The 57,671-nt window shown below is 68.6% G+C and carries 40 protein-coding genes and 4 pseudogenes (2 of these 44 running past the window's edge); 29 read left to right on the forward strand and 15 right to left on the reverse strand.

All coding sequences use genetic code 11. The annotated features are described in order from the left end of the window. The 6 genes from ACZ7OO_RS25950 to ACZ7OO_RS25975 all read right to left on the reverse strand — a co-directional run. Positions 1–1,559, reverse strand: the 5' portion of a protein-coding gene (locus tag ACZ7OO_RS25950) for an NHLP family bacteriocin export ABC transporter peptidase/permease/ATPase subunit (protein WP_471508277.1). It extends 661 nt beyond the left edge of the window; only the first 1,559 of its 2,220 coding nucleotides appear in the window; it begins with the start codon at positions 1,557–1,559; its stop codon lies beyond the left edge, outside the window. A 2-nt stretch (positions 1,560–1,561) separates the two neighbouring features. Continuing rightward, positions 1,562–2,365, reverse strand: coding sequence for a hypothetical protein (locus ACZ7OO_RS25955; protein WP_471508112.1), 804 nt, complete (start codon positions 2,363–2,365; stop codon positions 1,562–1,564). Between the two features lie 4 nt (positions 2,366–2,369). Next, entirely contained in the window at positions 2,370–3,452 is a 1,083-nt protein-coding gene (locus tag ACZ7OO_RS25960) for a SagB family peptide dehydrogenase (protein ID WP_471508114.1), read from the reverse strand. A gap of 414 nt (positions 3,453–3,866) precedes the next feature. Further along, positions 3,867–6,155 carry a TOMM precursor leader peptide-binding protein gene (locus ACZ7OO_RS25965; protein ID WP_471508116.1) on the reverse strand — a complete coding sequence of 763 codons (2,289 nt, stop codon included), beginning with the start codon at positions 6,153–6,155 and terminating at the stop codon, positions 3,867–3,869. Further along, positions 6,155–6,520 (reverse strand): hypothetical protein, encoded by a 366-nt coding sequence (locus ACZ7OO_RS25970; protein WP_471508118.1) that lies wholly within the window; start codon positions 6,518–6,520, stop codon positions 6,155–6,157. The genes ACZ7OO_RS25965 and ACZ7OO_RS25970 overlap by 1 nt, the downstream gene beginning before the upstream one ends. 170 nt (positions 6,521–6,690) lie before the next feature. Next, positions 6,691–6,822, reverse strand: a complete 132-nt coding sequence (locus tag ACZ7OO_RS25975) for a hypothetical protein (protein WP_471508120.1) — start codon at positions 6,820–6,822, stop codon at positions 6,691–6,693. A gap of 440 nt (positions 6,823–7,262) precedes the next feature. Between ACZ7OO_RS25975 and ACZ7OO_RS25980 the strand changes: the two are divergent. The 8 genes and pseudogenes from ACZ7OO_RS25980 to ACZ7OO_RS26015 form a co-directional block, all read left to right on the forward strand. Beyond that, a pseudogene (locus tag ACZ7OO_RS25980) lies at positions 7,263–7,459 on the forward strand (carboxymuconolactone decarboxylase family protein); the annotation flags it as partial. Positions 7,460–7,861: 402 nt separating this feature from the next. Beyond that, on the forward strand, positions 7,862–9,190 hold the full coding sequence (locus ACZ7OO_RS25985; RefSeq protein WP_471508122.1) for a YcaO-like family protein: 1,329 nt from the start codon (positions 7,862–7,864) through the stop codon (positions 9,188–9,190). 102 nt (positions 9,191–9,292) lie between these two features. Beyond that, on the forward strand, positions 9,293–10,660 hold the full coding sequence (locus ACZ7OO_RS25990) for a TfuA-like protein (RefSeq protein ID WP_471508124.1): 1,368 nt from the start codon (positions 9,293–9,295) through the stop codon (positions 10,658–10,660). 436 nt (positions 10,661–11,096) lie between these two features. Continuing rightward, the gene (locus tag ACZ7OO_RS25995; RefSeq protein WP_471508126.1) at positions 11,097–12,008 is read left to right on the forward strand and encodes a JmjC domain-containing protein; all 912 of its coding nucleotides are present in this window, start codon (positions 11,097–11,099) and stop codon (positions 12,006–12,008) included. A gap of 49 nt (positions 12,009–12,057) precedes the next feature. Then, positions 12,058–12,930 (forward strand): CmcI family methyltransferase, encoded by an 873-nt coding sequence (locus ACZ7OO_RS26000; RefSeq protein WP_471508128.1) that lies wholly within the window; start codon positions 12,058–12,060, stop codon positions 12,928–12,930. Between the two features lie 169 nt (positions 12,931–13,099). Continuing rightward, positions 13,100–14,317: a cupin domain-containing protein gene (locus ACZ7OO_RS26005; RefSeq protein ID WP_471508130.1), complete on the forward strand. Its 1,218-nt coding sequence runs from the start codon at positions 13,100–13,102 to the stop codon at positions 14,315–14,317. Between the two features lie 73 nt (positions 14,318–14,390). Beyond that, positions 14,391–14,486: pseudogene (locus ACZ7OO_RS26010) on the forward strand (2-phospho-L-lactate transferase); the annotation flags it as partial. Positions 14,487–15,198: 712 nt separating this feature from the next. Next, positions 15,199–15,624, forward strand: a complete 426-nt coding sequence (locus ACZ7OO_RS26015) for a transposase family protein (RefSeq protein WP_471508132.1) — start codon at positions 15,199–15,201, stop codon at positions 15,622–15,624. 74 nt (positions 15,625–15,698) lie between these two features. Here ACZ7OO_RS26015 and ACZ7OO_RS26020 read toward each other — a convergent pair whose 3' ends face one another. Next, the gene (locus tag ACZ7OO_RS26020) at positions 15,699–18,533 is read right to left on the reverse strand and encodes an AAA family ATPase (RefSeq protein WP_471508134.1); all 2,835 of its coding nucleotides are present in this window, start codon (positions 18,531–18,533) and stop codon (positions 15,699–15,701) included. Between the two features lie 664 nt (positions 18,534–19,197). Next, positions 19,198–19,479, reverse strand: coding sequence for a hypothetical protein (locus ACZ7OO_RS26025; protein WP_471508136.1), 282 nt, complete (start codon positions 19,477–19,479; stop codon positions 19,198–19,200). A gap of 810 nt (positions 19,480–20,289) precedes the next feature. Here ACZ7OO_RS26025 and ACZ7OO_RS26030 point away from each other — a divergent pair. The 4 genes from ACZ7OO_RS26030 (at position 20,290) to ACZ7OO_RS26045 (ending at position 28,083) form a co-directional block, all read left to right on the forward strand. After that, on the forward strand, positions 20,290–20,421 hold the full coding sequence (locus ACZ7OO_RS26030) for a hypothetical protein (protein ID WP_471508138.1): 132 nt from the start codon (positions 20,290–20,292) through the stop codon (positions 20,419–20,421). Positions 20,422–20,702: 281 nt separating this feature from the next. Then, a complete protein-coding gene (locus ACZ7OO_RS26035; RefSeq protein ID WP_471508140.1) occupies positions 20,703–23,930 on the forward strand; it encodes a lantibiotic dehydratase in 3,228 nt (1,075 codons plus the stop codon). A 135-nt stretch (positions 23,931–24,065) separates the two neighbouring features. Next, a complete protein-coding gene (gene lanL, locus ACZ7OO_RS26040; RefSeq protein WP_471508278.1) occupies positions 24,066–26,705 on the forward strand; it encodes a class IV lanthionine synthetase LanL in 2,640 nt (879 codons plus the stop codon). A 220-nt stretch (positions 26,706–26,925) separates the two neighbouring features. Next, positions 26,926–28,083 (forward strand): acyl-CoA dehydrogenase family protein, encoded by a 1,158-nt coding sequence (locus ACZ7OO_RS26045; RefSeq protein WP_471508142.1) that lies wholly within the window; start codon positions 26,926–26,928, stop codon positions 28,081–28,083. A gap of 278 nt (positions 28,084–28,361) precedes the next feature. Here ACZ7OO_RS26045 and ACZ7OO_RS26050 read toward each other — a convergent pair whose 3' ends face one another. Continuing rightward, positions 28,362–28,610, reverse strand: coding sequence for a hypothetical protein (locus ACZ7OO_RS26050; RefSeq protein ID WP_471508144.1), 249 nt, complete (start codon positions 28,608–28,610; stop codon positions 28,362–28,364). Positions 28,611–29,071: 461 nt separating this feature from the next. On the opposite strand from ACZ7OO_RS26050, the gene ACZ7OO_RS26055 reads away from it, so the two are divergent. The 5 genes from ACZ7OO_RS26055 to ACZ7OO_RS26075 all read left to right on the forward strand — a co-directional run bounded on the left by ACZ7OO_RS26055 (position 29,072) and on the right by ACZ7OO_RS26075 (position 37,158). Beyond that, positions 29,072–33,307, forward strand: coding sequence for an FtsK/SpoIIIE domain-containing protein (locus ACZ7OO_RS26055; protein ID WP_471508146.1), 4,236 nt, complete (start codon positions 29,072–29,074; stop codon positions 33,305–33,307). Between the two features lie 135 nt (positions 33,308–33,442). Beyond that, positions 33,443–33,745, forward strand: coding sequence for a hypothetical protein (locus ACZ7OO_RS26060; protein ID WP_471508148.1), 303 nt, complete (start codon positions 33,443–33,445; stop codon positions 33,743–33,745). Between the two features lie 12 nt (positions 33,746–33,757). Next, a complete protein-coding gene (locus ACZ7OO_RS26065) occupies positions 33,758–35,086 on the forward strand; it encodes a hypothetical protein (protein ID WP_471508150.1) in 1,329 nt (442 codons plus the stop codon). Positions 35,087–35,146: 60 nt separating this feature from the next. Beyond that, a complete protein-coding gene (locus ACZ7OO_RS26070) occupies positions 35,147–35,428 on the forward strand; it encodes a hypothetical protein (RefSeq protein WP_471508152.1) in 282 nt (93 codons plus the stop codon). A 56-nt stretch (positions 35,429–35,484) separates the two neighbouring features. Continuing rightward, positions 35,485–37,158: a protein kinase domain-containing protein gene (locus tag ACZ7OO_RS26075; RefSeq protein WP_471508154.1), complete on the forward strand. Its 1,674-nt coding sequence runs from the start codon at positions 35,485–35,487 to the stop codon at positions 37,156–37,158. Between the two features lie 85 nt (positions 37,159–37,243). Here ACZ7OO_RS26075 and ACZ7OO_RS26080 read toward each other — a convergent pair whose 3' ends face one another. Then, positions 37,244–38,353 (reverse strand): AraC family transcriptional regulator, encoded by a 1,110-nt coding sequence (locus ACZ7OO_RS26080; RefSeq protein WP_471508156.1) that lies wholly within the window; start codon positions 38,351–38,353, stop codon positions 37,244–37,246. 344 nt (positions 38,354–38,697) lie between these two features. Here ACZ7OO_RS26080 and ACZ7OO_RS26085 point away from each other — a divergent pair, with 344 nt between their 5' ends. Next, a complete protein-coding gene (locus ACZ7OO_RS26085; RefSeq protein ID WP_471508158.1) occupies positions 38,698–39,615 on the forward strand; it encodes a helix-turn-helix domain-containing protein in 918 nt (305 codons plus the stop codon). Here the strand turns inward: ACZ7OO_RS26085 and ACZ7OO_RS26090 are convergent. Then, positions 39,599–40,099, reverse strand: coding sequence for a peptidoglycan-binding domain-containing protein (locus ACZ7OO_RS26090; RefSeq protein ID WP_471508160.1), 501 nt, complete (start codon positions 40,097–40,099; stop codon positions 39,599–39,601). The genes ACZ7OO_RS26085 and ACZ7OO_RS26090 overlap by 17 nt on opposite strands. 140 nt (positions 40,100–40,239) lie before the next feature. On the opposite strand from ACZ7OO_RS26090, the gene ACZ7OO_RS26095 reads away from it, so the two are divergent. The 9 genes and pseudogenes from ACZ7OO_RS26095 (at position 40,240) to ACZ7OO_RS26135 (ending at position 51,770) form a co-directional block, all read left to right on the forward strand. Further along, positions 40,240–41,196: a DUF2690 domain-containing protein gene (locus tag ACZ7OO_RS26095; RefSeq protein WP_471508162.1), complete on the forward strand. Its 957-nt coding sequence runs from the start codon at positions 40,240–40,242 to the stop codon at positions 41,194–41,196. A gap of 828 nt (positions 41,197–42,024) precedes the next feature. Further along, positions 42,025–44,190: an MMPL family transporter gene (locus tag ACZ7OO_RS26100; RefSeq protein ID WP_471508164.1), complete on the forward strand. Its 2,166-nt coding sequence runs from the start codon at positions 42,025–42,027 to the stop codon at positions 44,188–44,190. 204 nt (positions 44,191–44,394) lie between these two features. Beyond that, on the forward strand, positions 44,395–44,547 hold the full coding sequence (locus ACZ7OO_RS26105) for a hypothetical protein (protein WP_471508166.1): 153 nt from the start codon (positions 44,395–44,397) through the stop codon (positions 44,545–44,547). Next, entirely contained in the window at positions 44,548–45,225 is a 678-nt protein-coding gene (locus ACZ7OO_RS26110) for a response regulator transcription factor (RefSeq protein WP_471508168.1), read from the forward strand. A gap of 29 nt (positions 45,226–45,254) precedes the next feature. Next, positions 45,255–46,613 (forward strand): sensor histidine kinase, encoded by a 1,359-nt coding sequence (locus ACZ7OO_RS26115; protein WP_471508280.1) that lies wholly within the window; start codon positions 45,255–45,257, stop codon positions 46,611–46,613. After that, a pseudogene (locus tag ACZ7OO_RS26120) lies at positions 46,600–47,262 on the forward strand (HAD-IC family P-type ATPase); the annotation flags it as partial. The gene ACZ7OO_RS26115 and the pseudogene ACZ7OO_RS26120, both read left to right, overlap by 14 nt. A 241-nt stretch (positions 47,263–47,503) precedes the next feature. After that, positions 47,504–49,054 carry an FMN-binding glutamate synthase family protein gene (locus ACZ7OO_RS26125; protein WP_471508170.1) on the forward strand — a complete coding sequence of 517 codons (1,551 nt, stop codon included), beginning with the start codon at positions 47,504–47,506 and terminating at the stop codon, positions 49,052–49,054. A 14-nt stretch (positions 49,055–49,068) separates the two neighbouring features. Continuing rightward, complete coding sequence (locus ACZ7OO_RS26130; protein ID WP_471508172.1) at positions 49,069–50,832, forward strand: thiamine pyrophosphate-dependent enzyme; 1,764 nt, start codon at positions 49,069–49,071, stop codon at positions 50,830–50,832. A 95-nt stretch (positions 50,833–50,927) separates the two neighbouring features. Further along, positions 50,928–51,770, forward strand: a complete 843-nt coding sequence (locus tag ACZ7OO_RS26135; protein ID WP_471508174.1) for an RNA polymerase sigma factor SigF — start codon at positions 50,928–50,930, stop codon at positions 51,768–51,770. A gap of 282 nt (positions 51,771–52,052) precedes the next feature. Here ACZ7OO_RS26135 and ACZ7OO_RS26140 read toward each other — a convergent pair whose 3' ends face one another. Continuing rightward, the gene (locus ACZ7OO_RS26140) at positions 52,053–52,226 is read right to left on the reverse strand and encodes a CsbD family protein (RefSeq protein WP_471508282.1); all 174 of its coding nucleotides are present in this window, start codon (positions 52,224–52,226) and stop codon (positions 52,053–52,055) included. Positions 52,227–52,362: 136 nt separating this feature from the next. Between ACZ7OO_RS26140 and ACZ7OO_RS26145 the strand changes: the two genes are divergently transcribed. Further along, positions 52,363–52,533, forward strand: a complete 171-nt coding sequence (locus tag ACZ7OO_RS26145; protein WP_352224843.1) for a hydrophobic protein — start codon at positions 52,363–52,365, stop codon at positions 52,531–52,533. Positions 52,534–52,840: 307 nt separating this feature from the next. On the opposite strand, the pseudogene ACZ7OO_RS26150 reads toward ACZ7OO_RS26145, so the two are convergent. Together ACZ7OO_RS26150 and ACZ7OO_RS26155 are read right to left on the reverse strand one after the other, a co-directional pair. Then, positions 52,841–53,017, reverse strand: a pseudogene (locus ACZ7OO_RS26150) (helix-turn-helix domain-containing protein); the annotation flags it as partial. 108 nt (positions 53,018–53,125) lie between these two features. After that, the gene (locus ACZ7OO_RS26155) at positions 53,126–55,489 is read right to left on the reverse strand and encodes a SpoIIE family protein phosphatase (RefSeq protein WP_471508176.1); all 2,364 of its coding nucleotides are present in this window, start codon (positions 55,487–55,489) and stop codon (positions 53,126–53,128) included. A 194-nt stretch (positions 55,490–55,683) separates the two neighbouring features. On the opposite strand from ACZ7OO_RS26155, the gene ACZ7OO_RS26160 reads away from it, so the two are divergent. Beyond that, positions 55,684–56,067, forward strand: a complete 384-nt coding sequence (locus ACZ7OO_RS26160) for a hypothetical protein (protein ID WP_471508178.1) — start codon at positions 55,684–55,686, stop codon at positions 56,065–56,067. Here the strand turns inward: ACZ7OO_RS26160 and ACZ7OO_RS26165 are convergent. Next, on the reverse strand, positions 56,039–57,671 hold the 3' portion of the coding sequence (locus ACZ7OO_RS26165; protein ID WP_471508180.1) for a helix-turn-helix transcriptional regulator. The gene runs 1,175 nt beyond the window's last position; only the last 1,633 of its 2,808 coding nucleotides appear in the window; its start codon lies off the right edge, out of view; the stop codon is at positions 56,039–56,041. The two genes, ACZ7OO_RS26160 and ACZ7OO_RS26165, sit on opposite strands and share 29 nt — an antisense overlap.

Genomic DNA, 57,671 nt, shown 5'->3' on the forward strand with positions numbered 1-57,671 from the left:
GGTGGTTCCAGGGGGCTGTAGCCGAAGGACACGTCATCGAACGAAAGGCGTCCGGTCAGCAGACTCATCTCATCGGGTTCGACGTCGCTGATGTCGTCCACGGGAAAGTTCTCCACGTCCCGCAGCCGGACCACCTGCGCACCGAAATCCTGGAGCCGTCCGGCGACCGTGGTGAGCTGGGTGAGCGGGCTCGTGAACGCGGCGAGCAAGGACTGGAACGCGACGAGCAGGCCGATCGATATGTGTCCCGAAACGGCCAGGAGCCCTCCGACGAACAGGATGATCGTGCTGTTGAAGCCGGCGAGCACCGGGGCGACAGCACCCAGCAGAGCGGTCGGCGTCCCTACTTTTTGCTGTCCGCTGACCAGTTTGGCGTGATCGCCTGCCCAGCGGCGGAAGTGTTCGTTCTCCGCTCCCGTCGACTTCATCGTCTCGATGACCTCGAGGCCGCCGTACGACGTGGTGAGGAACGCCGCTTGGTCAGCCGCCAGCCGGTCGACTCCCGTGGCTCGTGCGCGGGCGGTGAGCTGCACGGCGACGATGTTCAGCAGCGAGACACTGATGCATATCGCGGTCAGCAAAGGACTGTACGTCCAGAGCAGCAGCGCATAGGCGGCGATCACCAGAACATTGATGATGATGTTGGAGAGGTCGTTCGCCAGGGTCGCGGCGACGGTGTCGTTGGACTGCATTCTGTTGGTCACGTCTGCCGGGCTGCGCTGTGTGTAGAAGCCCACGGGCAGCCTGAACAGGTGGCGCAGGAAACGTGCACTGTTGAGCGTTGCGCTCACGATGCGGACCCTGAGCAGGAATGACAGTCGAAGCCCCGTCAGAACAGCCGTGGCGACAGCCGTGACGAACATGAGAATGAAGAGTGGCCGCTCGACCGAACTGTCCCCGCCGACAAGGACGATGTCGATGAACGCGCGCGTGAAGCTGGGCGTCGCCACACCCACCAGCGTCAGGAGCAGACTGGCGAAGACGCCGAGCGCGAGCATCTGCCAGCTTCCCTGGAGCCGCTGCGGCAGAGCGGGCAGAACGCCGGGACGACGGCCGCCACGGTGGAAGTCCGGCCCCGGTCGCATGGTGAGTGCCACACCGGTGTAGCTCTCGTCGAACTCGGTCATGCTCACGGTACGACGGCCGTGGCTGGGGTCATTAAGGTGGGCGACCCTCTTGCCCCGCCGCCGGCTGAAGCCCTCCAGCACCAGGAAGTGGTTGAACTCCCAGAACAGGATGACCGGCATGTCGACCCGGGAGGCCAGTGCGACCGGTTCGGCACGGATTCCCTTGGCCACCAGTCCGTATCGCTGGGCAGCTTTCAATACGTTCGTGGCCTTCGAGCCGTTCCGCGATACGCCGCACTCCACTCTCAGCTCTTCGAGAGGAACATCCCGCTTGAAATATCCCAAGATCATCGAAAGGCTTGCCGCTCCACATTCCACGGCTTCCATCTGCAGGACTGTGGGGGTCTTGACGCGACTGGGCCTCAAGGGGCGCCCGGCGCTCTGGTCGGACTTCCTCTTTCCTCCGCGACCATTCTTGTCGGCGAGATGCATGGTCACGACATCATCCAGTCGACCGGCTTGATGGGCGGGAGGTGGATGGCCGCGGAGACGAGGCTACGGGAGTCGATGGTGAAAGGCGGACCGCTCCCCGTCGACCAGGAGAACCCGATGTTGTGCCGGCCCGGTGTCAGCTTCACGATGACTCCGATCGGCGCACCGGCTCGCGTGAAACGCCGGGCGAGCTGTACATCGCCGAGGAAGTTGCTTATCTGCTGTTCGGTCTCAGGGAATTGATCGATCGACTGCACCGTGCCCCTCAGTACGCCGTACTGGTTCGGCGGTGCGGACTGCACTGAAATGTCGACCTGGCTTCCCTTGTGGATCAGGCTGGTGGACGACTGCGCGATGTAGACCATGGCCACCAAGGGGTCGCTCTGGTTCTCGATGCGCTCTATGACCGCGAGCTGTGTACCCCGGGGGATGACCTGGCCCACCCGAGCGAACATGTTGATGACCCGGCCGCCTGTCGCCGACCGGATGGTGTACTGCTTGTTGCCGTCCTGAATCGTGAAGAGGGGCGCATTGGGCAGGAAGGTGGATCCCGTTCCTCCGAAAACGCCCGTGATCTGGCCTTGGTAGTTGCTCTGCATATAGATCGTGCCCTCGGCGTGGGTGAGGATGCCGAGGGCATTGATCCGCCGCCCGATGGAGCCGGTACCGGTCCATATCGCGCCGACGACGATCAGTGCCGCAACCACGGCCAGAGCGACAAGGTTACGCGGGCGCGCCAACTGGACGGGATAATCCATTTGGCGAGGAGCCTGGAGCTTGGCCAGGGCTTGCTTCCGGAATTCCATGAAGCTATTCCTCTTTACTGTCACGTGTGTAGGAACCGGGGCGGGCAGAGCCCAATGTGAAACCGCCGACAGCCGACTCGATCAGGGGGTCGATCCCCGTGGCCCGCCAGAACAGGTCTGCCTCGGGGTTGCCCATGGCACATGGCGCCAGTCGCATCGCCGCGGCCGCCAGGTACATCGAAGCGATCAGAACGCCCGTGTCCTTCAGCACCAGGGCATAGGCCATGGACTGGTATTTCCACATCACTCGGCCGAACCTGGCGGTCAGGACGAGGACGACCTGCGGAGTATCCGCGGTACCCACCGCAGCAGCCGCCCGTCTCGCGATCGCCCGGACCTCGGTGCCGTAAGGTGCCACACCTTCCAACGCGTGCTCCCACCCGTCGTAGCGATGCAGACCCGGCTCGATTCCGGCGACGCCGGCAGTCACCACGTACATCTGCAACTCGTGCAGAGCACCACCCGACGGGTAAGGCCGGTCCAGCACCTCCACCTCACCCGTCCGCCGGACGGTTCGGGTACGGGCTGTGCGATACAGGAACTCGCCCAACTCCTCCCGAGTGATGGGCCGCTCGTGATGGTGCTCGCGGATGGAGCGACGAGCCTCCACGACATCGGCGAAAGCCGGATCGGAGGCCGCCAGCAGCCCGAGATCCGGCACCGGCAAGGGGTTCCTGGGACCGCGTGCCCGGTCACCGCGTGCGGCGGGCGCCGGGAAGCGCCCCTCCGCCCAACGCGTCCCGCCCCAGGGGCGACCGCCGGCACCGCCGGATTCCGCAGGTCCTTCGGAAGAACCGCTTCGCATGTGGAACCACAGTTCATGGGGGGCCCACTGCAGATACCGGAACTCCGTCTCCTCGGGGGAGTTCTCGGCCACGACCAGTCCTGACGTGACCAGGATGTCAAGTACCTCCGCCGCCCAGGGCGCGACCGTGGTCGCATCGGCGCGGGGAAACGGACGGGCAAGTCGCGCCAGCACGGCGGCCACCTCCGGGTCCGCCACATGGGCGCTCACTCCTGTCCGCGGCGACTCGAGGACCAACTCAATGCCGACGCGGCGCAACACCGCGAAACGCGAGAGCAGCAACCGGGGTTCCTCCGGCCCCTGTACCGCCGGGCCGCCGCCGGATGCCGTCAGAGACGCCGTCCGCCGCATTGCGGAGGCGGTGCCGGGAGCCGCGCAGGGTATCAGCGTCAGCAGGCGTCGCTTTCCCGTCGCCAGTCCGATGCGCAACCAGTTCCCCGCTCGCAGGGCCCTGAGAAGCGTGTACGCCTGGGCCAGTCCGGCCTGTCCGTCCACACCGGTTGTCCTCGCCACCAGTTCCGCCGGATCCAGCTCGGCTTCGCTGAGCGCCCGAATCGCCGCGGACTGGCCGCGGGTGAGGATTCCCAGTGAGATGCCGACCCCGTGGTGGCCGATGAGCCGGACTTCACCGTCCTCCGCGAAGACAGCTTTTGTGTCGCCGCGGAGGGTGAAGTGTTCCGTAACCATCTGCGACCTTCAGAAGGAGAAGTTGACGGGGTTCATGTCGTGTTCTGCCACTGGCTGATCGATCCAGCCGAGTTCGACCGGTACGTCGTAGAGCCGACCCGCTCCCAACCGCCGCCAGAAATGCCTCAGCCCGGGCACCATGACCTTGACCACGGCGAGTTCGATGTCGGGCCGGGTCTGATCCAGGACGATGGTTTCCAGACCGGCCCGTGCCGCGACCGCGACGCAGTGCCTGATGGCGGACGCCAGGTCCATCGCGTGCGTGTCCGGGAAGTGCTCGGCCCGGGTTGCGGGAATCCCGGGATGGGGCAGCAGCCACGGATGGGTCTGCACCGTTCCCGTGCTCCACGACCTGCGCATCGCGCCACCGTTCGCCTGGAGACGCGTGGATTCGCTCGCAGTGCGGGCTCGAAGGGACGGGAGGATCTGGTTCAGTTCGGTCAGTGCGCGTACGACGCCCACCAGCGGGTCCAGGTGCGCACCCAGCCCGAGCAGGAGGTCCTCGGCCGGCCCTTCCATGCGCCGCGACACCGCCGCGAAGGTGGGGATACCCAGATCCGCGGTGATGTCCAGAACCCAGACTTCGCGACCCCGCTGCCGGTAGACACCGCGGAGTTCACGGAGGTAGGGATACTCGAAACTGTCCAGGTCGACCACCGGTCGCCGGGCACGGTTGTACCACCACAGTGCCACGCTGTCCCGCTCCACGAGCTCGCAGAATCCCTGGAGGATGGCCTCCTCACGGGTGTTGCCGGCCGCGTTGCCGTTGGAGTCGGGCACGACGAAACCCTGCCTGTGCTCGGGGTGCCCGTACCAGGCGTAAGCCGCCGGCACCAGGCGCTCGCGCTCATGGGTGAGCGACCAGGCCCTTGACCAGCTGATCGGCCTGTCGGGTTCCAGCCGCACCGGAACCTTCTGAGCCCCGTCCGCGGTGGCGTTCCACTGTGTGCGCTCAGCGAACTGCCGTTCCGACAACAGGGTCAGCCGGTTCAGTTCGATCGCGGCGTCCGGGCCGAGCGCGTCGTAGGCGGCGACTAGGGTCGGCAGGCCGTCCCGCCACACGCCCGAGTAGCGTTCGACAGCCTCGCAGATGCCGCTCACCCGTGCCTGGACGTCGGTGCGCCCCTTGCCGCCGCTGCGGCCGCGAACATTGCGGCGCAGGTCGTCCAAGGTATGAGCAGTCGCAAAACCGTGCGTCATCTGGTAACTGCGGATCATCTGGTCGTCGTCACCGGTCAACGACCGTATGCCGGTCACGACGCCGAGCAGTCGGCCCGTGTGCTTGTCGAGGCGCCTCAGCGTCGCCTCCGCGGGCATCACTCGCCAACCGTTCTCCGCATCCCGGTGCGTCGGGTCGGACACCAGGTCGATCCTCACCGACGGTCTCGCGGCAACCGGATCACCGCACGCGGCACACTGAGGCTGTCGGACCAGAATGTGCCGCTCGGTCTGCAGGGTGACCGTGTGCACCGAGATCAGTGAGCCCTCCGCGACGAGTGTGTCGGAAAGGAGCGCCGAGATCAGCGCGTTGGCGGCGAACTGCACGGCGAGCCCGACCGAGGTGCTGGACGCGGCGAGGGACAACCGCAGGGGATCGGAGGTACCCGTGGTCCAGTGCAGGAACCGCTCAACGGGACGGTTCTCTTCGAGACGCTGTCGCAAGCAGTGCCAGCAGCCTGTACGCCCGGGCCACAGGTGAGGGCCGACCCAGACTTCGAGCCCTTGGGGCTTCACCAGCAGCCAAGGCTGGCGCTCGGCCAGCATCCGGGCGTTCAGCGTCCCCAGTGCGGGGTCCAGGTAGTCGTCGGTCAAGGCGACCACCAGGTCGTCCGCCCGGCCCAGGCTCCCCTCGACCTCTCCGACCAGTGTCCGGACCCCGGCTGCCTTCAGGACCTCGGCAGCCTGGAGTATTGCGTGGGAGACGTCGCCGAAGGGAACCAGGACGACGGATCGCGCCCCGAGCCTGCGGCGTGCCTCCTCGGCGGACAGGCCGCGAGCTTCCCAGGAAGCCAACATGCCCGCATCGATGCCGGCCGAGTCACTGTCGGTGAGATAGCCACGTTCACGGAAGCGGCTCAGCGCGAGATAGATATCGACAAGGGGTACCTTGCCGGAGACCGCGGACAGAATCTCCTCCGCCGAGTAGCGCCCGTCCAGGTATTCAGCCACAGCCGCATCGGCCACCCCCTGGACGACATGGGTCTGTTCCTCGCTCAGCACGATGACGGAGTCCTGCCCCACGGCTGTGGCGGTCAGGTGTGCTTTGAGGCGGAGCTTCTCGGAAGGTCTGATGGCCATCATTCATCCAAGGACTGGCAGCAGCAGGGGCTGCAGCAGAAGCTGCCTTCGCCTCCCGCGAGGTCACCCAGTTCCACTTCATTCAGGTCCCGCAAATCCATCTGGGGAAGGTGGGGAACGAAAAGAACATAGCGACCTGATCTGGAACCCTCAGCCCACAGGGAGAGCTGCTCCGTCAGATCAGGGCCGACACCCCGAGAACGAACGATCTCAATCTCGGCATTCGGCGAGGTTTCCAGCCCCATTTTTGCGAGCACTTCACGCGGATTTTCCGCAAGGCGCTGGGAGAACTGGTCACTCGACCACGCCTGGGTGAGAAGCCTGGTGTAGCAACTTATGAACCATGACTTGTCAGCGGGCCGCATGTCCCTAATTCCTCTGTTCAGAAAACCCGGTGCGTGGCAGGCATCGCGATCTCACCACTCACTCGAATGCGCTCGTCCAGGCACGGCCGTGCTGGCAGAGGATCCCCCCACTCGATTTTCGCTTTCTAGGAGCGGGGGAATCCTGTGCGCATCATCGCCTGGTCGAGCGATCAGATCTTCGTGCCGACGGTGGCCAGCATGCAGTTGTCCGGCGGCAGGCCGCCGGCCAGCTTGTCGGCGTCCTCTTCGAGGATCTCGTCGACCTGAATGTCCTCAGGCTCGATCGGCTTGTCGGTAGACATTTTTCACTCCTGGTTCAATAAGTGGCGTTCCGATTCGGAACTGCATTCATAAAGCCACACCTCCAGCCAGCCGGTCAACTCAACTCCTGCACCCTTTCGGTAGTCGTATCGGTACCACGTCGGCCCAGGGGCACCCGTTTTCGGTTTCATCCTCAATTCACTCGGGTCACCTGTTTCGGCCCCCGGACGGCGGAAGGTACTTCTCCTCGACCGGTCGGCGCTTTCCCGGCGATCGCCTCCAGTTGGTCGAGTGTCGACCACCGGCCTGCGACCGCAGCGCGCTCGACCGAGCGCTGGAACATCTGGGCCGCAACCCACGCCTCCTGGGTGGCTGGCCAGCGCCCCGGGCGCAGGGGCACGCCCAGGTTCTCGCGAGCTGCTCGAGCCCTCCCTCGACACCGGGACGGGCCCTTCGTGCCAGCGCGACCGCGTCCCTGTAACTGGCCGAGCAGGGCACTTGGATCGCCGACGCGGCGGGCGGTGTGCCGGACGAGGTCTGGAGAACGCCGCCATCCACTTCGACCAGGAGGAACTCGTCGCGATCGTGTCGACGATCGCCGCCATCAACGCCTTCAGCCGGCTGAACGTCATCCTGCAGCAGCCGGCGGGCGACTACCAGCCCGGACAGTTCGCGTGACCGCGCGCGGACAGTTCGCGTGACGGCACGCGGGGAGGGCGGGGGCCGGTGCCGTGGAGCGCCGGCCGTCTGCGCTGCCACCCTCGGCGCTCCCCCAGGTATCACTCGACAGCAGGCCCCGGCGGCACCGGTCCACCAGCCGCACCCTCCCCGCGCTGCCGAAGCGGTCCCCGGGCTCTTTTCGTCGCCCTCGACACCCTTCCGTGGCCGGCACAGTCGCGTCCGTCTCCGCGCGGTCCCCTCAGCGTCGGGCGGCCCGCCGCCCTGTGCGTACCTCACGAGGGCCGAGCCACCGAAACCGGCGAGCCGCCTTCAGACGAACAGCCCCGACATCACCGGTCAAGCTCAGTAGCGGACCGAAAGATACACCGTAACAAGCCATCCGCCGCATTGACGATCTTGATGGCGTGGTTTGAACTGGACCGGGATATTTTTGTCTGCACGCTGAAGCGGCAGCACCTGCGCATGGATTTTCCACGGACGCAGCCGTGCCAACTTTACACATACGTAACCGCGGTGGAGTTTGACATGGAATACACATTCGACCGAGAGTCCGAGAGTGGCACGATCAAGGGGTATCGGAACGGTACAGATCGCCTGGTGTCACCAGCCGAGACCCTGGAGCGGATTCGCCCATTCTTCGCGAAGGCGGGTCTCACGAGAATCGCTAATGTCACCGGACTCGACATAGTCGATGTCCCTGTCGTGATGACGGTGCGTCCAAATTCCCGCTCTCTTGCCGTTCATCAGGGGAAAGGCTTGACCCTGGAAGCCGCCAAAGCGTCCGCGGCCATGGAGAGCTTGGAACGATGGCATGCGGAGCAGCTGACCGTTCCGTTGCGGCTCGGGACCGTCGCAGAAATGCGGGAGACAGGTACGGTACTGGACCTGAGCTACTACTCCTGGTTCCGGGAGATCGACGGCCTCGGTGAAGAGAGGCGGTTCCTGTGGCTGGAGGGCCGTGAACTGGTACACGACACGCCGATCTGGGTCCCGTATGACCTCGTGCGCATGGACTTCCGCTCGGACGGATTCGACCAGTTCGGCCCGGACCTGCTACCCCCGTGGATAAACTCCAACGGCCTGGCATCCGGAAATCACCCCACAGAGGCACTCGTGCATGCACTGTGCGAACTGATCGAGCGGGATGCACTGGTAAAACTCGACCATAACTTTCTCTCGAGGCCAGAATCCCGAATAAACCTGGAGACCGTGGACGACCCCAACTGTCGTGAAATACTGGCGAGGTTTCGGAACGCCAACTTGAGCGTCGCCGTATGGGATATCACATCGAACATACGCATCCCGACCTTCGAGTGTCTCATAGGAGAAGATCCGGCAGGTGCGTACATGCCGCTCCCGCTGGACAGCGGCCAGGGTTCCCATCTGCGCCGGGAAGTCGCGCTGTCGCGTGCCCTCACGGAGGCAGCTCAAGTCAGACTCACCGGGATCTCCGGAATGCGCGACGACATGAGCCGACCGGACTATGAGTACCGGCGGGACAAACTCACCCTGACTTCGTGGTGGAAGCTGCTGAAGGATTCGAAGGGGATGCGCGACTTCCGGGATGTCCCCACTTATTCTCACGCCTCGTTCGAAGACGATGCCGCCGAGTTGTTCGATGCTCTGCGCGAGGAAGGAATAGGACAGATTGCGCTCGTCGATCTGACGAGAGCGGACATGGGGATCCCGGTGATGAAAGTGATCGTACCGGAACTCTTGTTCCCCTGATCCAGGTCGAAGAAACGCCCTACTCTGACTGAGGCAGGATAGAAAATGCCGGCGTATGTGTTTGTGGGACCCACCCTTGACGAAAGTGAACGGCCCCAAGGAATGGGTGTCGTCTATCTTCCGCCTGTTGAGCAAGGCCAGGTGACTGCCATCTGCCACAAGGGTCCCAGCGCGATCGGGATCATTGACGGGCGTTTCCACGATGTTCCCTCGGTGTGGCACAAGGAAATACTGTGGGCTTTGAACCAGGGGATCCCGGTCTATGGAAGCGCCAGTATGGGTGCCTTGCGGGCGGCCGAGCTCTCCGTGTTCGGAATGCGAGGCGTAGGATCGATATTCGAGGCCTACCGTGACGGCTCGCTGGAGGACGATGACGAAGTGACTGTCGCGCACGCGGGGCGGGATCAAGACTTTGTTCCGACGTCTGACGCCATGGTGAACATACGGGCAACCCTCAGGGAGGCCCTCGAACAAGGAGGCATCGACGAGCGAACGCACGACACTCTGCTACGCATCACCAAGGGCCAGTTCTACGCGCAGCGAAGCCTGAAGGCGGCCCTCAGAGCAGCGGGCCGGTCAGGCGTCGTCTCAAAGTCGGAACTTGAATACCTTGATGGGTATTTCAAGGAGAATTTCGTCGACCAGAAGAAGCGAGACGCTCTTGAAATGCTTCAGGTCATGGCAGCAGACGTACGACCGGGACTGGTTCATGAACCGCGTGCCGTCTTCGCCAGGAACGACTTTTTTGATCGGGCGCTCAACAAGGGACTCGTGGCATCCGGGCACGACGGGTTCATGGAGATAGACAAAATCCTCAACGAGTTGAGGCTTTCGCCTTTCGATTACATACACGTGCGCAGGCGGGTGATCGGCAGGTCGCTCTGGCGAGAAAAAAGCGGGAAGGTGCGTGAAAAGGCCCTGATTGCCGTCCGTAGATTCCGGCAGGCGAACCATCTGGAAGATGATGAGCAATGGTCGGCGTGGCTGGCGGACAACTCGTTCAGCGTCATGGAATTCGAATCCATGATGAGGGAGGAAGTGGCCTGGAACGAGTTTACGCCCCATGGCCAGTCGCTCAACCTGGAAATCCTGCGCCACTTGCGGATGAGTGCGCGGTGGGACGAGATCCAGAAGAGGGTTGTCGGCAAACGAGACCTTCTCCAGGAGAGAGGGCTGGCAGATCCTGCTAGCAGTTTCTCCCGGGAGAAGCCCGACGACTGGCTCGTGCAATGGTATTTCAAAGTCTCCCGGATTCCCGTTCCGTCGAATCTTCATCGATATGCGCTGGGGCTCGGCTTCGAGAATCTCGCCAACTTCGCACGGGCGCTCAGGGAAGAGTTCTGGTTCCGCGAGGCGAACGACATCGACCTGGAGAGCAGTCCCGTCAGGTGGTTCCCGGCGGAGTGTCAGGATGATCTCGCTGATCGAGTGGTGCATGCCGTCTGGGAGGCGGGTTGGAGAGCCCGGTAGCGGTTGCCGACCGGGCCGTCCTGTTCGGCACGGCGATCCGCTGCGGTCGGTGGGCCCTGTCCGCCCGCGCGACCGCCGGCACTCGCCGGTGACAGTGCACCGCGGCCCCGCACGGTGCGGGCTGGAGACCGTCCTGTCGTGGCATGGGCCAAGTGGGCGCGCGACGCCTGGCAGGAGGCCCGCACCCGCCTCCCCGTCCGGCGTGCTTCGCCCGCATCACCCACCACGACATCGCTGGTTCGGCCGCCGTCGCCGCACCGGCTCACCGCTAGGGCGACCGAAAAGTGCACCGCGAATCTGTACTCGCAGTGTTGACGTTCCTTCGAGCACGCGGATTGAATCCCTCGCAGACCCGGACGAGATGCCCTCGCCACGGCTTTGTGCATCCTTCTGTACACGGTTTGACCGAGCCATATCCCTGGACAAGGAGCGTTCCATGCCCGCCGAAGAACTGCAGAACTGGGTGGGCGACGTGGAACAGTTCATGTCGACGTACTGGCGACGTGAGCCGGCGGTTTTCGATACCGACCCTGCGACCCCAATGAATCTCTCCGACGTGGACGCCTCCCTTTCCGGGGGACTGCTGAGGACGCCCTACGTCGAAATGGTCATAGCTGACGGAGATATCCCGCCGGAGTCCTACACGGAATCACGCGACGTATCCTTCGCCGCGCACCCAGGATTCGCCGAGGGCGGCAGTCTGGTCAGCCAACTGGAAGAGGGAGCGACCCTTCTCCTTCGTAACACCGAGCAGTGGCACCGTCCCACCGCTCGGCTGGTGGCACGGTTGGGCGAAGAGACAGGCCGACGGGTCGAAGCCTTCTTCTTCATCACACCGCCGGGAAACCAAGGCCTTACCCTGCACCGAGACGACGCCGACGTCCTTCTGCTGCAGATCGCGGGCAGCAAGGCGTGGACAGTCAGAAGTGGACCCGCAGACCAGAACTGGAAGCCAGGTCCTGTCGTCGGAGATCCGGGCACCACTCTGCTCGACACGACGCTGAAGGCGGGGCAGGTCCTCTACATTCCCCGCGGGTTCGGCCATTCCGCTGTAGGAGCCCAGGGGCTCTCCGTGCATCTTTCCCTGACAGTGCGTGAGATAGGCGGCCGGGAACTGGCACGAGCCGCGACCCAGCTGCTCTTCGAAGGGGTCAGGCTGCCGGCTCGACCGCTGGACGAGGCCGGTTTGCTGGCTTCGAGCCACGAGCTGCTCCATGCGGCGCACGTGCGGCTGAAATCCCTTCAGCCGCACGACATCGTCCGACACGCACGTGAGGCGCATCGCAGTCAGAAGCTCAACGAGGGGGCCACCGACGCCATCACTCGGGTGGCGACCCGGCTGGAGTAGGTCCTCTCTTCCCGGGACTCTGCCATGGCTAAATTTCAAGGGGTACGCAGTGAGTGAAGAGATCGACGCGGCGAAGCGCTTCGTCCGTGCGAAGGTAGACCGGCAGGGCGGAGTCCCGTCGTTCTACGACAATCGCATCATGCAGCTTATCGGTGACGTCCAGAGTGCGCGGTCCTACCTCATCCCCGAGAATGCCAGGACAGCCGCCACGCTGCGTGAGATCAGGGAATACGTCTCACTCGTGGAAAAACCGAGATTCGAGGACCCGAGCCGGCGATTGAATCGCTCGGATGATCTCGTCGGCACGTACACGGCGCTGGGTATGAGCGTCCTCACGCGCAGCCAGGGCATCGCCCACGTCCCGTCATGGGCGGGCCACATGATTTTTAAAACCGCTTATGACATGGTTATGTACGCCATGCTGATCGGTGAATCGAAGCCGCGAACGATCATCGAACTGGGCTCCGGCGCAGGGGGGAGCGCGGTCTGGATGGCCGACGTCGCCCATGCGCACGGCCTGCGGCCACGTATCGTATCGGTCGACCTGAACCAGATCGATGTTGTCGACAGTCGCATCGAATTTCGGCAAGGGGACCTACGCGAAGTATCCCGCGTCATCCCCGCCGCGGACCTGCGCGCATTCGAGCACCCGTGGCTCGTGATCGAGGACGCTCACGTGAACATCAGTCAGGTTCTCGACCATCTGGACTCGGGAATCGCACCCGGCGACTACCTTGTGGTCGAGGACAGTTACCGGAAGCGTGCGCACCTCCGATCGTTCATCGAGTCGAGCCGGAATTCCTACATGCTCGACCTCAAGTATCTGGACATGTTCGGCGAAAACTCCGTCTGCTCCATGGACTCCCTCTTCGTTGCCGTGGACGGACCGAACCGCTCACCGCTCGCGGCATCGAACGAGTGACGGGCAGGCTCTCGGTAGGTCCGTGGCGGGCGACGCGCGAGCACAGTAGGGCGTCGCCACCGACGGGACGGGCGTGCGTTCGCCATGGCTCGGGAAGTGCACTGCCACTCGTCGTCCTGCCCCCGGGCAATGAAAAAGGAAATGGCACACCAGCGAAGGGGAACAGGTCATGCGTGTGGCGCCTCGAAAGTTCATAGCTTTGGCCAGACTCACACCCGACCCGGTAGCCTTCCGCGCCCAGCCCTCCCGGGATGCGGCCGTGTGGAGCATGCCGCGTCAGCCGATCTCCTCACTGCTGACCTTGAAGAATGTCGAACAGCTCCTTGAATGCGGGGGTATCAGGGCGGATCGCGTTGAGATTGCGCACGACGGGAACCTGACACCCAGGCACGAGTTCTCGAGAGGCCGCGACGGGTCAGCGCCGGTCGACATTCATCACGTATACGAGCGATTTCAACAGGGGGACACCCTCGTCTTCAATCACCTGAGTCAGGCGTGGCCTCCCCTGAGGGACCTGTGTCGCCGCCTGACCTTCGAGACCGATGTATACGTCTGGGCGAACGCGTATCTCACGCCTGGGAACTCCCAGGGTTTCTCCCTTCACCACGACACGCACTCGGTCTTCATCGTGCAAACGTCCGGAAGCAAGATGTGGCGGCTGTACGAGCCGGCATTCGCGGATCCCCTGGAGGGCCAGTCCTACAACGCGGTCGTGCCGAAGGCCGATCGGGATCGCATCGCGGAGTCGAAGCCCGCGCTCGAAGTGACACTTCACCCTGGGGACGTCCTCTGGGTACCCCGGGGGTGGGTGCACAGCGGACGCTCCACCGACACGCACTCACTCCATGTGACGCTGGGCTTCAATCCCTACACACCGTTGCGGGTGCTGGAAAAGCTTCTCGAACAGATGAAGGATGTGGCGGAACTGCGCCGCGAGCTCCGCTGGGGAATCTTCGACAGCCCAGCAGAGTTCGGGCGCGTCGCGACGTCCGCCATGGCTGATTTCTCTGCCGCGGCAGCAGCGGTCGACTGGTCCCGTCTCGCAGAGGAGATGCTGCTCACCGACGAGCGGCCGGCGTGGGAGAGGAACACGGGACAGCTCGGTGCCTTTGACGCCCCCTTCACCCCGGACACCGAAGTCGTCACGGTGAGAAGCGCCCTCCGGGAGCTCGCCGAGGTCACCGATGGGGGTCTTGCGGTGCGCACGGCTCGGAAGACGCTCAGCATCCGGCAGCCGTCGAGTTCGGTCCTGTTGAGCTTCCTGGACCGGGAAGAGGACGAGCCCTGGAGGGCGTCGGACCTAGCGCCGTCGGTGGGTCCCACCGCCGCGACGAACCTCGTCGAGCTTTTGGCGCGCAATGGAGTAGTCAGACGCTGTGACATCTGAGGCGGCCAGGCGCAGGGGCCGGTGGCGCCGGCCTCCGTACGGGACGCGTGGCACTGCCGTTCTCCACGCTTCGATCGCAGGCGATGCGCCGGTGCGCGGGATGGCCGACAAGGTGCTCGCGGCGGTGGGTGTCGAGTCGACGGCGGCGGCGGTCGCCGAACACGGCGGACGACGAAGCGTGGCAGGACGGCAGTCGAGGATCAGCCTTGACGCCGAAGGTTCCGCCGTCGAGGTGTTGGGCTCCTTCTCCCGGGTTCGAGCGCGCCGCGGAACACCATCGTCATGCCGGTGCGACGGTACGGCCAGGTAACGACGTGGTGCGTGATTGAGGGTTGGGGTGCCGGCCTGGAGGTTCGGCTGATGGGTGTCACCTCTCGGCGGCGCGGTCGGAGACCAGGCCGGCCACTCCCGAAGAACACCGAAGGCATCCGGTGCAAGCTGAAACGCCTGGTCACAGGGGGCATCCTCACCGAACCCGAACCCGGCCTGTTCACTCAGCCCCGCACCTGACCACCAACCCACCCCGCCGACCAGGGCCCCTTACCCAACCCCAAGACCGAGCGGGCATTACGTCACGTACCGCACTTTCACGGGCGACCGAACTGGATCAACGCTGTTGCCGCATTGCTTCCTCGACCCTTGCCCTGGTCCGCCTTATCGCCCATGGGCCGGCTATCGGGACCGCAAGAGCAACCACACCCGAACTGACCAAGGTTTCGGCGCAGCAGATCCGGACTCGCCGCGGCGAGGTTGTCCTCGGCGAGGGTGTGCAGGGGCAGACTGTCGGCTGCGAGAACATCGAGGTCACGAGCGTATGCGCGCGCCGGGGGCGGGCCCGGACCACGAGCTGGTGTTCGTCGACCGCGTGGGGCAAGAAGAAGATGAACACCAAGAAGGCGATCGTCGTCACCGACGGCGAGGGACGCACGCTGTGGGCCGGGGCGTTCCGCCCCGGCCGCATGCACGACCAGACGGCGCTGCGGACCGAGGGCATCGCCGACCTGTTCGAGCGGTTTCCCGAGGTTAAGGCCAAGGTCGACGCCGGGTACCGGGGCCTGGCCAAGGAGTTCCCCAACCAGGTCCAGGCCCCGCCGCTCAAGCCGAAGAGGGACGCGACTCCGGAGGAGGTCGCCACCTGGGACGCGGAGCGTCACCAGCAATCCTCGGAACGGATCTGCGTAGAACACGCCAACGCCGAGCACAAACAGTGGCGAGCCCTCCAGCGGTTTCTCGGACGACGCGAATACTTTGAGGAGACCTACACGGCCGTGGCCGACCTGGTCTCCGACCGCGCCGCCGAGAGGTGATCACCCATCAGCCGAACCGCCGGGCCGGCACCCCCAGCCCTCAATCGCGCACCACGTCGTAAACCGGCGTCCTGTCACGCAACGCCGGAGACGGACGCCGCGCGGCCGACAGGAGGCCCCGGTTCCGCGGGCCGCACCGGGCGCCCGTCCTCGGCCATGAGCGCGAGCAATTCATCCCGTCCGCCGATGCCGAGTTTGCGGTAGGCGTTGGTGAGGTGGATCTCAATCGTCCGTTTGCCCACGTAGAGGGCGGCGGCGATCTCGCGGTTCTTCTGCCCTCGAGCCGCCAGCAGCGCCACCTTCCGTTCGGATTCGGTCAGGCTGTCGATTCCCTGGCGACGTGCGCGCGGCGGTCGTCCGCCCACAAGTACCAGTTCGCGCCGGATCTCGGCGAGGAGGCCACTGCTGCCGAACGTCGCAGCAAGGTCGTAGGCCTCCCGGAACGACTGTCGAGCGGATTCGGCGTCGAGCCCGGAGAGCAGCTGTCCGCGCTCGCACAGCGCACGGGCCAGACTGAGGCGGTCGTCCGTTCCCCGCAGCAGCGTGAGTGCCTCGTCCAGTACCGGCAGCCCCGAGCCGGAGTCTTCCAGAAGCGCTCTGACCCGCAGCGCCTGAGCCACCGTCTCGGCCGCCCCCCACGTGCGTGCCAGCTCGAGCTCCGCGTCGGTCAACCGGCGGGCCTCTTCGTGGTCGCCCAGCTGAGCCAGGCCTCTGGCCGCGTGCGAACGCCAGGCAAATGCGGCCGGGTTGACGATTCCCCGAGACACCAGGGCCTGTCCGCACGAGAGCAGATCACCCGTGCCGCCACGGAGGTCACCGGACGCCAGGCGCAGGCGGCCCTGTTCGTGAAGCAGTGCCAGGCTTCCAAGGGATCCCAGCTCCGGGACCTTTGCCTGGGCACCACGAAGGAAGGTGAACGCCTCGTCGAGCGTTCCTGCTTCGACCAGGACGCGGACCAGTTGAGCGGCCATCAACGCGAACGTCGAGGTTTCCTCACGGAAGCCGCACTTACGGGCCAGAGCCACCGCGCTGTGTGCGTCCTCGGCGGCGTTGTCCAGCTCACCCAGTCGGAGGGACGCTTGGGAGCGGCAGGCCAGGCCCAGGGCCAGGACCGGCTGGAAACGTCGTTCCTGCGCCAGGGAGACAACAGTGTCGCAGATGCATTTCGCTGAACTGACCTCGCCGGCCAGGAGCAGTACATTCGCCGCGGACAGCTGACGGATCAAATGCGGTACCGAGTGGGCCGCCCCCCGTGCGACCTGGGCAGCGGCGGCAACGGCGGCTTGTCTGGAGTCGCCGGACCGGGAGAACGCCAAGGCCCAGCAACTCAGTTCCGGCCGACTGCCCGGGGCCCGTGCCGGCAGCTGTTCCCCGCTCTGCTCCTCGTGCGCCGTGTGATCCAGGAGGGCGAGGCTGGGATTGCGGATGTCTTCGCGGCTCTCCAGCGTCGTGTAGATCTGCTGCACCTCCTCCCGGAACTCACCGACGGAGAGAAGGGCCATGAGATCTGCCGAGACCCGCCGGGCGACCTCCTCCGGATCCACCCTCAGCGCCTGGCGGAGTACATGTGCGGCTTCGTCCAGGTCGTCGAAGGACGTGGCCAGGGCCAAATCGATCAGGAGGGGCACTCGGTCGTTGAGAGGAAACGGTTCTTCGAGGGCGCGCCGCAGGAACCTGGCGGCCGCCGGGCCGTCGTGTGCGGCGATCGACGCGCGGGCAGCGGCCTGCAGGGCCTCCATCGCCCACGGTGCGTTCACCCCGCTGTCTCCCACGAGGAGATGTGTGGCGACCCGATGACTGGGTCCACCGAGCTCGTGCAGGAGTCGGGCCGCTTCGGCGTGCACGGTGCGCAGCACCGTGGGGGGAGCGTCGCGGAGAACGGAGCTGGCCGTCAGGGGCTGACCGACGGCGATTTTCGTCCCGTCCGCCACGAGCAGGCCCATCTTGTGCATGGCGTGACAGACCTCGGCTATCTCCGCCGGAGCCAGGCCCGAGAGTTCTGCGACGGTCTGGACCGTGGCGTCACCGTCGAGCACGGCCACGATGCGGAACACGGTCATTGCCTCGGGCGATATGCGGCGCAGCCGGACACGCAGTGCCAGCGCAAGGGAATCAGCCGACAGACTCTTCAGCTGACTCGCTCCGTCGCTGTCGGGAAGGATGTGTGACTCGGCTGTACTGCGCAGCAGGGCCTCCAGAAGCAGGGGAACGCCTCCAGAGATACGCAGCGCCTCTTGTGTGAAGGCGGGGGAGGGGTCTTGACCCAGGGCATCCGCGAGCATGCCGGCCGTACCTGCAAGACCGAGGGGCTTCAGCCTGATCTGTCTTGCTGCGGCGGCCACCACGTCGTCGAAGAGGTCTGCATCGGTTCCGCTGAGACCTTCGCAAACGGTGGCGACGATCGCCAGATGCAAGGACTGCTGTCGTTCGATGATCGCGGTCAGCCACCGCAGTGAGGGGCCATCGGCCCAGTGCAGGTTGTCGATCGCCAACAGCACCGGCTTGGAGTCGCTGTTCTCCAGCAAGCGGACGAAAACCGACAGGAGCTTCCGGAAGATGTGCCGCTGAAGGTCGTCGTTCCAGGATTCTGGAGCGTCCCGCTCTCGTAGTATCGCGGAGATATCGAGGTTCAGCGGGTCGCTGTTGTCCAGCTCCTCAGCGATGAGCTGTGCCAGGCAGATGGCGAGATTGAGCGGAATGTCATGTTCCGCATAGTTTCCGCGGAACCGCAGCACCGTGATGCCGCGTACACGAGCCTCGCTCACCAGCGCGTCCAAGACAGCGCTTTTCCCGACGCCCGCGCCCCCGTGCACGGTCACGCTTACGCCCATGCCTGCCGCGGCGGAATCCAACACTTTCAGGCATTCAGCCATTTCCTGTCGGCGTTCCTGGAGATTGACTCGCCCCACTGCTCTCGTCTCCCAAAAACCATGTCAATCGACAGCTTTATCAGGTCAACGTCATTCCACAGTACTGTCAGGCGTCAAGCGGTGAGCCCAGAATTTACTGGACTATACCGAATTTATGCATCGGTGCTGGGTAGACGGTTGCGTGGATCTCAACGCTGGGATAAAAGACCGCGGGGTGCTGCGAAGAGGGTTAGAAGTCGCCCCTCCGGACACTTGCGCGAGTGCTTGCTCGCTGCGTTGTCCGAGCATGTCCGATCGGCGACCAGGGGGTACATACAACTACACCTCGCGCGATCGATGGTGGGCCAACCTGGAGTGTTGAGTCAGTGACCGACGCGACGACCGGCCCCTTCGTGCCGACACGGCAGTCTGTCTCCGTGGGCTGGTGCGGAAGGTAGCCGCGGGCGGTTTCCGCTGTCTGGATCACGATCCGGCGACGTTGATCACTAGAACACACCGTCAGGTTGCACGCAACCACTGTGATTGACGCGGCAACCTTATGTAGGTCTTGATCGTTGGCGCGTCTGTGCAGGTCAGGGGTGGTGCGGGCATGGGAATGGCCGCCGCGATCACGATCGTTTGTGAAGACACGCACGACGTGGAGTCGCGATAGCCCAGCAGGAGTGGACGGCCGCGTTCGGGGACGCGATGGCGCAGGTCGCGATCATCTCTGCGCCAGATGGAAGATCGAGGAGGACTTCCAAAGCGCGAAGGGGACCACCGGCCTCGACCAGGGCCAGGTGACCTGCTGGAACTCCTGGATGCGCTGGAGCCTGATCAGCCTGATGGCCGCCGCGGTCCTGACCGTCACCCGCGCCCACACCGCCGACCCTGACGCGATGCCGCAGGGATCGACCTCGTCCCGGCCAGCCCGCGCGAACTCCTGGCCGTTCTCCGCGCCACCGGCATCCCGATGCCCCGCCGCGACCTCGACCACATCCTGCACTGGTCCGCCTGGCACAGCCGCCACCGACACCGCGCCTCTGCCTGCCCTGGCATTGGAACAACATCACCGTGGCAGCGACTGTGTGACCCGACGACCAAGATCCAGACCTGCAGCTGCCGTTGAACATCCGATTACGTGCCGGTTAACGGGGATTGCTCAGGTCGGGTCGCGATGGAGTCGCCGTACGCGGCAGGACCAGGAGCGTGGGTCCCGTGAGCGGCAACGCGCGTGTGGCTCGTGATCATTCGTACGAGATGGCCCAGATATGCATGATCAGGGGTGGCTGTTCGAGGCCGGGCCGGTCGAACGGCGGCGGCCGCGGCCGCTGCGGCGGCGGTGGACCAGCAGTTCCGGGTGTTCGGCCCCCATCTCCCGCTGTTGCCGCCCTCGCTGGGCCACTGGCTGCCCAGGACCAACCGACGCCGGCTGTGCCCTCCTGGACAACAGACACCCGGCAGCCACGACCCGTTGCGATCGGTTCGGCTCGGCGCAGCCGGTCCGGCCGCAACGGAGCCGGACCGTTGCGGCGCGGCGACGGGCGGGACGAGCCATCGGTCCGACAGACGTCCGCACCCGTGTAGTTCGCCCGGAAGCCGGGTCGCCGAGAGAACGAGCCGGCGCCGTCCTGTGGGCCGAGGCAGGTAGCCGGCGGGGGCAGTGGATGACACCGAAGAGCGGTGACGCCGGGCCGAAATGGGACCGATACGAGTACCGAAAGGGTGCGGGAGTCGAGTTGACCCGCTGGCTGGAGGTATGGCTCTATGCATGCAGTTCCAAGGCGGAACACATTGATTCAACCGGGAGATGGAAATGTCTGACGACAAGTCGAACGAGCCTGAGGACATTCAGGTCGACGAGATCCTTGAAGAGGACGCCGACAAGCTGGCCGGTGGCCTGCCGCCGGACAACTGCATGCTGGCGACCGTCGGCACGAAGATCTGATCACTCAATTCAGCGATGACGTGCACAAGGGCCCCTCGCTCTTGGAAAGTCAAGTTCGAGCGGGGGCCCTCTGCCGTTGCGACGGGCAGTAGCGTGTTTCGAGACGGTCTCAGCGGGAGGCGGTATCGCTGAGGGGTGCAGGACCGGGTATTTCGAGTTGACATCCGCGGAGCGGAAGTGCGCACAGGGCCGGGCGAGTCGGCATGTGTCCCCGCGACGGGCGGGCCCTGTACTGATCTGCGGATCCGCCGGACGTTCTGCACGCTCAGGAAGGCCTGACCATGACCGGTGAAGCCGTGTACCAGCCAGCTGACTTCGGTTTGCTGCGCACCCCGCTGCTGCCGATGCGCAATGATCTCCCCGTACTCGTCGGAGTCAGCGTCAACGACGCCGGCGACGACGAGTTGACCTCTTTTCTGCGGGCTGCGGCGAGAAACCGTGTCCTGCGCGAGGCCGTAGCGGTCTCCTCGCCCAGCCTGGCCGAGGTGCTGGACCGGGCTGTCGGGGATGTTCCGATCCGCAGGGCCCAACTACGCAAGGCCGCTTTGTCCATTGCGCGGTACATTATCCGCGCAGGTAACAGAAGTACACCGTTCGGGACTCTTGCCGGTGTTGCTCCGTTGTTCTTCGGCTCGCGAGCGATCGTCCGTTCCGGGCCTGGTCACACCAAACATGTACGTCTCGACGGTCTGTGGCTGGCCGAGATCGTGCGGGAACTGGAACAGCGTGACGAGATACTGACGGAGGTGTACCTGGTCGTCAACCACGAGGCGGTCCGCAAGGGCGGCGCGGTGGAATTCCATGCCGCGGTGCACCGGCGTGACGGGGGCAGCCGGGTGCCGCCCGTGAGGAAATCGGTGAGGACTCAGGCACTCGTTGACGAAGTGCTGCGGTCGGCGGCCCGCCCGGTCTTCGGCCGAACGCTGCTGGAGCAGCTGCACATGGTCTTCCCGAAGCAGTCCATGACGAGGTTGACGTCCCTTGTCGCGCAGTTGGTGCGCAGCCGCATGCTGCTGACGAGTCTTCAACCACTCGTATCCGCAGGGGACCCGCTCGGTCAGCTCCTGGACCAGTTGGACGACATCTCGGCGGAGGCGCTCCGGGAGGTCCGCGCAGACCTGGTCGAGTTGCGGGACCGCATGAAGGTCTATGAGGCAGCAGAGATCGGTGCGGGGCACAAGGCTCTGGAACACGCACGGCAGGCCGCCGTTCGGGTGAGCGATCGCCGTACCCCGTTCATCCAGGTCGACATGCGGCTCTCAGAACAGGTCGAACTGCCGCGACCCGTGGCCGAGGAAGCGGCGCGCGCCGTCGACGTGCTGTGGCGGATCTCGCCGCGGCAGGGCAGGTCGCAACGCGGGCTTCAGAGCTACCGCTATCAGTTCGAGGACGTATACGGCCGGGACGCACTGATACCTCTCAACGTTCTCCTCGACCCGGAGCGCGGCCTCGGGCATCCCGCCACGTGGGCGACGAGCGCGGACGACGATTCCGGATCCGCGGAGGACATGACGACCGAACTCCGTGCCGAGGAGCGGCGCCGATCCCTGGCACTGGCCGAACTCGTCTGGCCCGCGGGTCCCGACCGACACGAGATCGAACTCTCCGACGACCTGATCAGTCGCCTCTCGCGCACGGCACAGTCGCCGCCCCGCATGTCCAGCGAGGTGATGTTCGAGCTGATCGCGAACTCTCCCGCCGACATCGATTCCGGCGCCTACCGTTTGATCATCAGAGGCGGCAGCCCTCAGGCCGCCGCCCTGTTCGGACGCTTCGCCCACCTGCTGCCGGAACTCGACGGCTCGCTTCGGCAGGTCCTTGTCCACGGTGTGCGAGCGCAGGACGTGCCGGCCCAGCTGATGAACCACGCGGTGCCCGCGCTTGCCTATGCTGTGGGCAGCGCCCCGCAGTGGACGGACCGAACGGTTCCCGTCGGCGAGGTCAGACCAGACCGCGAGGGCGGTCCTGGGGCTGGGCGACGGGTGGATCACGATGCCACCGACATCCTGATCGGCCTGCGGGGGGACGACGACTTCAGGGCTGTGTCGGCCGACACCGGCGACGAGTTGCAGATCGTGCAGGCCGACGTGGTGAACGTGGACGCGTTGGGGACTCCCGCGGTCCGATTCCTGCGGCAGATCTCCGAGGGGCGGGGAAGACCCTGGCACCCGTGGTCCTGGGGGGAGTTCGACGCGGCACCACATCTGCCGCGCATCCGCTACGGGAGGTCGATCCTGTCGTTGGAGCGATGGCGCGCCAGCGCGGAGATGACCGAGGCCAACCGGGACTGGAACGGGTGGCAGCGGGCCTTCCACGGATGGCGGGAGCGCTATGCCGTCCCCGACGATGTCGAAGTGAGCGTGGCCGACCAGCGGCTGGTGCTCGACCTGAGTTCACCCCTGGACCAGCAGTTGCTCCATGAGGAACTACGCAAATCACCCCGGGCCCGCATCCAGGAGGCGGCCCGCCGCATCGAGTCGGGCGGGGGTTGGCTGGGCGGGCGGGCCACCGAAGTGGTCCTGCCACTGCTGGCGGCACCACCGGAAGAAGACCTCGCAAGCGATCCGGCCCGGCTCTCCCCACGTGATGCGGACACCAGGACGCCGGCAACGACGGCGGCCCTGACGACGTCGATCCCCGCGAGCCCTGTGAGGTCGTACCCGATCGGCAGCGAGTGGCTCTTCGCCAAGATCTACGGCTCGGCCCGCCTGCACGACGAGATCCTGGCCGAGCGGTTGCCCACGCTGCTCGACACGATCGTGGGGCACGTCGACCGCTGGTTCTTCGTACGCTACCGGGATCCCGCCGACCACATCCGTCTCCGCTTGCACGGCGCGCCGGACGCGCTCCTCAACCTCGTGCTTCCTCGGCTCGGAGAGTGGTGCGAGCAGCTGCGTGACGTGGGGCTGGCCCGCGAATGGTCACTGCACGGCTATGCGCCCGAGACAGTGAGGTACGGCGGGCCGGCCGTCATGCCGGCCGCCGAGGCGGTCTTCCAGGCCGACAGCGAGGTCGCGTCGGCCCAACTGAGGCTGTTGCGCACCCGAGGCCCGGGCAAGGACCGGGACCTGTCCCTGGCACTCAACATGGTCGACATCGCGCGTGCGATGCAGCCCGAGAAGTGGGCGACCTGGCTTGTCGAGCAGGTCCCGCGTGACCTCCACCGAGACAGTTACCGTTCTCGGCGCGGGGAGCTGCGCGAGTTGGTCGGGCTGACCTCGCAGGACCTCGCACAGCAGTGCGGTGGTCCTGAGACGGCTGCCGCTTGGCGCTCTCGCGCCGAGGCGCTCGCGACGTACCGTGCCGAGCTGGCTCGCCAGGAGGGCGACGGAGCCGGTCACCAGGACCGGTCGCGGCTGCTGAAGTCCCTCATGCACATGCACCACAACCGGCTGAGGGGGATCGCCTCCGACTCCGAAGCCGCCGCACACGCGGTGGCACGTGGATTCGCCGAGTTGACCATCGGTGCGGCGACATTCGGACCGTCCCGCGGACAGGGGCGGCTGTGAACGCGGCGATCCCCTGCCCGGAGCGGGGCCCCGCGCAGAACGCCACACTGCGTGGCGGGGAGGAGTGACGAGGTGCGAGTGAGCGACCGCCATCCGCCGAACGGGGCGGCCGACCCGGCCTCGCTCGTGGCTGTCGTGCGGGGGACCCTGGACCGGTCCGGTGGGCCGGGATGGGAACTCCGGCACACCGGTCTGTCATGCACCGTCATGGCGCCAGATGCCGCCGTCCGACGCCACGGGTGGAAACTCCACCTTTCGGCGACACCGTTGTCGGCGCCGACGGTGCTCGCCCGGGCCGCCGAGGTCCTGGTCCGCGAAACATGCTCGTTCATGTTCGGTACCGACATCCACAGCGCCGTCCGGCGCGGCGACAGCTGGTACGACCGAGGCAGTGCGGGTGAGTTCCTCGCCGCGTACCCCCGTGACGACGACCATTGCAGAGCTGTGGCGGACCGGCTCCACTCGGTGACGGAGGGACTCCCGGGGCCGCGCATTCTCTCGGCCAGGCAGCTGTGTCCCGGCAGCCTGCTGCACTACCGCTTCGGAGAGTTCCCCGGCAGGACCGTGTTCACCGACGACGGCATGTTCGAATCATGGACCGCGGGTCCCGACGCAGGCAGGCCCACAGACCGATCCCGTGCCGAAACCTCTCCGCCGTCCTGGGCCGATTCCCCCTTCTCGGACAACCCACCGGCGTCGCGGGCCGTCTCTCCCTCAGGGCTCCTCGGCGGCCGGTTCCTGTTGACGCGGCAGCTGAAGCGCACCAGCCGAGAGTCGGTACGCCTCGCAGTGGACCGTCACAGCGGCGCCGAGGTGGTGGTCAAGCAGGCCAGAGCACATGCGGGCGTCACGTTGGACGGCACGGACGCGCGGGACCGGCTGCGACATGAAGCACACATGCTGGACCGGCTCGCACCCAGTGGCGTCGCGCCCCGCCCGCTGGCCTGCTTCGAGGAGCACGGCGACCTGTTCGTGGCGGAGGAGCGGCTTCCCGGGCAGCCCTTCGCCACTTGGGTCGCGCAGCGTGCCGGCAGCGGAGCGGGTCTGGACACGAAGGCCGCCAGGGCCATGGCCCTGAAGGTGGTGGCGTTGCTGGGTGCGGTACACCGGGCCGGCCTGGTGGTCCGCGACCTGTCACCGGCCCACCTGCTGGTCACGCCCGAGGAGAACGTCCGGCTGGTGGAGGTCGGGCACATGGCGGAGGCCGAACACGAGCCGGCGGCCGCCACCCCCACGAGTTTCGCGGCGCCGGAAGCCACAGCATCGGGCGACGGCGGCACTCAGGGGGGTGCCCTCCCCGCCCCGTCGGCCGACTGCTACAGCCTCGGGGTGACCTTGTTCTGCATGCTCACCTCGCTGCCGCCGCAGAGGGTGTCCGGGCGGCACCACACGCGGCGCCGTAACCCGGAACTGCGAGGGACTCTGGCACAGATGTCCCGCTCGCACCCGGCACTGACCGGCTTCGTCGACGCGATCGTCGGACTCACGGCGACGGACCCGATCGAGCGCTGGTCGCTGGCCGACTGCGAGAGGTTCCTGCGTGCCATGACCGTGACCGGCACACCTGCCCCGGTCAGCGCGCTGAGCCAACTGGGCCCCGAGGCCCTGGACGAACTCCTGGCCGTCAGCGTGGCGTCCCTGCAGCGCGGCATGACACCGCACGAGTCCGCACTCTGGCCGCGCTTCACCTTGGTCGACCACGAGGAAGACCCATGCACGGCGTGGTGGGGTGCGGCCGGTCCGCTGGCGGCACTCACCCGTGTGGGTCAATTCGTCGACGACACTTCGCTGCGTTCCACAGTGGCGCAGGCGGCGGCCTGGATCGACGAGCGGCTCTATTCCGTGCCCCGACTCCTGCCCGGACTGTGCCTCGGGCGCAGCGGCACAGCGTGGGCCCTGCACGACGCCGGTCGCCTGTTGGGTGAAGAGAGGCTGATCGCACGCGCCGTCGAGCTGGCCAAGCAGCTGCCCATCCGCTGGCACCTTCCTGATGTCACGCACGGTCTCTCGGGTACGGGCCTGGCCCACCTTCATCTCTGGCAGGCCACCGCGGATGCGGAACTGCTGGACAGGGCGCTGAGTTGTGCCGAGGCGGTCCTCGCCGCGACCCGGCGCGACGGCGACGCCTGGACATGGCCGATATCCCAGGACACGAACTCGCAGCTGGCTGGTGCCAACCGCTACGGGTTCGCACACGGGGTCGCCGGCGTGGGCACCTTTCTCCTGGCAGCCGCGGCCGCCGCCGCGAAGCGCGACCAGGCCGAGGCCGCGGACCGGTTCATGGACGCCGCGCTCGGCGCGGGGCGCACGTTGGCCGACGCGGCTCAGGTGTGCGGTGACGCGACGGTCCGGTGGCCGTTGGAGGTGCACGGGGAGCCGGTCACGCAGGGCTCCTGGTGCAATGGCGCGGTCGGCATCGGCACCTTCCTCATCAGGCTCTGGGCCGCCTCCGGTGAGCAGCGCTTCAGGAGCCTGGCCGAGGGAGCCGCCGCCACCGCATTCTCCAGGCGATGGCAGGCGTCCGTGGGCGCTTGCTGCGGTGTCTCCGGCCAGGGGCACTTCCTTCTGGACCTGGCGGAGCTCACCGGCGACGAAAGCTTCCGCACGCAGGCTCGTCACCTCGCCGCTGTCCTGCACGCGCAGCGCGGTGAGCACGACGGCGTCGAGCTGCCCTGGCCGTCACCCATGGGAGCAGGCTATGCCCAGGGCGCCGCGGGGGTCCTGGACTTCCTGACGAGGCTGCGCCACGGCGGGCGCCGCCCGTGGCTACCGTGACCGGCTTGCCGACCTGCTGTTTCCAGCGGCCCTGGGCGCCGGTCGCCGAGCCGACCGCGTCGCGAACACCGGCCCTGCCTCGCCACGTCGCACCGGAGACCACCGGGGGCTGAGGGAACGGGTCGTCCCCCGGCCGAGGCGGCGGCTCCGGCCGTCCCGGCCGCACTGAACTCCGCTCAGTCCGCTCCCTGCCGGCTGGAGCCACTCCAAGGAGAAAGCCATGTACAACCCGTCACCTCAGAGCGTCCCTCCCGCCGTCGATCCCCTCGAGCACGAGGACTCGATCAGGGATGCCGTGGACGAGATCCAGTCGTCCGGCGACATACCGCAGAAGCTGTACGAGGAACTCCGGGAGTCGAGCGCGTTCCGCATGCTCACGCCCCGGGAGTACGGCGGCCTCGAGATGCCGCTGACCACCGTCATGAAGGTCTACGAGGCATTCGGCCGCATCGAGGCGTCAGTGGCGTGGACGGTGTGGAACGCGAATTTCGGGTTCATCGCCGCGCTGCTGCCCGAGTCGGGTGCCGCACGGGTCTGGGAAGGAGGCGAACCGGCCTTCGCCAACTCCGGGATGCCTGGCCAGGCCGAACGGATCGAGGACGGCTTTCGGGTCTCCGGCCGCTGGAAGATGGTCAGCGGCGTGAAGCGGGCGGACTGGGTAGCCCTCGTGGCCGCGGTCACGGAGGGCGGCAGCACCGCCACCACCGAGACCGGGGCGCCGGACCTCCGCATCTTCCTGGTCCAGCGCGGCGGGCTGCGGATCCTCGACACATGGGATGCCAGCGGTATGCGGGCGACAGGCAGCCATGACGTCTCCGTCGAGGGGGCGGTGGTCCCGGACGACCTCGTGGTCCCGATCGGACGGCCCGCCAGAATCGACCGGACCCTCTACCGCGGGTACCTGAACTCGCTGGTGCTCCCGGGCTGCACGGCGATCACGCTCGGCGTCGCCCAGGCTGCCATGGACGAATTGGCCCGCTTGGCGCCGGCGAAGAAGGACCTCTCCGGCCGTTCGCTCGCCGAGAGCGCCCTGACCCGGGTCGCGCTCGCACGGTCCGAGTCAGCGCTGCGAGCCGCACGTCTGTTGCTCTACGACGTGCTGCAAGGAATGGAGACATCGGCCGGGTCGGGAGGTGACGTCACCGCCGGACAGCGACACGATCTGATGGCCGCCATGGCCCACGCCGCGGAGGTCTGCCGCGAGGTACTGGTCACGATGTACTCGCTGAGCAGTTCGACCTCGGTCTATCGCGGCAACGTGATGGAGCGGCTTTTCCGGGACGGGATGGTGGCGCTCCAGCACGCCAACCACTCGGGCAAGCACTTCGAGGCGGTGGGAGCCTTCCGGCTGCGGGGAGCGCGGTCCCCGCAGCGGTAGAAGGCGGCCCGCGCGGTGCGCCGCCGGCCGGCAGGGCGGGCAGCACCGGGGCCGATGCGGCGCGGTCCTTCGCCTCGGGCAGGCCGCTCGCTGAACCCCACCTCGGGTGGGGCGTGGCCGCTGGTGCGCCGACAGCTGACGTCCCGTCCGAGCACGGGCTCTGCCCGGTCGGCCGGTTCCACACGTCTGCGCCGGGTCGCCGAGAGAACGACGCAGCACCGGCTCACGGTGCAAGGCTCGCTGTTCGACTGACGGCCCCCGTTCCCGGTCGGCCTCGGTCAACCCGTGCCGGTCGAGATCTGCCGTCGGACGCATCCCCCAGGCCATTGACCGAGGGCAGCCGGCCAGGCGACGACATCCGCGGGGGCCAGCGGGCGGAAGTCCAGCGCCCCCGCCGCTTCCAGCCGTGCGGTGACATCGTCGGCGGGCTCGGCTCCCGCCGGCGCCGGCGGCAGCGGGTGCCGGGCGGCCTTGACCAGCTGGTCCGGGCAGTCGACCGCGACGCTCGTTTGACGCTCTGGCCGCACTCACGCTGCGCGGCGAGCCGATAAAGCTGCTCTGACCTGGTCTTTTCCGTGACTCGCTCAGGCCGACATCTTTCCTCGCCGTTTTGTAGCATCCACAGGTTGGGGTGCTGGGTACCGGCCTCCGCGTCGCTGCCGGAGGAGATGGCCGACGCACAGGCGGAATTGCCGGCGCTGGAGCGACCGGCGACCTTCTGGCAGCTGTCGATGACTGCGGCTTGCCCCGCATCGTCCCGCCCGTCGGCGAAGGTGTCATCGACGCAGAACGCAAAGCCGTCGCTCTGTATGCGGTGACCGCGCGAGGACCGGCGCCGCACGGCTCGGCACGACAGACGTCCTGCCTGGCCGCGGCGTTGCTGTTGCGTGCCTGATCAATCGGTTTGCACGCGGTGCCGATGCCCTTCCCTGCGAGCCGCGGAAGACTGCAGGCCACGTCATCCGGACCGATGAGGGAGCGGCGCGCGGTGCGAATCGTCTGTGTCGACGGTGGTCGCGAGTGGGACGTTGAGGTGCGCTTCGGCCGGCCGGACGCCTCCCTCGCCGACCTGGCCGCGGCCGTGGGGATGCCGGGCCATGTGCTTGCGGTCGACGGCCGGGTGATGCCGCCCGAGACGGTGGTGAACGAGTCCGGTCTCGTGCACGGGTCGCGGGTGGCCGGCACCCGTGGACCTGTGGTCGGTGGACTACGAAAGCCCACGGCGGTCCTACGGCTGGTGGGGGGTTTGGAGGCGGGCCGCAGCGTCCCGCTGGCGGTGGGCCGCACGGTCGTCGGGCGCGGAGCGGAAGCGGACGTCCGCGTTGTGGCCACGGGCGTCTCAAGGCTTCACGCGGCATTCGATGTCCTGCCCGACGGCCGGGTCACCGTCACCGACCTGGGCTCGGCGAACGGCACGGACGTCGACGGCGCCAGGATCCGCGAGGCGGTCCGGGTCCATGCGGACGACCTGGTGTCGCTCGGGGGTGAACTGCTTGTCCGGGTACTGCCCGCCGACCGGCTCGGTCCGGTGCAGCGGATCAACGCCGTCCGCGAGGCCGGCCCCGGTGGGACGCTGCCGTTCAACCGCCCGCCGCGGGGCGGGCGTCCGGGCGGCTCGGTGCCGATCGCCGTCCCCGCGCCGCCAGGTCGTACGCACAAGGCTCCCTTCAGTGTCGCGGCCCTGCTCGGCCCGCTGGCCATGGCCGCAGCGACCGTTGTGCTGACCGGCGACCCGCGCTACGCGGCGATCGCGGCGCTCACCCCGCTGATGTTCCTGGCCAACTTCGCCGAGGAACGCCTGCGCGGCAGGTCCGCACTGCGCCGGGGGAGTCGAGACTACGCCGCCCGGCTGGCGGAGTTCGAGACGGCGGTGGAGCGCAGGCACACCGAAGAGGTGCGGTCCCGCCGCGCGGCCCACCTGGATCCGGCCGAGATGCTCTACCGGGCCTCCGCCCCCGGGACCGCGCTGTGGGAGCGGCGTCCGGCCGCGGAGGACTTCCTCCAACTCGTGGTCGGGACGGCTGACCTGTCCTGGGATCCGCCGTTGGACCGGGGCTCCACCGAGCCCGCGCCGGAACCGGCGGCCGTACTCGCGCGGAGCTCCGTACTGCCGCAGGTGCCCGTGGTGGTGGGTGTCTCCGCGGGTGAGGCCGTGGGCTTCGAGGGCAACCGGAAGGCGTGCCTGGCCGTCGCCCGGTCCCTGCTGTGCCAGGCCGTGGTGGGCAGCGGGCCCGCGGACGTCACGGTCGCTGTGTTCACCGACGCAGACCGGCTCGCCGACTGGGACTGGACCAAGTGGCTGCCGCACGGAGCCGACGTACGATCCGGGACGACACGGCTGGTGGCGGTCGGACCGGAGCAGGCCGACACGCTGGCCCAGCACCTGCTCGCCGCGGGGCCGCCCGCACAGGCCGCGGCCGGTCGGCCGACCACGGGTCCGGTACTGCTCGTGGTCGTGGACGGCGCCACCCTGCTGGAGGGCCGCCCCAACCGGCTTCGCGACCTGGTCGCGGGCACTTCCGTACGCTGCGGGGCGCTGGTGCTGGCCACCCGCCTGCCCGCGCTGTGTACCTCCGTGGTCACCGCCTCGCCCGAGGGCATCGGACAGGTCCTTGACGTGGCCCTGGGCGTCACCGTGGAACGGGTGCTGCTCGACGGCGTGCCGTTGGCCGAAGCGCGGGACACCGCGCGAGCCCTGGCCCGCTTCGAGGACCCGGAACTGCGGATCGAGGGCGCCGGACTGCCCGACCGGATCTCGCTGCTCCCTCTGCTGGATCTGGAGGGTGTGGACGGCGCCGCGGTCGCCGGCCACTGGAAGAAACGGGTGCCCGAGCTCCGGGTCCGGGCGGTGCTGGGCGTCACGGAACGCGACCTGTTCACCGTCGACCTCGACGACGACGGTCCGCACGCGCTCATCGCCGGTACGACCGGTTCCGGCAAGAGCGAGCTGCTGCGCACGCTCATCGCGAGCATGGCGGTCGACGCGGACCCGGAACACCTCACCTTCGCGCTGATCGACTACAAGGGCGGCGGCGCGCTGGACGAATGCGCCACCCTGCCGCACACCGTCGGCCTGGTCACCGACCTCGACGAGCAGCTCAGCGAACGCGCCCTGCGCTGCCTGGAGGCCGAACTGCACCACCGCGAACGGCTGTTGCGCGAGACGGGCCTGAGCCACGTCCGCGACTACCAGCGGCTGCGGGACACCGGGCGGACCGAACTGCAGCCGATGCCGCGGCTGGCCGTGGTCATCGACGAGTTCGCCACGCTGGTCAAGGCGCTCCCGGACTTCGTGGACGCCCTCGTCGGCATCGCACAGCGCGGGCGCAGTCTGGGCGTGCACCTGATCATGGCGACGCAGCGGCCCGCCGGCTCCGTCAACGACGCGATCAAGAACAACGTCAAGCTGCGTATCGCGCTCCGGCTGGAATCCACCGGCGACTCGCAGGACGTCATCGACAATCCGGCCGCCGCCGCGATCGGCAGCCGGCAGTGGGGCCGCGCCTTCTACCGGCTCAGCGCCCGTGAGGTCATGCCGGTGCAGACCGCTCTGTCCACCGGCGTCACCCCCGAGACAGCCGTCACTGCCCCAGCGACCGCGGGACCCTTCCTGCTGGCCCTGCCCGCCGCCGAACCGGGCGCGGCGGAAACCGGCGGGGCAACCGACCTGCAGCGCCTGGTCGCGGCCGCCAGGGAAGCGGCAGGGCTGGCCGGTTTCGCCGAGCCACGGCGACCCTGGCCCGACCCCCTGCCCGCTGTCGTACGTGCCGCCGACCTGCCACCCGTCGCGGAACGCGGTCTGCAGACGGAGGCTGTCGGCCTTCCCGCCTACGGCCTCGCCGATGACCCCGAGCGGCAGCGGCAGTACCCGGTCGGCTGGGATCCCGCAGCGGGAAACGTCCTGATCTACGGCGGCGGCGGTTCCGGGACCTCCACCGCTCTGGCCGCCCTCGCCCTGGCCTCCGCCGGCGCCGAGCCGCCGGAGCGGTGCCACATCTTCGCCCTCGACATGGGTGCGGGCGACCTGGCGCCGCTGGCCGGCCTGCCGCACACCGGGGCCCACATCGGGCCGGCCGAACGCGAGCGGCAGATCCGCCTCATCCGGCTGCTGCGCCGGGAACTCGACGAGCGCAAGACGCGCGGCGTCGCGGCGTCCGGCCACGGGGTGCCGGCCCCGGACTGGCTGGTACTCCTGGACAACCTCGGGGCGCTGCTGTCGGACTTCGACAAGGACATCGCCGGGATGAACCTCATCGACGAACTGGCCCGGGTCTACGCGGACGGGCCGGCCGTCGGCATCCGCTTCGCCGTCACCGCCGACCGCTCCGGCGCCGTGCCGTCCGCGTGGGCGGCACTGACCCAGCAGAAGCTGCTGATGCGCATGGCCGACCCCGCCGAGTACGGCTACTTCGACGTGCCGCGCGGGGCGGTCCCCGGCTACGTACCCGGACGCGCGCTGGTGGCCGCGACCCGCCAGGTGATCCAGATCGCCCTGCCCGCCGAGGACCTCGCCACCGCGGTGGCCGCCTGCGCCGCCCGCTGGCCCGGCGCCGCCACCACCGCGCCCCGGGTCGGCCTGCTTCCCGCCGAGATCACCCTCGGCGCCCTCGCGGCACCGGCTGCGGTGGTCGCCGAGCCCTGGTACATACCGGTCGGTCTGGACGCGGACACCCTCGGTGGCACCACCCTGCGGCTGTACGAACAGGAACACGCGCTGATCGCCGGGCCGCAACGGTCCGGCCGCTCCACCGCCCTGTGCACGATCGCACGCCAGGTGACCGCCGCGGCGGACCCGCCGGCTGTGGTCGCGTTCGCCCCCCGCCGCTCGCCGCTGCGCGAACTGGGCGGGCTGACCGAGCTCGTCACCGAATACGGCGGCCTCGAAGCGGCCCTCGCCACGCATCCGGGCCCCACCCTTCTCCTCGTCGACGACGCGGACACCGTGGAGGACGACCTCGGGGTCCTGGACCGCTGGCTGTCCGCTGCCGGGCCCGGACACCACCTCGTCGCCGCGGGGCGCGCCGACGCCCTGCGCCGCACCTACGGCCACTGGACCCAGCGCGCCCGCGACAGCCGCTGCGGCATCCTGCTCGCCCCGGACCACGACCTCGACGGCGACCTGCTCGGCACCGCCTTGCCCCGGCATGACCGCCTGGCGGCCCTTCCGGGGCGTGGCTATCTGGTCATCGACGGCGTCGCGGGTGGGGTGCAGGTGGCGCGGTGATGGGTGTGCGCGGGGGGTCTACGGAAGTGCGTCGGCGGTCAATGACGTGCTGGTCAGGGCGCACCAGAATTCAGGTCAAGGGCTGTGTCAAGCGGACACCGGCACCTTCCGGCTCCCTCATTCACGGAGAGGTGCATGGCTCAACCGGAGAAACCGACCTATTTCGACATTGCAGCGGCCGAGAACATGAGCTCCGTGCTCGGTCAGCTGGCCGGGAAGATTGGTTGGCTGCTGTGGGTCCGCCACACGAACAGGGGGCGGTTCCTGGAATCCGGGCCGGGTCCCTGGCGGGGCAAGAAGCACGACCATTTCGTGTCAGATTTCGAAGCGGAGAAGACGGCACTCCAAAATCTGGCGGATGAGGCAACAAGACTGAAGGGGAAGATTGACGAGGTCATTGCCCGTGCTAACCGGGAGCGTGGCGGAGTGGGGTTCTGAGGGGGAGGTGACATGCACAAAATCAAAGGGCTGGCTTCCGCCACCCCGGGGTACCTCTATGACTACGCGAAGGTGACCACGGGCGCGGCCGGGCTGTTCGAGGAGTTCGTCAAGGGAACGCTGACCGATGCGCTGACCAAGTACAAGACCGTCGCGGCGAGGATGGGGATGGAGTCCGGCCGTCTTACCGGCGACGGGGAGACGATCGCCGCCGACGTCCTGTGGTGGACGAACAAGGTGCGGGAAACCGACGAGGGAGTGGGCGCCACGGGGCATGCCTTCGCACTCGCCGACAATTTGGAGGGGCCGTTCGCTCCCGTCCTGTCACCGTCCCTGTTCACGGTGCCGCTGGCCCAGATAGGGGTGGTGCACACCACCGACAAGGCGGTGGAGCAGATCCCGGCTCTGGCCGGTGCAGAATATGCGAAGCAGTTCCCTTCCGGTGACCTGACATCGTATCGGTTCGCGATCTTCCAGGAGTTGCAGAAAATCGGTGACCCGGAGTTCGCTGCTGCGTTTTTCAAGGCCCTGCCACCGGCTCAGCTGAAATCGCTCATGGCGCTGAACCAGGTGGGCGATCTCAAGGAGTATCTGAGCCTGGTGACATCGGTGATGAAGCTGATGAAACCTGAGGATGTCACGGCACTGATGGGGCAGGTACAACTGCCCCACCTGGATCTAGCCGGTCTCAAGAGGTTGTTTCCGGAGCTGTTGGCGTTCTACTCCACCGGAGCCGCGCACAGCCTGACGCCGCCGAAGCCGTCCCAATCGCTTGAGCAGTGGCTGAGCGAGGTGGGTGCCAAAATGGGACGCCAGATATTTCCCTTGATGAAAGCCATGCAGGCCGCCGACCTGAGCGCCGGAGATCAACAGGCTTTTGTCACTTCCATCCTCCAAGGCGCCTACCTCAATGTGCTGTTTATGGTGGCTGCCCCGCTGGAGCCCGAGCTACTGGCGGGGAGAGTCATCTTCTCGGCGGCCATCGGGGCGATTCAGAGCATCGCCTCGCAGGGCGATCCGCTGCCCTCCCTGGTGCCGGTCAGCAACAAGCCGCTGCACTTGGTCACCACGAACGACCGTGTCCTGGGGATCGTCAACTCACTGCTGGTCTCCAGCATCCTCACGCACAGCTCCGTATACCCGCCAGGTTCGAGTACACCGCTGGAGCTGACGGGCGAGCCCAAGGACGCCGAAATCGTCCGGCAAATCATGCTGCACCCTGAGGGGTATCGGGTCGACGATCCGGACCCGAAGAAGCGGAATCCATTGACCGTCAAATCGCTGCTCACCACGTTCGCCTACAACGAGCACAAGCAGGGGCTGGATCCGCTGCAACCGTGACGAGCCGTTACTGAAGTGCCCGGCCTGTTCGAATTGCCCCACACGTACAAGGAGGACCACATGTCCGTTGAGAAAGTCACCGCTGACCAGGAGGCGCACCGCGCCAGCAATAAGTTCCGCAGCATCATCCACGGCGGACTGACCGATTCGATCAATCAACTCGCCGCGGCGGGCAACACGCTGAGCGACCCGAATCACTGGGAGGGACGCCACGCCGCTGAGTTCCGCGCCGCGTGGCAGAGCGCACAGACGGACCTGAACAAGATGACGACGGCACTCCAGGAATTCCAGCACAGGTTCGACCGCATCCTGGCCAACATCACCACGGCGGGCAACGGCTGAGTCCGGCCTGGGGAGGAATGCAGAACCGGATCTGACGAGGTTGCACCATGTCTGAGATGGATACGCCCCCGCCCGGTGCCGGTGAGCCGTTCGCAGCCGAACTGTCCGCGGACGACCTCGCGTTGCTCGGCGCCGAGCCACTGCGCCGCTCCGACCCGCCGGACCTCGGCCCCTACCGGGTGCTCGCCCGGCTGGGCGGCGGGGGGATGGGCCGGCTGTACCTCGGGCGGGAGTCCGACACCGAAGGGGCGTACGGAGCGGGAGCGCTCGTCGCGGTGAAGGTGATCCGCTCGGAGTACGCCGAGGACGAGCGGTTCCGCCGCCGCTTCGAGCGCGAGATCGAGGCCGTACGCCGGGTGCACGGGGCGTACACCGCCGAGCTGCTCGACTCCGGTTACGACCGCGACGAACTGCTGTGGATGGCCACGGCCTACGTGCCCGGGCTCAGCCTGGGCCAGGCCGTCGAGCGGTGCGGGCCGCTGCCCGCGCCGGTCGTGTGGCGGCTGGCGTACGAGATCGGGCAGGCGCTCACCGCGATCGCCGCCGTGGGCATCGTCCACCGCGACCTGAAACCGTCCAACGTCCTGCTGGGGCCGGACGGTGCGCGCATCATCGACTTCGGGGTGGCGCACACCGCCGACGCCAGTTCGCTCACCATGACCGGTCAGCACCTGGGCACACCGGCCTTCATGTCTCCGGAGCAGGCGGACGGCCGTGAAGTGGGCACGGCCTCGGACGTGTTCTCCCTCGGCTCCGTCCTCGCCGCGGCGGTCACCGGCTCGGCCCCCTTCGGCGAGGGCACCACCGGTGATGTCATCCACCGGATCATCTACTCGCCGCCGAACGAGCATGTGATCGCCGAGGCCGCCCGGCGCGATCCCGGCCTCGCCCAACTGATCGGCCGGTGTCTGGACAAGGACCCGCTGCGGCGGCCGAGCCCGCAGGACGTCGGCGAGGCCACGCGGGGGCATGCCGTCGACGGGGAGTGGCCCGACGCGGTCGCCGAGACCGTCGCCGCACGGGCGGGCTGGCAAGGGACGGCGGTGTCGGTGCCGCCCATGGACCAGTTGACGATTCTGCGCCGCACCAAGCCCGAGGACCCGGGAGAGGAGGTGTCCGGCCGACGTCGGTGGCCGCTGGTGGTGGGCGTGGCGGCAGCGGTCGCGATCGCGGGAGCGGCTGTCGCCCTGGGGGCCTCCGGAGGAGACGCCGCCCGCCAGGAGGCCGCGGCCACGCCCGCAGGGTCACACTCCTCCGCCACCACCGCGAACTCACCGCACGCCAAACCGGCCTCTCCACGGCCGAAGTCCCGGCCCAGGACGGCGGTGACCGCGACTGTCACGGCCCCACCCTCCTCGGGAAACCAGCCGGCCGGCGGCGTCACGGACCCCGCCCAGCCGCAGCAATCGTACGATCCCCCGCCAGCCACGCGGCCCACCACCTCAGCGCCGACCAAGAAACCCGCGCCGCCGCCCGCCACCCCCGCCGAGCCCTGGAAGTCCTGCACGTACTACTCCGGCACCACTCTCACCGTCTACGGCCAGAAGGGGTCCCGCGTGAAGGAAGTCCAGTGCATCCTCAAGGCCCGCGGCTACAACATCGGCCCCAGCGGGGTGGACGGCATCTTCGGCGCCGACACTCTGACCGAGGTCAAGAAGTTCCAGAGCGACCACCACCTCCGGGTCGACGGCGAGGTCGGCGTCAATACCTGGGCCGCGCTGCGGTCGTGACCGACGCACCGCGGCCCCGGACCCGAACGAATGCCCTAGGCAGGCGCCCCGCGGGCCGTCTGCGCATGCCTGGCCGGGTGTCCGGTCACCACCGCAGCCGCTGCCTGCGGTATGTGCCGGGCGTGACCGCGTAGACCGTCTTGAACGTCCGGTTGAACACCGCGGGGTCCCGGAAGCCCCAGCGCCTCGCGATCTCGCTCACACTGCGGTGCGCGTGGGCCGGGTCGGACAGGTCAGCCCGGCAGTGTTCCAGGCGGCGTTCGCGCAGGAACGCGCCGACCGTACGGCCGTCCCGCTGGAAGAGGTGGTGCAGGTAGCGCAGCGAGATGTGGTTGGCGGCGGCGATGGAGGTGAGTGACAGGTCGGGGTCGTGCAGGTGGTGCTCGATGTACGTCTTGACTCCGCGCAGCAGCAGGTCGGTGGCGGGCGGGTTGGGTTGGGGGCAGGTGGGCAGCGGCTCGGCTGGGCGTGGGCCGGTCCGGTCGCCCTGAAGCCGTGCGGTCTCGCTGTCGAGGAAGGCCGTCGCGAGGTTGACGGCGGCGGTGCCCAGCCAGGCGGTGTGCCGGTCCTCGGCGGAAGGCAGGTGCGTGGCCAGCCCGAAGACGAAGGACGCGAGGAGGGCCGCCGGGCCCGACCCGGTCGGCGCGGGACGTCCGGAGACGTCGCGCAGCACCTTGCCGGGCAGCGGCAAGGCCGCTTCGGGCAAGTGCAGCACCAGCGCGCGGACTTCGTCGGAGCCGGTGGACGCGCCGGCGGAGAGCCGGAACGGATCGGCGGGGTCCCACAACACCACGCTGCCGGACTCCAGCCGCACGAGCCGCCGATTACGGCCGAGGACCAGTGGCCCGCGGGGTGCGAAGACCAGGTGCCAGGTCAGCTGCAGGCCGTCGGCGTACCGGCCCCCCATCTCCAGAACGGCCGGTGGCACGGGCAGGCTGAGCAACGACAGCCGTACCGGGCCCAGATCCACATGGTCCGTCGGGTCGGGCACGGCCGTCCGTACCGGAACCTGAAGCTCGCCGGGCAGGGCGGTTTCCGGTGCTGCCGGGCGGTCGGCGGCGGCGCGGTACCACCGTCCCGCGCCCAAGCCCTGCCTTCTGGCGGCAGGCGGCCTATGGCGCTTGCCGGTGGCGGTCGACGTGGTGTTCGCGATCTCCAGCTCGTCCGTGCCGGGCGAGCTGGCCTGAGCCGTCATGTCGGAAATCCCCCGAAGCGTGCGTGAGCGGCGTGCGCACCCGCGGAGCCAGGACGGCGGCCGACACGGAAGCCCCGGCGTGGACCGGGGGCTTCCGTGTGCAGGGCGTTACGTGCCGCCGCAGGGCTCCTCTCCCGGGGCGGCGAGGGCGGCCGATCCGGGGCCGTCATGCAGGTGCCTCCCCGAGTCTGGAGCGGGCGGACGGTTGCGGGCCAGCGCTGCCCGTCAGTTGCCTCAATCCTGGGACTGGAGCCCCTCTGACCTGCGGAGACGTCCGGCGGATGGGTCGCGGGACGGGACGTCTGTGAGAGAGTGGGCCCTACGGGAGAAGGGGGGACGCCGTCGTGGGACGCTGGCAGCCGCTGCCGGGCGACCTGCCTGCCGACGTGGCCCGGCTGGTGCGAGAACTGCGCCAGTACGTGGACCGGTGCGAGATGAACACCATGACCGTCGCCGCCGGGACCGGTTACAGCCGTAGTTCCTGGCTGCGCTACCTCAACGGGCGGAGACTGCCCCCTTGGGCGGCGGTCGCCGGGCTGGGACGGCTGGCGCAGGCCGATGCCGAGTCCCTGCGTGTGCTGTGGGAATCGGCGGCCCACGCCTGGACGGGGGAGCGCCCAGCCGACGACACGTCACCCGCACCACTGCGTCCGGCAGGTGACGTACGGGACCCGGATCCCCCGGACCTCGCGTCCTTACCGACTGGGGACCGGCCGCCCCCGCGCGTCTTTCGGGTGCCGCGCACGGGCCTACTGGCTGTTGTCGCCGCTTGCTCGCTGCTGGCCGCCGTGCTGCTCGCCCGGCCATGGGAAGGCTGGACCAGCGGGACGGAGGCCGGCCGCGTGCCGACCGGTGCCCCCTCTGGAGCACCGGCCTGGCCGTGGCCCTTGCGCAGCGCGGCGGACGGGGCGGCCGCCGGGTGCCGGGCGGCCGGCTGCCGGGGCCTGGACCCCTACCGCGAAAGATGTGACCGCGACAGTGTCGTCGTCCACCGGCTGCGCGCGTACGGCCGCGTCCTGACGCTTCAGTACAGCCCCGCCTGCCGGGCGAGCTGGGCGGAGGTCGACACAGCGGCGGCGACGGCCGGGTTGCGGATCGCCACGACGGGTGGCGACCAGCAAGTGGCCACCGACGGCGGGGCGTACACGGCGATGGTGGCGAGTGGGCCGGACGCGGCACGTGCCACGGTCGTCGTCCATGGCCAACAACTCGGCGTCGCACGGTACGACAGCTGGATCGACGCCGTCAGCGGCAGCGCGTGAGGGTGACGGCGTTCGTGCGCAGCCGGTGGAACCGCCCGGCGTCATAGACCTCGTAGACGCCGTCCGGGGCCAGGCGCAGCGGAAGATCGTAGCGTTCGCCCTGGTAGACCATCCACCGGCCGTCGGGGACGATACGCTCCGCCGCGACGCCCCAGGTGGCCGATCCGACGATCCCGTCCGCGGACAGGTGGTGGTTGCTCTGCCAGACGCGGGTGGCCTCGGCCGTCAGCTCGTCGTACGTGCAGGTGACTACGGAGATCGCCGAGTATCCGTCGGCCCACAGCACGCTCTGCCACAGGCCGATCAGGTCGCTGCGCCGGGTGCGGCCGACCGCCAACTGCTGTGTGGCGCCCAGCTCGTCGGCGACGAGCACATCGCCAAGCCGGTCGCGGGACTGCGGGTTCCGCGGGACCCCGGAACCCGCACACAGCACCGCCAGAATCAGTACGCACAGCGCGGCGCGCGCCGTCGTTCCTTCGCCCATGGCACCGTCTTACCGTCGTGACGTCAACTGCGTTGCGAGGGCGCTCAGTTACGAAGAACCAGCGGTTCTGCGACCGCCCGCGTAGATACAGTAGGGAAGAAATCGATGACCCCAGAGAGCACTGGGCCCGGAGGGCGTACGTGACTGACTGGAAGCCGTTACCCGGCGGCCTGGCCTCGGACGTCCGGCATCTGGTCGCCGAACTACGGAACCTGAAGGACCGCTCCGGGCTGAGTCTGGCTGTCCTCGGCGGCCGTACTCCATACAGCAAGTCCTCCTGGGAGCGCTATCTCAACGGCAAGGCACTGCCACCGCAGCATGCGGTGACCTCCCTCGGAAAGCTGGCCGACGCCGATCCCGCCCGGCTCGTGGCGCTGTGGGAACTGGCGAGCACCGCTTGGCACGAGCACAGAACCAGTGATACGGACGGGGCCCGTGATGCCCACGACGGCCACGACCGGCCGTTCGAGGAATCCGCTTCCGTAACGGAGCGCACTCCCGCCGCCGCGCAGGCTGAGGAGCCGCCGTCCGTGAGCCGTCGGTTCGGCAGGCGGCAGCTGATCCGGGCGGTGGTCGCCCTGGCCGCCGTCGGTGGCCTGTCCGTCTCGCTGTACGGAGCTTTCGGCCGGCATTCGGGCGCGCAGGCCGACCGGGACGGCACCATGAACAAGGACACACTGACCAGGCAACTCGACGTGAGCTGCTTCGCGGACAGCTGTGCCGGAAAAAACCCCGGACAAACCGGCTGTGGCGGCGACGCGTGGACCGCTGCCCTGTACAGGGTCGCTGGGGTCTACGTGGAGCTGCGCTACAGCGATGCCTGCAAGGCTGCCTGGTCCCGTATCAGCTGGGGACGTCCCGGCGACATCGCCCGGGTCGTCGGCGAGGGGGGCCGGACCTACCAGAACAAGGTCCACTACGACACCGACACGTTCAGCGCGATGGTCGCAGCGCCAAGCCCCTCAACGGCCGAGGCATGTGTTCTGCTCACCTCCGGGGTCCACGCCTGCACCTCCCCGGGGGGCACCCAGCACCTCACCGAGCCCCCGAACCCGCCCATCTCGGCCACCACCTCCGCGACGGTCGGCCCGAGGTAGGTCAGATCACCGAGCGGCCGTCGATACACCACTCCGGCGGACCTGACCCGTGACGCTCGTATGCCGCTCCGCGGTCCCGGGAGATGGCCAGAAGGGCCAAGAAATGCCGTCTGACCTGTGGCTTGCATGATGTGCGCTGTGGGCGTTACGGGCGATGTCTTGACGCATGCGCGACGCATGTGACGCACGTTCGACGCATGTTCTGATGGGGCGTCAGGTGGTCTAGGGGCGCCATCCGGGGAAGGGCTTTCAGCCGTGCCGAGCTGCGGTGCTGTGATCGCAGAGGTCCACCGGTGCCAGTGCGCGAAGCAGCAGGACGAGGCTCGTTGGCCATGGGTCGTCCCTTGCTCCGGCATCCTTCTGCATGCTCGTAGACGTTCGTCCGGCAGTGCTCTGCCGACTCGATCCTGATCGAGGCGCAGGATCGTCCTTGGCGCCCCGCACGATTCTGTCCGCGCGGCGATTCCGCCCGGACCCACGTCGAAGAGAACGATGGAACGGAAGCCTCGGCCGCCGACCCATCAGACAGGCTTTGGCGTTCCGAGCCCGCCCACGGTGCCGAGGGCGGTGGCATCGGCCCCGGGGAAGGTGCGGTCATCGCAGGAGGACTCGTGCTGTTCGTGGTCCTGGTCACCTGTCTCGCTATCAAGCACCCTGACGTCCAGGACACGCTCGGGGCGAGGACGCCCGCCCCGTCAACTCTCCCATCGGCACCCCGGCGGCTTCCGCGCGAAGGCCCTGCGGCTTCGGGCAGTGAAAGCTTCCTGTAAGGAAGCAGTCCCGACACTTGCGCCCACATGTCGCTTCTGCAGTCTGGGGCCTGATGCCATGAACGCCGTCACACGTTTCTGTCTGGATCACAAGCGCCTGGTCGTACTCGCCTGGCTGGTGCTGACAGTGATCGGTGCCCTGACCGTCGGACAGGCCACCGGGCGTCTGACACACTCCTTCGCCACCCCCGCCACCAAGGGCTACGACGCCAACCTGCACCTGCTGCAGAAGTTCGGCATCGACGGCAACGAGCAGCCGTCCATCGGCGTCCTCACGCTCCCCGCGGGCAAGGGCATGGACACCGCGCCCGGCCAGGACATCGCCGCGCGCACCTTCGCCGCCGCGAACAAGGCGGGCCACCTGGCCGTCGCCGACTGGGCCAACACCCATGACTCCAGGCTCGTCTCCGCGGACAGGCGCACCACCTGGGCGATCTTCAACATGCCCAACCCCGACATCCCGAGCGGGGCCGGAGTGATGGATCGCATCGAGCCGGCGCTCAAGGCCGCGGCGCCCGCGGGCGCCACCGTTTCGGTGACCGGCTTCGAGCAGATTCAGTCCACCAGCCAGGGCTCCGGGGGCGGAGGCCCGAGCGTGCTGGTGGAGACGCTGATCGGGGCCGCCGGAGCACTGGCCGTCCTGCTCTTCGTCTACGGCTCCGCGCTGGCCGTCGTTCCGCTGCTGATCGCCGTCCCCGCGATCCTGACGACCTTCCTCCTGATCCTCGGCCTCACCTACACCATGGACGTGAGCTTCCTGGTGGAGTACCTGGTTGCCGTCATGGGGCTCGGGATCGCCGTCGACTACTCACTGCTGCTCATCACCCGCTGGCGTGAGGAACGCGAGGCCGGGCGAAGCAACGAGGAGGCGATCGTGGCCGCCGGCCCGACCGCCGGACGCGCCGTGGTGCTCAGTGGTCTCACCGTCGCCGCGGGCCTACTCTCCCTCGTCATCCTGCCTGTGCCGTTCCTGCGCAGTATCGGCGTCGGCGGGATGCTCATCCCACTGGTGGCCATCGCCTCCGCGGTCACCCTGCTGCCGGTGATCCTCGCCGCCTGGGGGCCGGCCCTGGACAAGCACCGCATCCGCAGGGGGTCGACGACGTTCAGCCGGGGCTGGGAGCGCTGGGCCCGTGCCATCGTGCGCCACCGCTGGGCGGCGGGCGTCGCCGGACTGGTCATCGTCGTCGCTCTTGCGATCCCGGCGCTGTTCATGAACACGGGACAGCCCCGTGCCAACTCCCTGGGAGGCAAGAGCCAGGCCGCGATCACCCTGCACGCGCTCGAGCGGCAGGGGGTGCCCAGCGGGGTGGTGTTCCCCGTCCAGATCCTGGCCCACGGCGGACCCGCCGCCCAGGAGGCCGCACGGATCGCGGAGAAGACGCCCGGGATCTATACGGTCGTCGCACCCGCGACGCCTTCCTTCCGGCAGGCAGGCGACGCCCTCATCACCGCCATCCCCTACGACGAGGGCAACACGCCGGCCGGAACGGCCACCGTGGCTCGCGTACGTGCGGCACTCGCCAAGGTCCCGGGCGGAGCCGAGGTCGGCGGCAACACCGCGCAGAACGTCGACTTCAACCGCGCGGTGTACGGCAACTTCCCGTTGATGCTCGCGGTGATCTCGCTGCTCGCCTTCCTGCTGCTGGCCCGGGAATTCCGCTCCGCGGTGCTGGCCGTCAAGGCCGTGCTGGTGAACCTGGTGTCGCTCGGCGCCTCGTTCGGGTTTCTGGTGCTCTTCTGGCAGAACGGCCTCGGGTCCCAGGCGGTCTACGGCGTTGCGGCCACCGGATCGATCCGCAACTGGATTCCCATCATCACCTTCGCGTTCCTCTTCGGGCTCTCCATGGACTACGAGGTCTTCATCCTGGCCCGCATGCGTGAGGAATACGACCGCACCCGCTCCACCCAGCAGGCCATCATCGGTGCCCTGGCCCGTACCGGGCGCCTCGTCACCTGCGCGGCGGTGATCCTCGCCATCTCCTTCGCGTCCCTGTCCAGCGCTCCCGACGTGGTGGTGGAGATGATCGCCACCGGGCTGGGCGTCGGCATCTTCATCGACGCTGTCGTCGTCCGGACCCTGCTGGTGCCCGCCCTGGTGGCGATCATGGGCCGGTGGAACTGGTGGCTCCCGGAGAGGCTCGCCCGGCTCCTGCGCGTTCCCCGGGCCGGCGGTGACAACGGGATCAGCTCTCCTGTCCCGCTGAGGGCCGGCCCCAACTGAGAGTGCGGGCCGGGCCCGAGGGCTTCCGGTGCCCCTGGCCGTGAAGGGCCGTCGCCCGCTCCTGGGCGGCGGCCCCGTGCCGCCTGTGGCTGCGTGACGTGTCTTCCTCGCGCTCGCCGCCCTCTCGACTGCAAACGACAGCACCGTCCGCCAGATCGCCGCCGGGCTGGCGGCCGGGTCCTGCTCGACGCCATCGTGGTGCGGATGCTCCTCCTGCCCGCGCTGGTCTCGCTCTTCGGCAAGCTGAACTGGTGGATGCCCCCACACGCGGCCCGGCTGCTGCGGATCAAGCCCGATCCACCGCTGCCGCCGGACGAGCAGGAACGCGAGCCCCTACTGGTCGGAGATGCTGGATAGATGCGCGTGCTGATGGTCGAGGACGACAGGGACATGGCCGAGTCGCTCGCCTGGGGACTCAAGGCCGAGGGCTACGTCGTGGACGTGGCGGACAACGGCGTGGACGGGCTGTGGAAAGCCCGCGAAACCTCGCCGGACGTGATCATCCTGGATGTGATGCTGCCGGGGATGAACGGCTACCGGGTCTGTCGCACCCTGCGCGAGCAGGGCCTGTGGACGCCGATCCTGATGCTCACCGCGATGGACGAGGACCTCGACCACGCCGAGGGCCTGGACAGCGGGGCCGACGACTACCTGGCCAAGCCGTTCTCCTACCCGGTGCTGCTCGCGCACCTGCGCTCCCTGACCCGGCGCGGGCTCGGCGCCAGGCCGACGGTGATCACCGCTGCCGGCCTGGCGCTGGACCCGGCCAGCCGCACGGTGACCCGCAGTGGCCAGGAGCTGGATCTCACCCCCCGGGAACTGTCCGTCCTGGAGCACTTGATGCGGTGCAAGGGACGCGTGGTGTCCAAGTCCGCGCTGCTGGACCACTGCTGGGACGTGAACTTCGACGGCGGCCCGTCCGTGGTCGAGGTCCATGTGCACCGGCTGCGCCGGAAGATCGAGACACCAGGCGGTCCGCCGGTGATCGAGACGATCCGAGGCGAGGGCTACCTGATCCGGGAGGACAGGCCGTGAGCAGCCGACGCCTCAGCCACCGGGTCTGCATGCGCACCGTGCGCGCCAGGGTCACCGTCGTCGCCGGGCTCGCGCTCACGGTGGCGGTGACCCTCGGCCTGGTCATCCTCTATCTGCTCCAGGTCGGCTCCGCGCACCGGACCGCCGACGACCAACTGCGCACCTACGCCGCACAGGTCGAGCAGTCCGCCCAGGGCGGCAGCAGCTGGCCGCATCCGCTGCCCGCATCCGCCCTGGACCCCAACGCCCAGGCCCAAGTGCTCACCCCGGATGGCACCGTCCTCTCCGCCACCTCAGCCCTGCAGGCGCAGGGGGCCCTCTACACCCTGCCCCCCGGCGCCCAGACTCCGATCCGGCAGAAGGCCGCAGACACGGCGTTGAGAGGCGAGGTACGCGTTCTCGGTACCCGGGCCACCGTCGGCGGCAGAGCGGTGACGATCATCACCGTCACCACCACCGACCTGCTCAGCCAGGTCAACGAGACCTTCGCGAGGCTGCTGCTGGTGGGCGTGCCAGGCATCCTGCTGCTGGCCTGCGGCACTGTGTGGCTGGTCGTGGGCCGGGCCCTGCGCCCGGTGGAGCGCATCCGCCGCTCCGTCACCGAGATCACGGCCGCGGACCTGTCGAGGCGCGTTCCGCAGCCGGGCACCCACGACGAGATCGGTGACCTCGCCCGCACGATGAACGACATGCTCACCCGGCTCGACGACTCCGCGTCGCGGCAGCGGCGCTTCGCCGCCGACGCCTCGCACGAGTTGCGCAGCCCGCTGGCGGCGATCCGCACCACACTGGAGGTCGGACTCGCCCACCCGGAGGCGGCGCCCTGGCCGGAGATCGCCCGGCGGGCGGTTCGGCAGTCCGGGCGCCTGGAGACGCTCGTGCAGGAGCTTCTCGTCCTTGCCAGGAGCGACGACCGGCAGCTGGTGACGCGACGGCGAACGGTCGATCTCGGTGAACTGGTCGAGGAGGTGCGCGCGACCAGTGCCGCCCCGCGGGTGCCCGTCGGCATCGACTCCGCGAAGACCGGCATCATGGTCATTGGCGACCCCGAACACCTGAGCCGTATGGTGCGCAACGTCCTCGACAACGCCGTCCGCCACGCCCGGCACGCAGTGCAGGTCTCGGTCCTGGACGCTCCGCCCGCTCAGGTGAGGATCGAGATCGCCGACGACGGCCCTGGAGTCCCGCCCGAGGAACGCGAGCGCGTCTTCGACCGTTTCGTCCGCCTGGACGCGAGCCGCGAACGCACCAGCGGATCGAACGGCCTCGGCCTCGCCATCGCCAAGGAGATCGCGACCGCACACGGCGGCCGCATCACCCTCGACGAGGCCCCGAGCGGTGGCGTACTGGTCGTGATCACCCTGCCGGGCGCCGAGGGGCGTCCTTGAACCGCCGCCGGAATCGGGGCGGAACTCCCTCCCGCGGACGAGCAGGGGCACCCCTGGCGGTGGCGAACAGCCGGTGCAGGCCGGGGAGCTGGTCGTGGGTGCCATCATCCTGGTACGGCCCGGAGAGCGCGTGGGAGCCGACGGCCGGGTGCTGGACGGGGCCAGCGAGGTGGACCAGGCGACCATCACCGGCGAACCGCTCCCCGTGCCGAAGGAAATCGCAGACGAGGTCTTCGCGGGCACCGTCAACGGCACCGGCGCCCTGCGCGTCCGCGTCGAACGCGACGCCTCCGACTCGGTGATCGCCCGGATCGTCCGCATGGTCGAGGAGGCGTCCGTGACCAAGGCACCCACCCAGCTGTTCATCGAGAAGGTCGAACAGCGCTACTCACTGGGCATGGTGGCCGCGACCGTGGCCGTCTTCCTGGTGCCGCTCGCGTTGGGCGAGGAGCCGACCGGGGCGCTGCTACGGGCCATGACCTTCATGATCGTGGCATCGCCGTGCGCGGTGGTGCCGGCGACCATGCCGCCCCTGCTGTCCGCGATCGCGGCGCAGATCGCCACCCTCGACACGGGCAGTTCGCTGTTCTTCGACCACCGCGACCCGGAGAACGTCATCCGGCTCGCCAAGCACCGCCTCGACGCATGACCTTCGCACCACCCTGCAGGTCGGCAACACCGTGGTCCTGGCCCGCAAGATCAGCAGCCTGATCCCTGCGACGCACACCGTGTCGACCAGAACGGCACCCGCCCCAGGGCACTGGGCGCGGGCCGGCCAGGCATTCGGTTCGGGACCTGTGTCCCTCCGGTGCCCGGTTGTCGTGCATGGCGATCGAAAACCGGGCAATGCGTCAGGGGTGACACGCGTTGGAATCATCGTCCTGACTCTGGTGACCGCTCTCGGGGCCTTGGCTGCTGCCGTCGGGGACTCGCCCTACTGGTGGTTCGCGGCCCTTCCGCTCACGTTCGTGGGTGTGCTGGGTGCCTGGGACCTGCTGCAGCGTCGGCACTCGGTGCTGCGCAACTATCCCGTGCTCGGCCATGCCCGCTTCCTCATGGAGCGCATACGCCCGGAGTTGCAGCAGTACTTCATCGAGCGGAACTATGACGGGCGCCCCTTCGACCGGGACGTGCGCAGCATTGTCTACGAGCGCGCCAAGGGCACCGACGCGGAGGAGCCGTACGGCACCGAACGGGACGTGTACCAGCCCGGCCACGAGTTCCTGGTGCCGTCGATGGCGCCCTGCCCGGTGCCGGAGAACCCGCCGCGCGTGCGGATCGGCGGCCCGGACTGCGGTCGGCCGTACGACATGGCACTGCTGAACGTCTCGGCGATGAGTTTCGGCTCGCTGTCGGCCAACGCCGTCCTCGCGCTCAACGGGGGTGCCGCGGCCGGGGGTTTCGCCCAGGACACCGGTGAAGGCGGCCTGTCCGAATATCACCTCCGTCCGGGGGGCGACCTCGTCTGGGAGATCGGCACCGGGTACTTCGGTTGCCGCACCGAGAATGGCGATTTCGACGCGGCCGAGTTCGCCGACAAGGCCGCACACGATCACGTCAAGTGCGTGTCGCTGAAACTGTCGCAGGGCGCGAAACCCGGCATCGGCGGTGTGCTGCCGGGAGCCAAGGTAAACGCCGAGATCGCCCGGGTCCGGGACGTGCCCGAGGGGCGGACGGTCGTCTCCCCGCCGTACCACCGGGTGTTCTCCACCCCACGGGAACTCGTCCGCTTCATCGCCCGCATGCGGGAGCTGTCCGGTGGCAAGCCTGCCGGGTTCAAGCTGTGCGTGGGCTCGCGCCGGCAGTTCCTGGCCGTGTGCAGGGCCATGCTGGAGGAGGGCACTGCGCCTGACTTCATCGTGGTGGACGGCGCGGAGGGCGGGACCGGTGCGGCGCCGCTGGAGTTCGCCGACCATGTGGGCACCCCGCTCACCGAGGGGCTGCTCACCGTGCACAACGCCCTCGTGGGCACGGGCCTGCGCGACCGGATCAGGATCGGCGCCAGCGGCAAGATCGCCACCGGCAGCGACCTGGTCAAACGGATGGTGCAGGGCGCCGACTACGGCAACGCCGCACGGGCGATGATGTTCGCCGTCGGCTGCATCCAGGCACAGAAGTGCCATACGAACACCTGCCCCACCGGCGTCACGACCCAGGACCCCCGCCGAGCCCGCGCCCTCGACGTGCGTGACAAGACGGCGCGCGTCCAGCGCTACCAGGAGGCGACTGTGGCCGGCGCCCTGCAGATCATGGCGTCCATGGGCGTCACCGATCCTGCGGAACTGCGTCCGCACATGCTCCGCCAGCGCGTGGACCCCTTCACCGAGCGCTCCTACGAGGAGCTGTACGAGTGGCTGGACCCTGGGCAGTTGCTGGCCGAGCCGCCGGACTCCTGGGCGGCCGACTGGAAGGCCGCCGACCCTGACCGTTTCACCGTGTGACCTGGAGGACTCACGTGGCCCGTACTGTTGCCCGCGTCATCGTGGACGCGCTGAGCGAGCTCGGCGTGCGCCAGGTGTTCGGCGTTGTGGGAGATGCGCTCAATCCCCTTACTGACGCCATCCGTACCGCCGACGCCCTGGAGTGGGTGGGCTGCCGGCACGAGGAGGCGGCGGCCTTCGCCGCGAGCGCCCAGTCACAGCTCACCGGGACGCTCGGCGTGTGCATGGGCACCGTCGGACCCGGTTCCGTCCACCTTCTCAACGGGCTGTACGACGCGGCCAAGAGCCATGCCCCGGTCCTGGCGATCGCCGGTCAGGTACCGCTCGCCGAACTCGGCAGCGACTACTTCCAGGAGGTCGACAACGACGCCCTCTTCAGCGACGTGGCCGTCTTCCGTGCGACCATCACCTCGCCCGACCAGCTTCCGCAGATGCTGGAGACGGCGGTGCGGCACGCACTGGGCCGCAGGGGCGTCGCCGTCCTCACCGTGCCGGGCGACCTGGGCGAGCGGGAACTGACCGCCGACCGGCCGCCCCGCTTCTCCCTGAACGCTCCGCTGAGCCGGCCGGACGGGTCGGCCGTCCGCCGTGCCGCGGAACTCCTCGACCGCTCCGAACGGGTCACCCTGCTCGTCGGCGAGGGCGCCCGAGCCGCCCGCGAGGACGTCCTCACCCTCGCCGACCGCCTGGCCGCACCGATGGTGCTCACGCTGAAGGCCAAGGCGGGCTTCGAGGGCGACCACAACCCCTTCCAGGTCGGCCAGACGGGACTGATCGGCAACCCCGCCGCCGCGGCGGCACTCCAGGACGCGGACACCCTCCTCCTGCTCGGCACCGACTTCCCCTACCGGGACTGGTATCCCGAGGGCCGGACCGTGATCCAGGTGGACACCGAGGCCACCCACATCGGACGCCGGGTACCCGTCGACGTCGGGCTCGTGGGGGACGCCGGCGCCACCGTACGCGACCTCCTGGACCACGTCACCGCCGCGCCTGCCGGGTCCACAGGAGCACGTGACCGCTCGCACCTGGAGAAGGCGCGTGACCGCTTCGACCGGTGGCGCACGGGTCAGGCCCGGCTCGCCGACCCGTCGCACGACAAGGGCGTCGTCGGCCGCATCCGCTCCGCGCTGGACAACCGTGCCCACGACATCCGCCCGGAAGCACTGGCCGCGGCCGTCGACCGGGTCGCCGCCGACGACGCCGTCTTCACCTCCGACACGGGCATGGCCACGGTGTGGCTGTCCCGCTTCGTCGAGATGCGCGGTGAGCGACGCCTCATCGGCTCCTACAACCTCGGCTCGATGGCCAACGCCATGCCCCAGGCTCTGGGCGCCCAGAGCCTGGACCGCGAGCGCCAGGTCGTGGCCTTCTGCGGCGACGGCGGACTGAGCATGCTCCTCGGCGACCTCATGACCCTGAAGACGTACCGCCTTCCCGTGAAGCTCGTCGTCTTCGACAACCGCCGGCTGGGCATGGTGAAACTCGAACAGGAGCAGGCCGGACTGCCCGAGTTCGGCACGGTGCTCGACAACCCCGACTTCGCCGCCGTAGCCGAAGCCATGGGCATCACCGGCGTCCGCGTGACCGACCCGGGCGACGTGGAGAGCGCCGTGCGACGCGCCTTCCGCACTCCGGGCCCGGTCCTGCTCGACGTCCTCACCAACCCCGACGAGATCGCCGTGCCGGCCAAGCCGACCGTCGAACAGGGCTGGGGGTTCGCGGTGGCCAAGATGAAGGAAATCGTACGCAGCCACGGGGAACCGGGCGGGGACTGACAGAAGATGGAGGAATGCCGGTCGGACACCGGGGTAGGCGCCTGCTTGCCGGACGATGGACCGGCGACGACGAGGCCGATCGACTGGGAGGGCACATGATGGCGACGACCGCGCAGACCACTGGGCAGATGGTGGACCTTCCGGAGGTGGCGGACCCCTCCAAGGTCGCGCCGAAGGACGCGCGGGAACTGTCGAAGGTGTTCTTCGACCAGTTGGCGGTGCTGGAGGAGGGCACTCCCGAGTATCAGTACGCGCGCAACACGCTGATCGAGATGAACATGTCCCTGGTCCGCTACGCGGCCGGCCGGTTCCGCAGCCGGGGGGCGGACGAGATGGAGGACATCGTCCAGGTCGGCATGATCGGGCTCATCAAGGCGATCGACCGGTTCGAACTGACCCGCGAGGTCGAGTTCACCTCCTTCGCCGTGCCGTACATCGTGGGGGAGATCAAGCGGTTCTTCCGCGACACGTCCTGGGCCGTGCACGTCCCGCGCCGGCTCCAGGAAGCCCGCGTCCAACTCGCCCGTGCCAACGAGGAACTGCGCAGCCGGCTGGGCCGGACACCGACGACCAAAGAGCTTTCCGAGCTGATGAGCCTTCCGGAGGACGAGGTCGTCGAGGCGCGGCTGGCCTCCAACGGCTACAAGTCGGCCTCCCTGGACGCGGCGATCAGCGGCAGCGAGGACGGCGAGGCCGCGCTGGCGGACTTCATCGGCGACGAGGACGCCGCCCTCGGCCTGATCGAGGACTTCCACGCCCTGGCCCCGATGATCGCGGAACTCGACGAACGCGACCACAAGATCATCCACTGGCGGTTCGTGGAGGAACTCACCCAGGCTCAGATCGGCGAACGTCTCGGCGTCTCCCAGATGCACGTCTCCCGGCTGATCACCCGTCTCCTGGCCCGCCTGCGCCAAGGCATGCTGAGCACCACCTGACGCTCTGCGTAGGCCGATGCCCTTGGGCGAAGGAAGGTTGCCCCTCGACGGGAAGTCGCCCGAGTACGGGCCGAGTCGAGGGGCACCGTCGTTCGTCCGGAAGCGCTGCCGGTCACGGGTCTGCGCGAACCGTGGGCTTCGCCGGCCCCACGTTGGGCTGAGCGCCATCAGAAGAGCAAGGTCGGACAGCCACAGCAGACGACGACGGTGACCGAAAAAAGGGGCCTGCCCGGAATCACGCCGGGCAGGCCCCTTTTCGAATTCTCGCTGGAGAATGCAGAGTCAGTGCTTGAACGCGTCCTTGGCCTTTTCCTTGGCCTCGCGAGCATCACCTGTGCTCTTTTTCACCTGTCCCTCAGTTGCCATACGCTCGTTCCCGATAGCGTTTCCCACGGCTTCCTTGGCCTTGCCCTCGGCCTGCTCGGTCTTTGCCTTGGCCTTCTCGCCGGCAGTCATCGAAGAGCACCTCCTGATAGGTCGTGTTTCGCTGTCGCGGTAACCCATGTGCCCCGGCATTCCCGGCACAAACAAAGCGCCGTTGGCGAATGAAGACGGAATTGCAGGGCACACGGGCTGCAGGAGGTTGATAAACATGGTTCCCCTGCTTCTAGTTCTGCTCCTTGCACTGCTCCTCTTCGGCGCCGGCTTTGCCATCAAGATCCTTTGGTGGGTCGCCGTCGTTGTCCTGGTGCTGTGGCTTCTCGGGTTCGTCATGCGCTCCACCAATGCAGGTGGGGGCCGAGGGCGCTGGTACCGATGGTGATCTGACCCGCACGCCCTCGTCACGGGGCCCGGCCGACATCGGCCGGGCCCCGTGCGCATGCCGTGCGCTAGGCGTTCGGACCCGTAAGAGGACATACGGCACCATAGGTGTCGCAAACTGCGTCAGGGGTACGCGAGTTGCAGTCGGGGGCGGGGCGGGCACGCGCGATGGAGCACGCGCGACCTCCTGCCATGTCCCCGCCTCCGGCCCTTACCGGCGGCCGTGCGCCGGGTGCGGCGGGCATCGGCAGCGACCGGCTGTCGGCAGCGCCTTGCTGCACCTGGGGTCCCCGGACAGAACAGCCAGGGCGGTCGTGCAGGGCCCCGGCGCCCAGCTGCCGGTAGCGGCCGGCCCAGCGTGCGGCAGTGGTGTGGCTGACCTGGAAGCGCTCCGCGGCTCGGCGCAGCGGCCGGCCGTCGTCGACGACACACCGGGCCGGACGCAGCCTGCCGGTCGGCGTCAGCGGGACATTACGGTGGGACACGAGGGCCTCCGCAGGTCGGGTGCAGATGTCGCAGTCCACCGAACCCAGAAGTCCCTCACCTGTTCAAGCACCCGGCACGCGTGTCACCGACGTCCCGGGACAGCACACCTAGGGCAGGGCCAGTTCCGCCCAGATGGTCTTTCCGGACGCGGTGTAGCGCGTGCCCCAGCGTTGGGACACCTGGGCGACGAGGAACAGGCCGCGGCCTCCCTCGTCGTCGCGGCGGGCGCGTCGCAGATGAGGCGCCGTGTGTGCGTTGTCGGAGACCTCGCAGAGCAGACTGCGGTCCCTGATCAGCCGTAGCATCACGGGGCCGGGCGCGTACCGGATGCTGTTGGTGACCAGTTCGCTCACCACGAGCGCGGCGGTGAACGACAGTTCGGACAGGCCCCAGTCCTCCAACTGGCGCTCGGTGTCCGTGCGGGCGTGCGCCACCATGGCCGGGTCGGGCGGCAGTTGCAGGTCCGCCACGTGGTCGGCGCCGAGCCGCCGGGTGCGGATGAGCAACAGCGTGGCGTCGTCCGCCTGCGGGCCGGGCGGCAGGGTCGACATCGCCCGGTCGCACAGTTCCTCCAGCGGGCAGCGCTGCCAGGTGAGCACATGGGCGAGGCGGTCGATCCCGCTGTCGATGTCGGTGCGCCGGTCCTCCACGACACCGTCGGTGAAGAACGCCATCACGCTGCCGTCGGACAGACTCAGCTCGACGTTCTCGTACGGCAGGCTGCCCAGCCCCAGGGGAGGCCCCGGCGCCAGCGCGGACCGGGCCACCGAGCCGCTCGCGTCGGCCACGATCGGCGGGGGATGGCCCGCGCTCGCCCAGACACAGCGGCCGCCGACCGGGTCGTAGATCGCGTAGAGGCAGGTCACACCGAGCGCCTCGTCGCTCAGCCCGCCCGCCGCGTTGGGTTCCGAGTCCTGCGCGACCAGGCCGTCCAGCCGGGTGAGCAACTCGGCCGGGTCCAGATCCAGCAGTGCCAGGGTCCGTACGGTGGCGCGCAGCCGGCCCATGGTCGCGGCCGCGTGCACGCCGTGGCCGACCACGTCGCCGACGGTCAGCCCCACCCTGGCGCCGGACAGCGGGATCAGGTCGAACCAGTCGCCGCCCACCCCCACCCGGCTGTCGGCGGGCAGGTAGCGGTACGCCACCTCGACCGCACTCTGCTCGGGCAGATGCCGGGGCAGCAGGCTTCGCTGCAGCACGAGCGCCGCCGCGTGCTGGCTGGTGTAACGGCGGGCGTTGTCGATGCCGACCGCGGCCCGCTCTGCCAGCTCCACGGCGAGCGTCTGCTCCTCGGGCCCGAAGGGGTCGGGGTTGTCGCTGCGCCGGAAGGTGGCGAGGCCCAGCACCGCATCGCGGGCGAGCAGCGGTACGAAGAGGTCGGAGCGCCGGGCGGCCGACGCCTCTTCTCCCGGTGGAGAGGCGTCGACGACGGGGCGGCTGGTGGCCAGGCTCAGGGCCTGCGGTGACGACGGCGGATAGGAGACGGGAGTGGTCCGGAACTCCTCCGGGGTACGGCCGTGCATCCGCAACAGGCTGTGGCCGGGCGCCGAGCCGGTCGGCGGCTGCCTTCCCTCGATGACCGCCGGCGGCAGATCCACCAGCACCTCGTCGGCCAGCTGCGGCACCGCCACGTCGGCCAGCTCCGCGGCCGTGCGCCGCACGTCCAGCGAGGCACCGATGCGCTTTCCCGCCCGTACGAGCAGCGACAACCGTTCCTGGGCGCGGTAGCGGTCGGTGATGTCCAGGGACTCCTCGAACAGACCCAGCGGTTCGCCCCTGGCGTCCACCAGCCGGTAGTACGAGCAGGACCAGACGTGCTCGCGCACCGGGTCGGCGGGGGCTCGCCCGCGATAGTGCATGCCGAGAATGGGTTCCCCCGTCTTCAGCACGTGTTCCATCACCTGGTCCTCGTCCGGGGGGTGATGGCGGGAGATGAACTCGCCCTGGGGAAAGAGAGCCGAGGCGGGGCGGCCGACGTACTGGGCGACCCCCGCCAGCTCCTGATCGGTGCAGGCGTTCCCCCAGACGACGCGCATGTCCGTGTCGAAGATCGTCAGGCCCACGGAGGACTCGGTCGCCAGTCCCTGCAACATCGCCAGCTGGGCCTCCCAGCCGCGCAGGGCCGCCAGGTCCGCCGCGACCACGACGGTCGCGGCGACGCCCCTGTGCACCAGCGGACTGAACGTCACAGCGGCGCGCAGGGTGTGTCCGTCCCGGCAGCGGAGGTCCAGGACCGTGCTGCGGGGGCTGTGCGCCTTGCAGAGAGCGGACAGCCGCGGCGCCGGGGCCGCCGCCAGCAGCCGCTCGGCCGACCGGCCGAGCACGTCCTCGGGCAGATGCCCGAGGAGCCGCTGGGCCGAGGTGCTCCACCCCGAGATACGGCCTTCCGCGTCCAGCACCGCGACGGCGGCCCTGGTGAGGTCCAGAGGACTGTGGAAATCGATGTTGGGAGCATTCGGAAAACGATCCATGGCACCGCTTCCCTTCGTGCTCCCTCAGCATCCCGTGCCACAGGACGGACGACAACCGCACGCACCGGTGCCTCCGGCTCATGGACGGTGAGAGCCGTCGGTCACCGGGATCGACGCACCGTGGCGGCGCCGATGACGCCGTGGCCGCCGCCTACACCCTGGCAGGACCCGGCATCGACTGAACGGACACGTCATTGAGCGGCCCACTACTTCGGCTCGAACTGTCCAAGTCCGAGGGGTACGCCGCCGCCACCGTCGACGACATCGCGACCGCCGACGGGACGCCGGTGGCGATCACGGCCTCGCTGCGGCAGGCCGCCGACAGCTGGCCGGCCACCCGGCCGATCATCAGCGTCGGCCGCGATGCCGCGGTGGTCGAACCGGGCCTCACCGACCTGGTCGAACGCCGGCTGGAGGAGGCCGTCAGCGACATCTGCGACGGTCTGACGAGGGCCGGATGCTTCGAGCCCCGTCAGCGCCGCTTCCGGGGAGTTCTCGCGATGGCCGAACTCGACTCCGTCGCCCAGGACTGGAGCCGCGCAGGCCGCCTCAGGCGCCGGCGTCTCCCTCCGCGGTGAGCGCGTCCCGGAGCTGGGCCCTTGCCGTGATGCCCAGCTTGGGGAAGATCTTGTGCAGGTGGTAGCCGACCGTGCGGGGCGAGAGATAGAGACGGGCCGCGATGTCGCGGTTGGTCAGGCCCTGGGCGGCCAGTTCGGCGATCTGGCGTTCCTGCGGGGTGAGTTCACCGGCCGGAGCCGTGCCCAGCGCCGTACCCGCCGCCGTACCCGCCGCCGTACCCGCCGCCGTACCCGCAGCCCGCAGTTCCGCCGCCGCGCGCTCGGTCCAGGGACGGGCGTCGAGTCGCTCGAAGCATTCCAGTGCCGCGCCGAGCTGCCGGCGGGCCTCGGCACCGCGGCGGCGCCGGCGCAGCCACTCGCCGAAGTCGAGGTGGGCCAGGGCCTTCTCGAAGGGCCAGCAGTCGGTGCCGGAGCCGTCCACGGCGGCCCGGAAGTGCTGCTCGGCGTCGTCGGTGTCGGTCAGCAGGGCGGTGGCCCGGTGGAGTACGGCGGCCAGGCGCGGGGAGGGGTCGGGCTTCAGGGCCTGCGCCACACCGTCGACCACCGTGCGCGCGTCGTCCGCCCGCCCGGCGCGGACCGCCGCGGCGGCCAGGTCGCCCAGGTAGTAGAGCGAGGCGTGGTAGTGGACGGGGGCGGGGCGGAAGTCGCGGGTGAAGGCCGCGCGCAGTTGGTCATAGGCGCCGGCGTGGTCCCCGGCGACGAACGCGGCCATGCCGAGGGCGTACCGGTGGCGGACCTGGAGGCTCAGGGACTTGCGCAGGTCCACCTCGCGTACGGCCTCCATCGCCCGGGTCCGCGCCGCCGCCGGGTCGCCCCGCAGCGCGCACAGCGTGGCCCGCAGGATGCGGGCGCCCACGGTCACGTTGTCGGCGCCCGCCTCCGTCGCCATCCAGAACGCCTCGTCGGCCGCCTCCTCCGCCGCCGTCCACGAGCCGTTCTCGAACAGGGCGAGGGCGAGCGCCTGGGTCACGGTCGCGTTCGTACCCGCGCTGCCCGCACGGCGCAGGACGTCGATGGTGCGGCCGAGAATGCGAACGGCCTGCTCGGTCTCGTCCAGGAGCCAGGTCGTCCCGCCCAGCGCCGTGAGGTCCCCGAGGGTCTCCTCCCGTGCCAGCGCGGCCAGTCCCTCCGCCAAGTGCCCCATGAGCAGCGGCCGTTCACGATGGGGGTCGACGACCGCCAGGGCCCAGGAGCGGCCGGCCGGATCGCCGTCCCCGTCGATCAGCTCGCCGATCCGGCCCAGTTCCGCGCGGTAGTACGGCGCGCCCGAGTTGTACACGGACGTCGCGGCGGTGCTCAGGGCGCCCAGGGCCAGGCCCGGAGCCGACGCCGCGGTGGCCTCGGCGACGCCCAGCAGCAGCGCCAGCGCGTCCTCGTGGCGGAGCGTGACCCCGAGGGCCCAGCCGCCCAGCAGCGAGGCCTCGGCGCGCAGCCGGGGATCCTCGGTCAGATCGCCGACCCGGCCGCTCATCTCGCCGACCCACTGCGGATGACCGGCGAACATCGCCGACTGCGCGGCCGTCAGCAGCCGCCGGGCGCGCAGCTCCGGAGCCGGGGTCAGCTCGGCGGCGCGTTCCAGCGCGGTCGCGGCCGCCGCGTAACCG

Source organism: Streptomyces sp. NPDC111744 (genome assembly GCF_055634995.1).

Coding starts and splice junctions, on each gene's coding strand:
- ACZ7OO_RS26015 (WP_471508132.1), top strand. CDS start 15,199: ATGAACACCAAGAAGGCGATCGTCGTCACCGACGGCGAGGGACGCACG.
- ACZ7OO_RS25975 (WP_471508120.1), bottom strand. CDS start 6,822: ATGTCTACCGACAAGCCGATCGAGCCTGAGGACATTCAGGTCGACGAG.
- ACZ7OO_RS26140 (WP_471508282.1), bottom strand. CDS start 52,226: ATGACTGCCGGCGAGAAGGCCAAGGCAAAGACCGAGCAGGCCGAGGGC.
- ACZ7OO_RS26065 (WP_471508150.1), top strand. CDS start 33,758: ATGCACAAAATCAAAGGGCTGGCTTCCGCCACCCCGGGGTACCTCTAT.
- ACZ7OO_RS26100 (WP_471508164.1), top strand. CDS start 42,025: ATGAACGCCGTCACACGTTTCTGTCTGGATCACAAGCGCCTGGTCGTA.
- ACZ7OO_RS26075 (WP_471508154.1), top strand. CDS start 35,485: ATGGATACGCCCCCGCCCGGTGCCGGTGAGCCGTTCGCAGCCGAACTG.
- ACZ7OO_RS25985 (WP_471508122.1), top strand. CDS start 7,862: ATGGCGTGGTTTGAACTGGACCGGGATATTTTTGTCTGCACGCTGAAG.
- ACZ7OO_RS26080 (WP_471508156.1), bottom strand. CDS start 38,353: ATGACGGCTCAGGCCAGCTCGCCCGGCACGGACGAGCTGGAGATCGCG.
- ACZ7OO_RS26110 (WP_471508168.1), top strand. CDS start 44,548: ATGCGCGTGCTGATGGTCGAGGACGACAGGGACATGGCCGAGTCGCTC.
- ACZ7OO_RS26090 (WP_471508160.1), bottom strand. CDS start 40,099: ATGGGCGAAGGAACGACGGCGCGCGCCGCGCTGTGCGTACTGATTCTG.
- ACZ7OO_RS26030 (WP_471508138.1), top strand. CDS start 20,290: ATGTCTGACGACAAGTCGAACGAGCCTGAGGACATTCAGGTCGACGAG.
- ACZ7OO_RS26035 (WP_471508140.1), top strand. CDS start 20,703: ATGACCGGTGAAGCCGTGTACCAGCCAGCTGACTTCGGTTTGCTGCGC.
- ACZ7OO_RS25990 (WP_471508124.1), top strand. CDS start 9,293: ATGGGTGTCGTCTATCTTCCGCCTGTTGAGCAAGGCCAGGTGACTGCC.
- ACZ7OO_RS25970 (WP_471508118.1), bottom strand. CDS start 6,520: ATGCGGCCCGCTGACAAGTCATGGTTCATAAGTTGCTACACCAGGCTT.
- ACZ7OO_RS26115 (WP_471508280.1), top strand. CDS start 45,255: ATGCGCACCGTGCGCGCCAGGGTCACCGTCGTCGCCGGGCTCGCGCTC.
- ACZ7OO_RS26155 (WP_471508176.1), bottom strand. CDS start 55,489: ATGGATCGTTTTCCGAATGCTCCCAACATCGATTTCCACAGTCCTCTG.
- ACZ7OO_RS25955 (WP_471508112.1), bottom strand. CDS start 2,365: ATGGAATTCCGGAAGCAAGCCCTGGCCAAGCTCCAGGCTCCTCGCCAA.
- ACZ7OO_RS25995 (WP_471508126.1), top strand. CDS start 11,097: ATGCCCGCCGAAGAACTGCAGAACTGGGTGGGCGACGTGGAACAGTTC.
- ACZ7OO_RS26135 (WP_471508174.1), top strand. CDS start 50,928: ATGATGGCGACGACCGCGCAGACCACTGGGCAGATGGTGGACCTTCCG.
- ACZ7OO_RS26005 (WP_471508130.1), top strand. CDS start 13,100: ATGCGTGTGGCGCCTCGAAAGTTCATAGCTTTGGCCAGACTCACACCC.
- ACZ7OO_RS26105 (WP_471508166.1), top strand. CDS start 44,395: ATGCTCCTCCTGCCCGCGCTGGTCTCGCTCTTCGGCAAGCTGAACTGG.
- ACZ7OO_RS25965 (WP_471508116.1), bottom strand. CDS start 6,155: ATGGCCATCAGACCTTCCGAGAAGCTCCGCCTCAAAGCACACCTGACC.
- ACZ7OO_RS26145 (WP_352224843.1), top strand. CDS start 52,363: ATGGTTCCCCTGCTTCTAGTTCTGCTCCTTGCACTGCTCCTCTTCGGC.
- ACZ7OO_RS26070 (WP_471508152.1), top strand. CDS start 35,147: ATGTCCGTTGAGAAAGTCACCGCTGACCAGGAGGCGCACCGCGCCAGC.
- ACZ7OO_RS26060 (WP_471508148.1), top strand. CDS start 33,443: ATGGCTCAACCGGAGAAACCGACCTATTTCGACATTGCAGCGGCCGAG.
- ACZ7OO_RS26045 (WP_471508142.1), top strand. CDS start 26,926: ATGTACAACCCGTCACCTCAGAGCGTCCCTCCCGCCGTCGATCCCCTC.